This window comes from Cupriavidus sp. 09_S30, from assembly GCF_056930435.1.
Map to the genome: position 1 here is coordinate 2579035 of NZ_JBXOWI010000001.1, position 53194 is coordinate 2632228.

The 53194-nt window shown below is 64.1% G+C and carries 69 protein-coding genes and 1 pseudogene (2 of these 70 running past the window's edge); 12 read left to right on the forward strand and 58 right to left on the reverse strand.

Annotated elements, in window-relative coordinates:
- On the reverse strand, positions 1 to 1360 hold the 5' portion of the coding sequence (locus AC1Z3O_RS12075; RefSeq protein WP_483515955.1) for an acyclic terpene utilization AtuA family protein. Its footprint begins 449 nt before the window's first position; the window shows 1360 of its 1809 coding nt (coding positions 1-1360); the start codon lies at positions 1358 to 1360; its stop codon lies beyond the left edge, outside the window.
- A 111-nt stretch (positions 1361 to 1471) separates the two neighbouring features.
- A complete protein-coding gene (locus AC1Z3O_RS12080; RefSeq protein WP_483515956.1) occupies positions 1472 to 2113 on the reverse strand; it encodes a glutathione S-transferase in 642 nt (213 codons plus the stop codon).
- A gap of 201 nt (positions 2114 to 2314) precedes the next feature.
- On the opposite strand from AC1Z3O_RS12080, the gene AC1Z3O_RS12085 reads away from it, so the two are divergent.
- The 6 genes from AC1Z3O_RS12085 (at position 2315) to AC1Z3O_RS12110 (ending at position 11030) form a co-directional block, all read left to right on the forward strand.
- Positions 2315 to 3838, forward strand: coding sequence for a 3-hydroxyacyl-CoA dehydrogenase (locus AC1Z3O_RS12085; RefSeq protein WP_483515957.1), 1524 nt, complete (start codon positions 2315 to 2317; stop codon positions 3836 to 3838).
- 55 nt (positions 3839 to 3893) lie between these two features.
- Positions 3894 to 4673: an oxepin-CoA hydrolase, alternative type gene (locus tag AC1Z3O_RS12090; RefSeq protein WP_483515958.1), complete on the forward strand. Its 780-nt coding sequence runs from the start codon at positions 3894 to 3896 to the stop codon at positions 4671 to 4673.
- Between the two features lie 61 nt (positions 4674 to 4734).
- Positions 4735 to 5460, forward strand: a complete 726-nt coding sequence (locus AC1Z3O_RS12095; protein WP_483515959.1) for a histidine phosphatase family protein — start codon at positions 4735 to 4737, stop codon at positions 5458 to 5460.
- A 59-nt stretch (positions 5461 to 5519) separates the two neighbouring features.
- A complete protein-coding gene (locus tag AC1Z3O_RS12100; RefSeq protein ID WP_483515960.1) occupies positions 5520 to 6593 on the forward strand; it encodes a phosphotransferase in 1074 nt (357 codons plus the stop codon).
- A 286-nt stretch (positions 6594 to 6879) separates the two neighbouring features.
- A complete protein-coding gene (locus AC1Z3O_RS12105) occupies positions 6880 to 10386 on the forward strand; it encodes an adenylate/guanylate cyclase domain-containing protein (RefSeq protein ID WP_483515961.1) in 3507 nt (1168 codons plus the stop codon).
- Positions 10383 to 11030 (forward strand): HD domain-containing protein, encoded by a 648-nt coding sequence (locus AC1Z3O_RS12110; protein ID WP_483515962.1) that lies wholly within the window; start codon positions 10383 to 10385, stop codon positions 11028 to 11030. Before AC1Z3O_RS12105 ends, AC1Z3O_RS12110 begins: the two co-directional genes overlap by 4 nt.
- Here the strand turns inward: AC1Z3O_RS12110 and AC1Z3O_RS12115 are convergent.
- Together AC1Z3O_RS12115 and AC1Z3O_RS12120 are read right to left on the reverse strand one after the other, a co-directional pair.
- On the reverse strand, positions 11011 to 12060 hold the full coding sequence (locus tag AC1Z3O_RS12115) for a patatin-like phospholipase family protein (protein WP_483515963.1): 1050 nt from the start codon (positions 12058 to 12060) through the stop codon (positions 11011 to 11013). The genes AC1Z3O_RS12110 and AC1Z3O_RS12115 overlap by 20 nt on opposite strands.
- A gap of 282 nt (positions 12061 to 12342) precedes the next feature.
- Positions 12343 to 12759: a hypothetical protein gene (locus tag AC1Z3O_RS12120; protein WP_483515964.1), complete on the reverse strand. Its 417-nt coding sequence runs from the start codon at positions 12757 to 12759 to the stop codon at positions 12343 to 12345.
- Positions 12760 to 13187: 428 nt separating this feature from the next.
- On the opposite strand from AC1Z3O_RS12120, the gene AC1Z3O_RS12125 reads away from it, so the two are divergent.
- The 4 genes from AC1Z3O_RS12125 to AC1Z3O_RS12140 all read left to right on the forward strand — a co-directional run bounded on the left by AC1Z3O_RS12125 (position 13188) and on the right by AC1Z3O_RS12140 (position 15514).
- Positions 13188 to 13475: a hypothetical protein gene (locus tag AC1Z3O_RS12125; protein WP_483515965.1), complete on the forward strand. Its 288-nt coding sequence runs from the start codon at positions 13188 to 13190 to the stop codon at positions 13473 to 13475.
- Positions 13476 to 13493: 18 nt separating this feature from the next.
- Positions 13494 to 14183, forward strand: coding sequence for an SOS response-associated peptidase (locus tag AC1Z3O_RS12130; RefSeq protein WP_483515966.1), 690 nt, complete (start codon positions 13494 to 13496; stop codon positions 14181 to 14183).
- Entirely contained in the window at positions 14173 to 14739 is a 567-nt protein-coding gene (locus AC1Z3O_RS12135; RefSeq protein ID WP_483515967.1) for a hypothetical protein, read from the forward strand. Before AC1Z3O_RS12130 ends, AC1Z3O_RS12135 begins: the two co-directional genes overlap by 11 nt.
- Before the next feature lie 190 nt (positions 14740 to 14929).
- The gene (locus AC1Z3O_RS12140; protein ID WP_483515968.1) at positions 14930 to 15514 is read left to right on the forward strand and encodes an ATP-dependent DNA ligase; all 585 of its coding nucleotides are present in this window, start codon (positions 14930 to 14932) and stop codon (positions 15512 to 15514) included.
- 568 nt (positions 15515 to 16082) lie between these two features.
- Here AC1Z3O_RS12140 and AC1Z3O_RS12145 read toward each other — a convergent pair.
- The 53 genes and pseudogenes from AC1Z3O_RS12145 to AC1Z3O_RS12405 all read right to left on the reverse strand — a co-directional run bounded on the left by AC1Z3O_RS12145 (position 16083) and on the right by AC1Z3O_RS12405 (position 52225).
- Positions 16083 to 16628, reverse strand: coding sequence for a DUF2514 family protein (locus AC1Z3O_RS12145; RefSeq protein WP_483515969.1), 546 nt, complete (start codon positions 16626 to 16628; stop codon positions 16083 to 16085).
- Positions 16625 to 17095, reverse strand: a complete 471-nt coding sequence (locus tag AC1Z3O_RS12150) for a glycoside hydrolase family 24 protein (protein WP_483515970.1) — start codon at positions 17093 to 17095, stop codon at positions 16625 to 16627. Before AC1Z3O_RS12150 ends, AC1Z3O_RS12145 begins: the two co-directional genes overlap by 4 nt.
- Before the next feature lies 1 nt (position 17096).
- A complete protein-coding gene (locus AC1Z3O_RS12155; protein WP_483515971.1) occupies positions 17097 to 17510 on the reverse strand; it encodes a hypothetical protein in 414 nt (137 codons plus the stop codon).
- A gap of 76 nt (positions 17511 to 17586) precedes the next feature.
- Positions 17587 to 18306 carry a GDSL-type esterase/lipase family protein gene (locus AC1Z3O_RS12160; protein ID WP_483515972.1) on the reverse strand — a complete coding sequence of 240 codons (720 nt, stop codon included), beginning with the start codon at positions 18304 to 18306 and terminating at the stop codon, positions 17587 to 17589.
- A 68-nt stretch (positions 18307 to 18374) separates the two neighbouring features.
- A complete protein-coding gene (locus AC1Z3O_RS12165; protein ID WP_483515973.1) occupies positions 18375 to 20816 on the reverse strand; it encodes a hypothetical protein in 2442 nt (813 codons plus the stop codon).
- A 55-nt stretch (positions 20817 to 20871) separates the two neighbouring features.
- Positions 20872 to 21285 carry a tail fiber assembly protein gene (locus AC1Z3O_RS12170; protein ID WP_483515974.1) on the reverse strand — a complete coding sequence of 138 codons (414 nt, stop codon included), beginning with the start codon at positions 21283 to 21285 and terminating at the stop codon, positions 20872 to 20874.
- Between the two features lie 2 nt (positions 21286 to 21287).
- Positions 21288 to 21839 carry a gp53-like domain-containing protein gene (locus tag AC1Z3O_RS12175; RefSeq protein ID WP_483515975.1) on the reverse strand — a complete coding sequence of 184 codons (552 nt, stop codon included), beginning with the start codon at positions 21837 to 21839 and terminating at the stop codon, positions 21288 to 21290.
- 22 nt (positions 21840 to 21861) lie between these two features.
- Positions 21862 to 22530 carry a YmfQ family protein gene (locus AC1Z3O_RS12180; protein WP_483515976.1) on the reverse strand — a complete coding sequence of 223 codons (669 nt, stop codon included), beginning with the start codon at positions 22528 to 22530 and terminating at the stop codon, positions 21862 to 21864.
- Positions 22531 to 22538: 8 nt separating this feature from the next.
- Positions 22539 to 23648 (reverse strand): baseplate J/gp47 family protein, encoded by a 1110-nt coding sequence (locus AC1Z3O_RS12185; RefSeq protein ID WP_483515977.1) that lies wholly within the window; start codon positions 23646 to 23648, stop codon positions 22539 to 22541.
- Positions 23648 to 24094, reverse strand: a complete 447-nt coding sequence (locus AC1Z3O_RS12190) for a phage GP46 family protein (RefSeq protein WP_483515978.1) — start codon at positions 24092 to 24094, stop codon at positions 23648 to 23650. The genes AC1Z3O_RS12185 and AC1Z3O_RS12190 overlap by 1 nt, the downstream gene beginning before the upstream one ends.
- 3 nt (positions 24095 to 24097) lie before the next feature.
- A complete protein-coding gene (locus AC1Z3O_RS12195; protein ID WP_483515979.1) occupies positions 24098 to 24685 on the reverse strand; it encodes a phage baseplate assembly protein V in 588 nt (195 codons plus the stop codon).
- On the reverse strand, positions 24682 to 25773 hold the full coding sequence (locus AC1Z3O_RS12200; RefSeq protein ID WP_483515980.1) for a phage baseplate assembly protein: 1092 nt from the start codon (positions 25771 to 25773) through the stop codon (positions 24682 to 24684). Before AC1Z3O_RS12200 ends, AC1Z3O_RS12195 begins: the two co-directional genes overlap by 4 nt.
- Positions 25774 to 25788: 15 nt before the next feature.
- Complete coding sequence (locus AC1Z3O_RS12205; protein ID WP_483515981.1) at positions 25789 to 27225, reverse strand: DNA circularization protein; 1437 nt, start codon at positions 27223 to 27225, stop codon at positions 25789 to 25791.
- Positions 27222 to 29105, reverse strand: coding sequence for a lytic transglycosylase domain-containing protein (locus tag AC1Z3O_RS12210; RefSeq protein ID WP_483515982.1), 1884 nt, complete (start codon positions 29103 to 29105; stop codon positions 27222 to 27224). Before AC1Z3O_RS12210 ends, AC1Z3O_RS12205 begins: the two co-directional genes overlap by 4 nt.
- A gap of 119 nt (positions 29106 to 29224) precedes the next feature.
- Entirely contained in the window at positions 29225 to 29515 is a 291-nt protein-coding gene (locus tag AC1Z3O_RS12215; RefSeq protein WP_483515983.1) for a phage tail assembly protein, read from the reverse strand.
- Positions 29516 to 29518: 3 nt separating this feature from the next.
- Entirely contained in the window at positions 29519 to 29890 is a 372-nt protein-coding gene (locus AC1Z3O_RS12220) for a phage tail tube protein (protein WP_483515984.1), read from the reverse strand.
- Between the two features lie 48 nt (positions 29891 to 29938).
- A complete protein-coding gene (locus AC1Z3O_RS12225; protein ID WP_483515985.1) occupies positions 29939 to 31420 on the reverse strand; it encodes a phage tail sheath subtilisin-like domain-containing protein in 1482 nt (493 codons plus the stop codon).
- Entirely contained in the window at positions 31417 to 31611 is a 195-nt protein-coding gene (locus AC1Z3O_RS12230; protein ID WP_483515986.1) for a DUF2635 domain-containing protein, read from the reverse strand. Before AC1Z3O_RS12230 ends, AC1Z3O_RS12225 begins: the two co-directional genes overlap by 4 nt.
- Before the next feature lie 8 nt (positions 31612 to 31619).
- On the reverse strand, positions 31620 to 32183 hold the full coding sequence (locus AC1Z3O_RS12235) for an ABC transporter permease (protein ID WP_483515987.1): 564 nt from the start codon (positions 32181 to 32183) through the stop codon (positions 31620 to 31622).
- 2 nt (positions 32184 to 32185) lie between these two features.
- The gene (locus AC1Z3O_RS12240; RefSeq protein ID WP_483515988.1) at positions 32186 to 32581 is read right to left on the reverse strand and encodes a head-tail joining protein; all 396 of its coding nucleotides are present in this window, start codon (positions 32579 to 32581) and stop codon (positions 32186 to 32188) included.
- Complete coding sequence (locus AC1Z3O_RS12245; protein ID WP_483515989.1) at positions 32581 to 33618, reverse strand: major capsid protein; 1038 nt, start codon at positions 33616 to 33618, stop codon at positions 32581 to 32583. Before AC1Z3O_RS12245 ends, AC1Z3O_RS12240 begins: the two co-directional genes overlap by 1 nt.
- Positions 33619 to 33690: 72 nt before the next feature.
- A complete protein-coding gene (locus AC1Z3O_RS12250; RefSeq protein ID WP_483515990.1) occupies positions 33691 to 34338 on the reverse strand; it encodes a head decoration protein in 648 nt (215 codons plus the stop codon).
- Between the two features lie 27 nt (positions 34339 to 34365).
- Positions 34366 to 35007: a hypothetical protein gene (locus AC1Z3O_RS12255; RefSeq protein ID WP_483515991.1), complete on the reverse strand. Its 642-nt coding sequence runs from the start codon at positions 35005 to 35007 to the stop codon at positions 34366 to 34368.
- A 26-nt stretch (positions 35008 to 35033) separates the two neighbouring features.
- Complete coding sequence (locus AC1Z3O_RS12260; protein WP_483515992.1) at positions 35034 to 35900, reverse strand: S49 family peptidase; 867 nt, start codon at positions 35898 to 35900, stop codon at positions 35034 to 35036.
- A complete protein-coding gene (locus AC1Z3O_RS12265) occupies positions 35897 to 37576 on the reverse strand; it encodes a phage portal protein (protein ID WP_483515993.1) in 1680 nt (559 codons plus the stop codon). The genes AC1Z3O_RS12260 and AC1Z3O_RS12265 overlap by 4 nt, the downstream gene beginning before the upstream one ends.
- The gene (gene gpW / locus AC1Z3O_RS12270; RefSeq protein ID WP_483515994.1) at positions 37576 to 37821 is read right to left on the reverse strand and encodes a gpW family head-tail joining protein; all 246 of its coding nucleotides are present in this window, start codon (positions 37819 to 37821) and stop codon (positions 37576 to 37578) included. Before gpW ends, AC1Z3O_RS12265 begins: the two co-directional genes overlap by 1 nt.
- A gap of 7 nt (positions 37822 to 37828) precedes the next feature.
- On the reverse strand, positions 37829 to 39913 hold the full coding sequence (locus AC1Z3O_RS12275) for a phage terminase large subunit family protein (protein ID WP_483515995.1): 2085 nt from the start codon (positions 39911 to 39913) through the stop codon (positions 37829 to 37831).
- Positions 39914 to 39929: 16 nt separating this feature from the next.
- On the reverse strand, positions 39930 to 40529 hold the full coding sequence (locus AC1Z3O_RS12280) for a hypothetical protein (RefSeq protein ID WP_483515996.1): 600 nt from the start codon (positions 40527 to 40529) through the stop codon (positions 39930 to 39932).
- Positions 40530 to 40644: 115 nt separating this feature from the next.
- Positions 40645 to 40848, reverse strand: coding sequence for a hypothetical protein (locus AC1Z3O_RS12285; protein WP_483515997.1), 204 nt, complete (start codon positions 40846 to 40848; stop codon positions 40645 to 40647).
- 25 nt (positions 40849 to 40873) lie between these two features.
- Positions 40874 to 41548 (reverse strand): hypothetical protein, encoded by a 675-nt coding sequence (locus AC1Z3O_RS12290; protein ID WP_483515998.1) that lies wholly within the window; start codon positions 41546 to 41548, stop codon positions 40874 to 40876.
- Positions 41545 to 41853 (reverse strand): hypothetical protein, encoded by a 309-nt coding sequence (locus tag AC1Z3O_RS12295; RefSeq protein ID WP_483515999.1) that lies wholly within the window; start codon positions 41851 to 41853, stop codon positions 41545 to 41547. The genes AC1Z3O_RS12290 and AC1Z3O_RS12295 overlap by 4 nt, the downstream gene beginning before the upstream one ends.
- A gap of 182 nt (positions 41854 to 42035) precedes the next feature.
- Positions 42036 to 42308 carry a hypothetical protein gene (locus tag AC1Z3O_RS12300; RefSeq protein ID WP_483516000.1) on the reverse strand — a complete coding sequence of 91 codons (273 nt, stop codon included), beginning with the start codon at positions 42306 to 42308 and terminating at the stop codon, positions 42036 to 42038.
- 1 nt (position 42309) lies between these two features.
- Positions 42310 to 42591 (reverse strand): hypothetical protein, encoded by a 282-nt coding sequence (locus AC1Z3O_RS12305; protein WP_483516001.1) that lies wholly within the window; start codon positions 42589 to 42591, stop codon positions 42310 to 42312.
- Positions 42592 to 42680: 89 nt separating this feature from the next.
- Entirely contained in the window at positions 42681 to 43073 is a 393-nt protein-coding gene (locus AC1Z3O_RS12310; RefSeq protein ID WP_483516002.1) for a phage protein NinX family protein, read from the reverse strand.
- On the reverse strand, positions 43073 to 43621 hold the full coding sequence (locus AC1Z3O_RS12315) for a hypothetical protein (protein WP_483516003.1): 549 nt from the start codon (positions 43619 to 43621) through the stop codon (positions 43073 to 43075). Before AC1Z3O_RS12315 ends, AC1Z3O_RS12310 begins: the two co-directional genes overlap by 1 nt.
- Before the next feature lie 8 nt (positions 43622 to 43629).
- A complete protein-coding gene (locus AC1Z3O_RS12320; protein WP_483516004.1) occupies positions 43630 to 43992 on the reverse strand; it encodes a hypothetical protein in 363 nt (120 codons plus the stop codon).
- Positions 43992 to 44153, reverse strand: a complete 162-nt coding sequence (locus AC1Z3O_RS12325; RefSeq protein WP_483516005.1) for a hypothetical protein — start codon at positions 44151 to 44153, stop codon at positions 43992 to 43994. The genes AC1Z3O_RS12320 and AC1Z3O_RS12325 overlap by 1 nt, the downstream gene beginning before the upstream one ends.
- Positions 44150 to 44749 (reverse strand): hypothetical protein, encoded by a 600-nt coding sequence (locus AC1Z3O_RS12330; protein ID WP_483516006.1) that lies wholly within the window; start codon positions 44747 to 44749, stop codon positions 44150 to 44152. The genes AC1Z3O_RS12325 and AC1Z3O_RS12330 overlap by 4 nt, the downstream gene beginning before the upstream one ends.
- On the reverse strand, positions 44742 to 45035 hold the full coding sequence (locus AC1Z3O_RS12335; protein ID WP_483516007.1) for a DUF4031 domain-containing protein: 294 nt from the start codon (positions 45033 to 45035) through the stop codon (positions 44742 to 44744). The genes AC1Z3O_RS12330 and AC1Z3O_RS12335 overlap by 8 nt, the downstream gene beginning before the upstream one ends.
- A complete protein-coding gene (locus AC1Z3O_RS12340) occupies positions 45035 to 45280 on the reverse strand; it encodes a hypothetical protein (protein WP_483516008.1) in 246 nt (81 codons plus the stop codon). Before AC1Z3O_RS12340 ends, AC1Z3O_RS12335 begins: the two co-directional genes overlap by 1 nt.
- Before the next feature lie 19 nt (positions 45281 to 45299).
- Entirely contained in the window at positions 45300 to 45470 is a 171-nt protein-coding gene (locus AC1Z3O_RS12345) for a hypothetical protein (RefSeq protein WP_483516009.1), read from the reverse strand.
- Between the two features lie 27 nt (positions 45471 to 45497).
- The gene (locus tag AC1Z3O_RS12350; RefSeq protein WP_483516010.1) at positions 45498 to 45692 is read right to left on the reverse strand and encodes a hypothetical protein; all 195 of its coding nucleotides are present in this window, start codon (positions 45690 to 45692) and stop codon (positions 45498 to 45500) included.
- Entirely contained in the window at positions 45689 to 47176 is a 1488-nt protein-coding gene (locus tag AC1Z3O_RS12355) for a hypothetical protein (RefSeq protein ID WP_483516011.1), read from the reverse strand. The genes AC1Z3O_RS12350 and AC1Z3O_RS12355 overlap by 4 nt, the downstream gene beginning before the upstream one ends.
- Before the next feature lie 918 nt (positions 47177 to 48094).
- Positions 48095 to 48661: a hypothetical protein gene (locus AC1Z3O_RS12360; protein ID WP_483516012.1), complete on the reverse strand. Its 567-nt coding sequence runs from the start codon at positions 48659 to 48661 to the stop codon at positions 48095 to 48097.
- Between the two features lie 2 nt (positions 48662 to 48663).
- Positions 48664 to 49017: a hypothetical protein gene (locus tag AC1Z3O_RS12365; RefSeq protein WP_483516013.1), complete on the reverse strand. Its 354-nt coding sequence runs from the start codon at positions 49015 to 49017 to the stop codon at positions 48664 to 48666.
- A complete protein-coding gene (locus AC1Z3O_RS12370; RefSeq protein WP_483516014.1) occupies positions 49014 to 49265 on the reverse strand; it encodes a hypothetical protein in 252 nt (83 codons plus the stop codon). Before AC1Z3O_RS12370 ends, AC1Z3O_RS12365 begins: the two co-directional genes overlap by 4 nt.
- A gap of 21 nt (positions 49266 to 49286) precedes the next feature.
- Complete coding sequence (locus AC1Z3O_RS12375) at positions 49287 to 49715, reverse strand: DUF1064 domain-containing protein (protein WP_483516015.1); 429 nt, start codon at positions 49713 to 49715, stop codon at positions 49287 to 49289.
- Positions 49682 to 49777 (reverse strand): annotated as a pseudogene (locus AC1Z3O_RS12380) (hypothetical protein); the annotation flags it as partial. The gene AC1Z3O_RS12375 and the pseudogene AC1Z3O_RS12380, both read right to left, overlap by 34 nt.
- A gap of 12 nt (positions 49778 to 49789) precedes the next feature.
- On the reverse strand, positions 49790 to 50770 hold the full coding sequence (locus AC1Z3O_RS12385) for a helix-turn-helix domain-containing protein (protein WP_483516016.1): 981 nt from the start codon (positions 50768 to 50770) through the stop codon (positions 49790 to 49792).
- Positions 50767 to 51126 (reverse strand): nuclease domain-containing protein, encoded by a 360-nt coding sequence (locus tag AC1Z3O_RS12390; protein WP_483516017.1) that lies wholly within the window; start codon positions 51124 to 51126, stop codon positions 50767 to 50769. The genes AC1Z3O_RS12385 and AC1Z3O_RS12390 overlap by 4 nt, the downstream gene beginning before the upstream one ends.
- Positions 51126 to 51419 carry a helix-turn-helix domain-containing protein gene (locus AC1Z3O_RS12395; RefSeq protein ID WP_483516018.1) on the reverse strand — a complete coding sequence of 98 codons (294 nt, stop codon included), beginning with the start codon at positions 51417 to 51419 and terminating at the stop codon, positions 51126 to 51128. The genes AC1Z3O_RS12390 and AC1Z3O_RS12395 overlap by 1 nt, the downstream gene beginning before the upstream one ends.
- 8 nt (positions 51420 to 51427) lie before the next feature.
- The gene (locus AC1Z3O_RS12400) at positions 51428 to 51604 is read right to left on the reverse strand and encodes a hypothetical protein (RefSeq protein ID WP_483516019.1); all 177 of its coding nucleotides are present in this window, start codon (positions 51602 to 51604) and stop codon (positions 51428 to 51430) included.
- 222 nt (positions 51605 to 51826) lie between these two features.
- The gene (locus AC1Z3O_RS12405) at positions 51827 to 52225 is read right to left on the reverse strand and encodes an XRE family transcriptional regulator (RefSeq protein WP_483516020.1); all 399 of its coding nucleotides are present in this window, start codon (positions 52223 to 52225) and stop codon (positions 51827 to 51829) included.
- A 166-nt stretch (positions 52226 to 52391) separates the two neighbouring features.
- Here AC1Z3O_RS12405 and AC1Z3O_RS12410 point away from each other — a divergent pair, with 166 nt between their 5' ends.
- Complete coding sequence (locus tag AC1Z3O_RS12410; RefSeq protein WP_483516021.1) at positions 52392 to 52736, forward strand: helix-turn-helix domain-containing protein; 345 nt, start codon at positions 52392 to 52394, stop codon at positions 52734 to 52736.
- A gap of 3 nt (positions 52737 to 52739) precedes the next feature.
- Here the strand turns inward: AC1Z3O_RS12410 and AC1Z3O_RS12415 are convergent, their stop codons facing one another.
- The gene (locus AC1Z3O_RS12415) at positions 52740 to 52982 is read right to left on the reverse strand and encodes a YdaS family helix-turn-helix protein (protein WP_483516022.1); all 243 of its coding nucleotides are present in this window, start codon (positions 52980 to 52982) and stop codon (positions 52740 to 52742) included.
- Between the two features lie 81 nt (positions 52983 to 53063).
- Between AC1Z3O_RS12415 and AC1Z3O_RS12420 the strand changes: the two genes are divergently transcribed.
- A protein-coding gene (locus AC1Z3O_RS12420) for a helix-turn-helix domain-containing protein (protein ID WP_483516023.1) crosses the window boundary here: on the forward strand, positions 53064 to 53194 show its 5' end (the start). It continues 379 nt past the right edge of the window; the window shows 131 of its 510 coding nt (coding positions 1-131); its start codon is at positions 53064 to 53066; the stop codon falls past the right edge of the window.

A 53194-nucleotide genomic window follows, 5' to 3' on the forward strand; every position in this document is an offset into this window, starting at 1 on the left:
CGCCGTCGAGCAGCACCGCCGGCTGCGCGAATGCCTTGGACACCAGGAAGGGGAACTGCTTGATCGACAGGCTCACCGAAGGCCGGCCGCCCACGCCGGTGGTGCCGGGCGACCAGGAGGTGCCGGCCGGCGCGATTTCGCGCGCGAACTGCTCCAGCGCCCGCTTGTCGGGGTGCGACACCGCCAGCCACATCACCGCTTCGTAGAGGTCGGGAGCGGGCACGTGCGGGCCGAAGGAGGCGGCGGTGCCCAGCACCTGCAGGTGGGTGGCGCTGAAGTCGGGCAGGCCGGCCTGGGCCAGCAGCCGGCGCGTGCGTTCGAGGAAGGCCTCGCCGCTGCGGCGCGCCTTCTTGGCGGCATCCACGCCGACGATGGTGAGCTGGGCATTGCAGCGGTAGCCGTCGGCATAGGTGGCCGACACCTTGTACTGCCCTCCGGGCGCGCGGCCGCGCGCGCCGCTGACCTCGACCTCGCCCGGGCCGGTCTGGCGCATGCGCACGCCGGTGAAATCGCAGGTGACGTCGGGCAGCAGGTAGGCGGCGGGATCGCCGATCTCATACAGCAGCTGCTCGCCCACGGTGGCGGTATTGACCAGCCCGCCGGTGCCGGGCGGCTTGCCGACGCGGAAGCTGCCGTCCGGGGCGCAGTCGATGACGGGATAGCCGATGCCGGCCCAGTCGGGCACCTGGTCCCAGTCGGTATGCAGGCCGCCGGTGGCCTGGCAGCCGCACTCGATGATATGGCCGGCCAGGCTGCCGGCGGCGAGCTTGTCGTAGTCGTCCGCAGCCCAGCCGAACTCGTGCATCAGCACGCCCAGCGTGACCGCGCTGTCTACGCAGCGCCCGGTGATGACGATGTCCGCGCCGGCGTCGAGCGCGGCGCGGATCGGCTGGGCGCCGAAGTAGGCATTGGCGCTCAGGATGCGCTCGGGCATCGGCGCGCCGGTCTGCATGTCGGCCACGCCGCGCTCGCGCAGCTCGGCCAGCCGTGGCATCAGGTCGTCGCCTTCCACCACGGCAACCCGCACGGCCACGCCCAGTTCGCCGGCGAGCCGGCGCACCGCTTCGGCGCAGCCGCGCGGATTGACGCCGCCGGCATTGCTGACGATGCGGATGCCGCGCGCCATGGCGGGCTTGAGCACCGCGCGCAGCGCGCCGGTGACGAAGTCGGTGGCGAAGCCCGCCTCAGGATTCTTGAGCCGGGCCGCCGCCAGCAGCGACATGGTCAGTTCGGCCAGGTAGTCGAACACCAGGTAGCGGATCTCGCCCCGCTCGACCAGCTGCACCGGTCCGATGGCACTGTCGCCCCAGAAGCCCGAGGCGCCGCCGATGCGTACGCCGGGCACGCGCTGTTCTGTCATCGCTGCCGCTCCGTGAATGGAATGGCACCACGATAGCCGGCGCGGCCGCGACTCGTCTTGCGTCTACTGGCTCCAGCGGGCCGGTGGGCCGCGCCGGCGCCTTTGCCCGCCTTACTTGCTGCGGCTGGCCATCAGCTCCAGGTTGGCCTTGCGGTCGGCGTTGATCTTCTGCACGGTGGGCCGCTCGGACATGCGCTTCATGTAGTCCTTGACCGGCAGGTCGGCCAGCATGTCGGCGCCGTAGATGATCTTGGTGCAGTTAGAGACCAGCGGCAGGCTGGCCACCGCCGCGCAGTCCGCCAGCGTGAAGGTGTCGCCGGCCAGGTAGGGCGAGAACTTCGCCAGCTTGGCGAAGGCCGGGATGTAGCGCGACAGCAGCTTGTGCTGGCGCTCCTTGACGCTATCGCTGACCTTGCCGCCGAAGAAGGCTTCCGGATACAGCTCGCGCGCGGTCAGCTCCAGATAGAGTTCCATGAAGACGATCAGCTCGCGCACCTTGGCCGCGCCGTAGGGGTCGGCGGGCAGCAGCGGCGACTGCGGATAGGCGGCCTCGATGTATTCGGCGATGGCTTCGGACTCGCACAGCGGGCCCGCATCGGTGATGATATAGGGCACCTTGCCCGCTGGCGTGGCCGACAGGTCGGTCTCGCCTACCCAGGCGATCACCTCCTCGAACGGCACATTCTTTTCGAGCAGGGCCAGCTTGACCTTGTTGTAGTAGTTGCTGGCGGCAAAGCCGCAAAGCTTCAGCATGTCGTCTCTCTCCGATGTATCTGGTGGTGGGGGGTATCGCCCGCACCGAAATGTGCGTGGCGCTGCCAGTTTGTCGACGATCGGGCCGTTCGGCAAGCGCTGCTGGCCGATCAGCGCACGCCGCGTGCATCTCGCGGCTTTCGCGAAAGATGCAAAAAACGTACGATCGTGCTAATTTAACCGCAAATTTCCGGACGCACCATGAGCAATTTCACTATCGACTCCCTGGGTATCGTCGGCACCGGCGCGATGGGCCGCGGCATCGCCCAGATCGCGGCGCAGGCCGGCCTGGCCGTCAACCTCTTCGACGCCAACCCGCAGGCCGTGGAGGCTGCCCGCCAGTACCTGCAGGACACCTTCGCCAAGCTGACCGAGAAGGGCAAGCTGAGTGCCGAGGAAGGCGCTGCCGCGCTGGCCCGCGTGCGCCCCTGCACCGCGCTGGAGGACCTGGCCGGCTGCGACATGGTGGTCGAGGCCATCGTCGAGAAGCTGGAGGTCAAGCGCGAGCTGGTCGCCAAGCTGGAAGCCATCCTGCGCCCGGACGCCATCATCGCCTCCAACACCTCGTCGCTGTCGATCACCGCGATCGCCGTGGGCGCGAAGCAGCCGGGCCGCATCGCCGGCTACCACTTCTTCAACCCGGTGCCGCTGATGAAGGTGGTCGAGGTCATCGACGGCCTGTCGGGCAATCCGGCCGTGGGCGACGCGCTTATGGCGCTGTCGCGCCGCATGGGCCACACCCCGGTGCGCTGCAAGGACATGCCGGGCTTCATCGTCAACCATGCCGGCCGCGGCATGAATATCGAGGGCCTGAAGGTCGCGCAGGAAGGCGTGGCCGAGTTCGCGGACATCGACAACATCATGCGCGAGCAGGCCGGCTTCCGCATGGGCCCCTTCGAGCTGATGGACCTGACCGGGCTGGACGTGTCGCATCCGGTGATGGAGTCGATCTACAACCAGTTCTACCAGGAGCCGCGCTACCGCCCGTCGCCGATCACGGCGATCCGTTCGGTGGGCGGCCTGATCGGCCGCAAGGCCGGCGCCGGCTTCTACCGCTACGAGAACGGCGCCAAGCAGGTGCCCGTCGCCGCCGCGGTGCCCGCCGCACGCCCCGCCGCCGTCTGGGTCAGCCGCGCCAACCTGCGCGGCTACGAGATGGCGGTCAAGCTGCTGATCGCGCTGGGCGTGACGCCCGAGGCGGGCAACCAGCCCTCGTCCGACGCGCTGATCGTGGTCACGCCGCTGGGCCTGGACGCCACCACGTGCGCGCTGGAAGAAGGCCTGGACGCCAGCCGCGTGGTCGCCATCGACACCCTGCTGCCCTTCGAGGCCACCAAGCGCCGCACGCTGATGACCACGCCGGCCACCAGCACCGCCATGCGCGATGCCGCGCACGGCCTGTTCGGCAGCGACGGCGTGCCGGTCACGATGATCCGCGACTCGGCCGGCTTCGTCGCGCAGCGCATGGTCTCCTGCATCGTCAACATCGCCAGCGACATCGCGCAGCAGCGCATCGCCACGCCGGGCGACATCGACCTGGCGGTCAACCTGGGCCTGGGTTATCCCAAGGGCCCGCTGGCCCTGGGCGATGCCATCGGCCCGCAGCTGGTGCTGGAGACGCTGCGCAATATGGAACGCCTGACCGGCGACATGCGCTACCGCCCGAGCCCGTGGCTGTGGCGCCGCGCCGGCCTGGGCCTGTCGCTGCTGACCGAAGAGGCCTGAGCCCGGCCCCACGCCGAACCACGCGCACAGACCCTACCACGCCGAGACCGCTCCGATGACTGCCCAGCTCCTCTCCGAACGCGTCGGCACCACCCTGGTGCTGACCATCTCCAACCCGGAGGCGCGCAATGCGCTGCACCCGGACATCTACGCGGCCTCGCAGACGGCGCTGGAAGCGGCCGTCGGCGACGACTCGGTGCGCGCGATCGTGCTGACCGGCGCCGACGGCGTCTTCTGCGCCGGCGGCAACCTGAACCGGCTGCTCGGCAACCGCGCCCAGCCGCCCGAGGTGCAGGCGCGCAGCATCGAGGTGCTGAACCGCTGGATCGAAGGCCTGCACGCCTTCCCCAAACCCATCATCGCCGCGGTCGAAGGTCCGGCGGCCGGCGCCGGCTTCTCGCTGGTGCTGGCCTGCGACTTCGTCGTCGCCGCCAGCAACGCCAAGTTCGTCATGGCCTACGTCAAGGTGGGCCTGACGCCCGACGGCGGCGGCTCCTACGAACTGGCGCGCGCCCTGCCCCGCCAGCTCGCCAGCGAGTTGATGATGCAAGGCAAGCCAGTCGACGCCGCAAGATTGCAGCACTTCGGCCTGGTCAACCGCGTCGCGGCGCCCGGCCAGGCGCTGGCCGAGGCACTGAAGCTGGCCGAAGAGCTGTCCGGCGAATCGCCGCATGCGGTGGGCCGCATCAAGGGCCTGATCAACCATGCCGCCAGCGCCTCGCTCGCCGAACACCTGGTGGCTGAGCGCGACAGCTTCGTGGCCGCGCTGCACCACCCCGACGCCGGCGAGGGCATCGGCGCCTTCCTGGAGAAGCGCAAGCCACGCTACCGCTAACGCGGCGCGCCCGCCGTAGGCATCGTCACCAAGGCACAACAGAGGCATGGAGGAGACAACGATGGAATTGCCCCCCGCCGCACGTCGGCGCATTTACCTGATGCGCCATGGCGCGGTCGACTACTTCGACGAACGCGGGCGCAAATCGCTGCCCGAGCAGGTCGTGCTCAATGAGACCGGCCGCATGCAGGCCACGGCCGCCGGGCGCGCCTTCGCCGCCGAAGGCATCCGCTTCGACCGCGTCATCGTCAGCGGCCTGCCGCGCACCGTGGAGACCGCGCAGCGCGTGCTGGCCGAGATCCCCGCCATGCAGGGCGCCGTCCCCGAAACCTGGACCGACTGGCAGGAAATCCGCGGCGGGCAGATCAGCGACATCCCCGAAGAGCGGCTGCGCGACGCCTTCCTCGGCGCCTTCGAAGGCGTGGTCGCGGAAGACCAGCGCTTCCTCGGCGGCGAAAGCGTAGGCGAGTTCCTCGACCGCGTGCTGCCCGGCCTGCGTCGCCTGCGCGACGATCCCGGCTGGGATACGGCGCTGCTGGTCTTGCACGGCGCCACCAACCGCGCCATCCTGTCGCATGCCATCACCTGCGGCCAGCGCGTCTTCTTCGGCTCGCTGCTGCAGACGGCGGGCTGCATCAACGTGCTCGACGTGGGCGACGCCCCGGGCGACTGGGTGGTGCGCATGCTCAACTATTCCGCCCCCACGCCGGTGCACAGCGGCACGCGCCACACCACGATGGAGGTGATGCTGCACCAATACCTGCGGCTGCGCGCCCTGCCGGGCTGAACGCGCAGCCGACCCGACGCACGGAATCCTCGAGAATCGAGACAAAACACGGAGACAGCATGAGCAACGTATCGCACTTCGAAGGCACCCAGCCGGTGACCGACCAGCAGCGCTTCGACCTCGGCGCGCTCGCAGACTGGATGCGCCAGCATGTGGACGGCTTCGCCGGCCCGCTGACGGTGGAGCAGTTCAAGGGGGGCCAGTCCAACCCCACCTTCAGGCTGACCACCCCGGACCGGACCTATGTGATGCGCGCCAAGCCCGGCCCCCGCTCCAAGCTGCTGCCCTCGGCACACGCCATCGAACGCGAGTACCGCGTGATGGCCGCGCTGGCCGGCACCGACGTGCCGGTGGCGAAGATGTATGCGCTGTGCGACGACGAGTCGGTGATCGGCCGCGACTTCTACCTGATGGAATACGTGGCCGGCCGCGTGCTGTGGGACCAGTCCCTGCCCGACATGAGCAAGTCCGAGCGCGGCGCCATCTACGATGAGATGAACAGAGTCATCGCCGCGCTGCACAGCGTCGACTACCAGGCCATCGGCCTGGGCGACTACGGCAAGCCCGGCAACTACTTCTCGCGCCAGATCGAGCGCTGGACCAAGCAGTACAAGCTGTCCGAGACCGAGTCCATCCCCTCGATGGACGCGCTGATGGAATGGCTGCCCCAGCATATCCCGCACGAGGACGCCGACCTGACCACCATCGTGCACGGCGACTACCGCCTCGACAACCTGATGTTCCACCCCACCGAGCCGCGCGTGCTGGCGGTGCTCGACTGGGAGCTGTCCACGCTGGGCCATCCGCTGGCCGACTTCGGCTACCACTGCATGAGCTGGCACATCGCGCCGGGCCAGTTCCGCGGCATCGCCGGGCTGGACTACGCCGCGCTGGGCATCCCGGACGAGGCCAGCTACCGCAAGCTGTACGAGCAGCGCACCGGCCGCCAGATCACCGGCGACTGGAATTTCTACCTGGCCTTCAGCATGTTCCGCATCGCCGGCATCCTGCAGGGCATCATGAAGCGCGTGGTGGACGGCACCGCCTCCTCGGCCCAGGCGGCAGACGCCGGCAAGCGGGCGCGCCCGATGGCCGAGATGGGCTGGCAGTACGCGCAGAAGGCGAAGCAGTAAGCGAAGCCAGGCTCCGCAGACAATGCCGCTCAGTCGTGACTGGGCGGCATTTTTCTTTTGGGCTCCCGGTGGGGCTCGATGCCTCATTTGCGCAGCAGATGCCGTGGCCAAGACTGGCCTGCACGCGTGCCCTTAGTCTCTCGCCCGAGTACCTTCGACGCCGCAAAACGCATGGCAGCGATGACAAGGCAAGTTGAATCATCGCCAGGCCCGCCTTGCTACCAAGGCCGATCACGCCTCTAATGATCTTGTGCGGTCGAAGGCGGCGAGGAGGCCAGGAGGCAATATGCGCTGCACCAACTGCGGCTTCGAGAATCAAGCGGCGGCCGACTTCTGCCAGGCGTGCGGGGCCAGGCTGGTACGACGGTGCCCGCAGTGCGGCGAGGAAGCCAATCCCACTGCGAAGTTCTGCAGCGCTTGCGGCGCTCGCTTGACCGACTCGACCTCGGCATCGCTTGCCGCGCCTGGCGCCCAAGGCCTGGCCCCGGTTCACTACACGCCTCCGCATCTGGCGGAGCGCATCCGGGCCGAGCAGGCGGCCATGGAGGCCAGGGGCGAGACCGCCGGGGAACGCAAGACCATCACGGCCCTGTTTGCCGACATGGCTGGCTCGACGGCCCTGATCCAGGACCTGGACCCCGAGGAAGCGCGTCGCCTGATCGACCCGGTGATCACGCTGATGATGGAGGCGGTGCACCACTACGAAGGCTACGTCGCCAAGTCCCTGGGCGACGGCATCCTGGCCCTGTTCGGCGCGCCCATCGCGCACGAAGACCATGCCCTGCGCGCCCTGTACGCGGCGCTGCGCATGCAGGAGGCGATGCACCGCCATAGTGACCGGGTGCGCCTGGACCAGGGGGTTCCCCTGCAGATTCGCGTCGGCATCCACACCGGGGAGGTGGTGGTGCGCTCGATCCGCAAGGATGACCTGCACACCGACTACGACCCGGTGGGACACACGATCCACATTGCCTCGCGCATGGAAGGCGTCGCCACGCCGGCGTCCATCCTGGTGAGCGAATCCACCCACAAGCTGACCGAGGGATACTTCGAGTTCAAGGCGCTGGGGACCACACAGGTCAAAGGCGTGCGCGATCCGCTCGCGGTGTATGAGGTGCTGGGCCTCGGCGCATTGCGCACACGCCTCCAGGTGGCGGCGCACCGCGGCCTGGCACGGTTTGTGGGCCGCCAGGCCGAATTGGAGCAATTGCACAAGGCGCTGGACCTGGCCAAGGCCGGACACGGCCAGATAGTCGGCGTGGTCGGCGAGGCCGGGGTCGGAAAGTCCCGCCTTTTCCACGAGTTCAAGGCACGCTCGCAGCAGGGCTGCCTGGTGCTGGAGACGTTCTCGGTCTCACACGGCAAGGCCTTTGCCTATCTGCCGTTGATCGAGTTGCTGAAGAACTACTTTCAGATCACCGCGCAGGACAGCGACCGCAGCAGCCGCGAAAAAGCGACCGGAAGGTTGCTCACGCTGGAGCGTTCCCTGGAAGAGCATCTGCCCTACCTGCTCTACCTGCTGGGCATCACCGAACCCGGCTCGGCACTGCCGACCATGGACGCCGCGATCCGGCGCCAGCGCACGTTCGAAGCGATCGCGCACCTGCTGGTGCGGGAAAGCCTCAATCAGCCGCTCCAGATCATCTTCGAGGACCTGCAATGGCTGGACAGCGAAACCGAGGCGTGCCTCAACGTCCTCGCCGACCATGTGCCGCAGGCGCGGATCCTCCTGCTGGTCAACTATCGGCCCGAATATGCGCACCGCTGGGGCACCAGGCCCGATTACGCGCAATTGCAGCTGGAGCCGTTGGGACCTGCGGAAGCCCAGGGGCTGCTCAGCGCGCTGCTCGGCGATGATCGCAGCCTCGCGCCCCTGAAGCGGCTCATCCTCGACCAGACCGAAGGCAATCCCTTCTTCATGGAAGAGGTCGTCCAGACCCTGGCCGAGGAAGGCGCCCTGCTTGGCCCACCAGGCCGCTACCGCATCGAGACAGCCCCGACCCTGCTGCACATCCCGACCACCGTACAGGGCGTGCTGGCCGCCCGCATCGACCGGCTTCCGCTCGCGCAAAAGGAGCTGCTGCAGACACTGGCCGTCATCGGCAAGGAGTTTTCCCTGTCGCTTATTCAGAACGTCGCCGCACTTACCGACGACAAGCTGCGCCCGCTCCTGGCCGACCTGCAGGCAGCGGATTTCATCTACGAGCGTCCCGCATTTCCCGAAGTCGAGTACGCCTTCAAGCACGCCCTGACCCAGGAAGTCGCTGGCTATTCGCTGTTGAGCGAGCGGCGCAGCAAGCTGCACGAGCGCGCGGCCCAGGCGATCGAGACGCTGTGCGCGGATCGCTTGAAGGATCATTGTGGCGAGCTCGCCCACCACTACAGCCACAGCGGCAATATCCCGAAGGCTGTGGAGTACCTGCACTGCGCCGGCCAGCAGGCACTGCAGCGTTCGGCCCAGGCTGAAGCGATCCGGCACCTCGGCACAGCCGTGGAACTACTCAAGCGGCTGCCCGACAGCCAGGAACGCACGCGCGAGGAACTGACCCTGCTGCTGACACTCGGTCCGGCCCTGATGGCCACCCGCGGTCATGCCTCCCCGGAGGTGGAGGCCAACTATAAGCGCGCGCTACAACTGTGCGAACAGCAAGGGCAGGCGCAACACGTCTTCTCGGCTCAACTGGGCCTGTGGGCCTTCTATCAGCTGCGCGCGCAGTACGAGGTGGCGCAACCGCTTGGAGAGCGGCTGCTCGGCATGGCCCAGAAGGCGGGCAGGCCCGAGCAACTCACGGAGGCGCATCGGGCGCTTGGCGCCACGGTGTTCCGTCTTGGCACGCTCGACGCGGCCCGCACGCATATGGAGCAGGTGCTGGCACTGCAGCGCCCGGGGCAGCCGGAATGCGAGGTTCCGCTCGGTTTCAGGCGGGACTCGGTCATCCACGCAAGGAGCACATTGGGTTGGGTCCTGTGGTACCTGGGCCTGCCGGACCAGGCGCGTGCACGCACTCAGGAGGCCCTTGCGCTGGCACAGGCACAGACGGACACCTTCGGCCTCGCACTCTGCCTGCTCTTTGCGGCCGAAGTGCATCAGTGTCTTCACGAAGTCCAGCAGACGCGCGAGTACGCCGAGGCCGTCATCGCGGTCGCATGCGAGCAAGGCTTTCCGATCTATATGGGATGGGGAACCATCCTGCAAGGCTGGGCACTGTCCCAGCAGGGAAGCCATGAAGAAGGAATTGCCCTGATGCGGCGTGGCCTCGCCGCTTACGAGGCGACCGGCTCGGCGCTCGCCAGGCCCAGTCTGCTTGCCCTGCTGGCCGATGCCCATGGAAAGGCGAGCCAGACCCAGGCCGGACTGGATCGGGTGGCCGAGGCGCTGGCGCTAGTGGAGACAACGGGGGAGCGGCTTGACGAAGCGAGGTTGCATCGGCTCAGGGGCGAACTGCTGCTCCGGCAGTCAAGCGACGCCCCCTCCCCGCCTAACGGCCATGAGGAAGCCGAAGCCTGCTTCCACAAGGCCATCGCCGTGTCCCGCGCGCAGGGCGCCAGGTCCCTGGAACTGCAGGCCGCACTGAGCCTGGCACGACTGTGGCAGCAACAAGGAAAGACAGATGCCGCGCGCCAGGCGCTGGCCGGGATCCATGGCAGCTTCAGCGAGGGCTTCGACCTCCCGGACTGGCTGCAGGCCAGGGCCCTGCTGGATGAGCTGGGCCGGCAGTATGGCAAGGCCGCAGCCTCTTCGTCCGAACCGAGCCGGGCCGACGCGAGCGCTTCCCGGAACCCTCCTGGATGATTCCCATGCGAGCCCGCTTCCTGGCACTGTGGACGCGTTCAGGTGGCCTGCGCGCAGAGGAGGTCTACGCCGACCTCGCCCGCCACTACGGCGAGCCGACGCGGCACTATCACACGCTCGGCCATATCCGCCGCTGCCTGCGCGATCTGGACTGGGCCCGCGCTGCCGTCCCAGATATCGATGCCGTGGAATTGGCGCTATGGTGCCACGACGTCATCTACGTTCCGGGCGCCAAGGACAATGAGCCACGCAGCGTTGAGTGGTTCCGCTACTGGGCCGGGGACAGCATCGCTGCAAGGGAACACATCGCTGGCTTGATACTCGACACCACGCATGCCCGCACTCCTGCAGATCCCGCGGGCTGCATCATCGTCGACATAGACCTTGCAATACTGGGTTATTCCCGCGCGCGCTTCCGCCGCGATGGCGTGCAGTTGCGGGCCGAGCGCCCCGACCTGGACGACGCGACCTACGACAGCGCCGAGCGGGCATTCCTGGGCGCCCTCCTCGCCCGCCCCCGCATCTATCACACCGACCTGTTCCATACCCGCTACGAAGCCCGCGCGCGCAGCAACCTGGCGTGGCGGCTCGCGCAGACGGCGCCCGCCTGGCGCGCGCTGCCGGTCACAGGAACTCCTCCCTGATATCGATGCTCGAGCGCTGGCCGACGTTCCCGTAGTTCTGCTCCAGCCATGCCCCCGCCTGGTCCCGCCCCTTGTCGCGCAGGTAGCAGAGGAATTCCCAGTCGGCGTTGTACTTGCTCGACACACCCAACGCGGCCATCGTCTCATCGGAGCGGATCGAGTGGATCAGCATCTCCTTCATTTCGCCCCGATCGACCTTGCCATGCTGAATCAGTGACGTCACGAAGGCGATGGCGCGCATCTCGCGCATCAGCGAAGAGTTGAAGCTGACTTCATTGACTCTGTTGAGAATGTCCGCGGCAGTGGTGGGTACGCCCCGGCGCACGATCGGATTGATATGCACGATCACGACATCCTGCGTATTGCAGTCGTAGATCAGCGGGAAAATGGCCGGGTTGCCGACGTAGCCGCCGTCCCAGTAGTACTCGCCATCGATCGCCACCGCCTGGAAGAGCATCGGCAGGCACGCTGAGGCCAGCACCGCCTCGATGCTCAGGTCCCGGCCGGAAAAGATGCGTATCCGGCTGGTCTCGACATTGGTCGCGCAGAGAAAAAGACGGATCGGGCATTGCACGCGCAAGGCCTCAAAATCCACCTGCTTCCGCAATACATCCCGCAGCGGATTCATATTCTGCGGATTGAACTGGTAGGGAGACCAGACGCGCAGGACCATGTCGGCCAGGGCAAACAGGGGCGAATGGTCCAGCCCGAAGCTATGCGCCCCTTTCAGCCACGGGAACCAGCGCAAAGGGTTGTATCGTTCCGCCGACTGCGCGATGGCATGCCAGAAATCGTCCAGCGCCCGGCGCGCGCCATCCTGGCCCCCCTGCAGCATGCCGTAGGCCATCACCACGGCGTTCATCGCGCCGGCGCTGGTCGCACTGACCCCCTCGATGGCGAGCCGTCCATCCTCGAGCAAGCGATCGATCACGCCCCAGGTGAACGCGCCATGCATGCCGCCGCCCTGCAACGCCAGCGTCACAGGCTTTTGCGCTTGATTGGCGGGATGCGTGTCGGTGTGCGTGGCCATCGCTAAGCTCCTTCCGCGAGGCCTGGCCTGTGATCGCCTGCGCAACACCGGGTATCGTGTGCAGCGCTCTCGATCAAGTCGTCACCACCGTGCGCCCGATAGCGGACTCGCTATAGGCAGTGTAGTGAAGAAGTGACGCTGGAACGTAGTGTTTCGCATGGCAGCGAAGCAAGAACTCGGATCGGCTCCCTCGAGGGGGAGCCGAAACAGGCTGTCGCCTGCCGGAACACTTACTACCGGAACACTTAGCGGAACAGATCGAACAAGCGGACGACGCTACCGTCAGGCACTGCGCGCACGCATCCGCTCCGCTCCTCCCATCCTGCGCAGCCCGATCCACTCCAGCTCGGCCAGCACCGCCACCGCGAAGGCCTGCAGGCCGATCGCCCCCATGCCGAGCGCATTCGCGCCGGCGCCGCCCCCCGCCAGCAGCCAGATGCTGGCCGCCACCCAGCCCAGGTTGCCCGCGATAACCAGCCAGACCGCCGGCGGCGTCAGCAGGCGGGTCGCCACCAGCGCAATAAAGGACCCGATGGGCAGCAAGGCAATGCCGGCGTAGAAGGACAGGCCGACGGGAATACGCGTGATTGCGCCGACCAAGTCAGCGCCGAAGGCCAGCAGCCAGCCGGTCGCCAGGCAGGTGGCGGCATCGGCCAGCAGGACGGTGCGGAGGAAACGGGTCGGATTGGTGGTGGACATGGCATCGCTCCTGTGCGGTTGGAAACCGGTCGCGGGTACGGCCGCGCGTTGGATTCCATACTGGACGCTGGCGATGCTGATGGCGATTACGCGGCGAGTAATAAAGCAAATTCGACACTTTCCCCATATATATCACTGACTTACGTACGATATTGAGAAGTGCCAGAAAGCCATGAAATGCACAACGTTGCACCAATAAAATCAACCACTTACAACACCATTCCAGACGCTTAATTTCTAGGCAGTCTCAGGCCTCCCGCTTCCTGGCTTGAGGATATACTGTATATCCATACAGCATATGAGACACCATCACCATGCCTCGCCTATCACCCGTGCCGCGACCTCCAGCGCCGCCGGGAGGCTTCTCTCCCGACCCAGTCGGACCAGACGACTATCGCTACTACGTGCTGGATGAGGCAGAACGCCCCGTGCGAATCTTTGACGTAGGCGAGTACACCCGCTGGGTCTGCCACGAGGGAAGGGGGTACGAGATCGTTGATGATGTGCCCGGAGTGGGCGGCCGGGTCGCCACGCGCTTTCACGGTTCAATGGCGCCGGGGTGCGACGACCCACCTCGATTCTGGACCTCCCTGAAGCAGGGCACCGACGTGCGGATCTTCTGCTCGGAGACCTGGGAAGAAGCGCAGGACAAGCACCGGCGCGTGCTGGAGAAGGCGGCCCGCGTGCTACCGTATCGCAGGATGCGGCCAGAGTAGTCCTATCGGGAGACCTTGATGTGCACGAACTACGCCCCAGTGCAGGCCCAGTTGCTGCGCGACGTCTTCGGCGTCGAGCCGCCAGCGTCGGTATGGAAGCCGGAGACCTGGCGTGACTACCTGGCACCCATCGTGCGCGCCGACCAGGACGGCAACCGAGACAGCGTGCTGGCCGGCTTCGGCATGATCCCCCGGGCCGAGATCAAGCGGCGCAATGAGGAACAGGAACAACGCACCAGCGCGCCGCCCAAGCTGAAGGACTACGACACCATGAACGCCCGGGCGGAAACCGTCGGGTCGAAGGCTTCCTTCGCTGGGCCGTGGAAGAAGGCCCAGCTCTGCCTGGTGCCCATGACCGCCTTCTATGAGCCCAACTACGAGCACGGGCCCAAGTCGGTGCGGTACCGGATCTGGATGAAGGATGAGCCGGCGTTCGGGGTGGCCGGACTTTGGAGGGATTGGCCGGATGGGGCTTTCTCGTTCACCATGCTGACGGTGAACGCAGAACACCACCCAGTGTTGAAGCGCATGCACGCGCCGGGGAAAGAAAAGCGCGGCATCGTGATCGTGCCGCGCGGACAGTGGGACGACTGGCTGACGTGCCGCGATCCGGAGGTGGCGAGGTCGTTTCTAACCTTGCCGCCGGCGGATGCGCTGGGGGCGGAACCGACGCCGAAAATCTACTCTGGAGAAGAGCGTGCTAACTAACCTGGATGCAAGCGATATTGAGACATTTAAGGCCAGAATGAGCAGATGGGTACGCCCATCTCACGCTGCACTAGGCGGCACGCCAGAGGAAAATGATCTTTCCAAACTGCATGGATTAGCGGCCATTGATGCTGAGCTTTTCCTTGAGGAGCTGCGCAGTGCAAGCGGGAAAGATCCATTCGCCGATGACCCAGTCCAGCTGAATCGCCTCTTGACCCTATCTGAACTTTGGGTCTTGGGTTCATATGAGTTCGTTCGCCGCTGGGCGGACGCCCTGCGAGCAAGAGAGGGTGACACATTCAAGTCGGAGTACAGACTTGCCGTCGTGGAGCTTAAAAGGCATTTCGAGCGCGTTCGCATTCCACTTGCAAAGGAGCGTCTGCCGACTCGCTCTGCGCAGAGCGGAGATTTTGGCTACACACTCAGGGCCATATATCCAGATAAATCGGTCGGATGGGCAATCGGACAAGACAACTTTGTGAGTCGGCGCGAACTCGGCGACCAGTTCATCGCCAGTCTAGAGTCTCTGGCTACAAGCTCTCGCACTCCGGCCTAGTGCAGGAGTGCAGTCATCCGCTACCCCATTGCGCGCCGAATCTACTTCCTCGGCTAACATGAGATGAACCCCAAGCCGGCTTGCCTCTGGCCTCGCACCAAGAGACCCGAGGCGCTGAGAGATGTCAGAAGCCCCCTCCTCTAGACCTCCCCTCCGACCGCCCCCTCCCACCTTGGCCGAGCTGTCGCCCATGCAGCTGGTCGAACGCTCAGCGGTGCCCTCCACGGGTGGCTGGCACTGGGAAATCAAGCTAGACGGATACCGCGTGCTGGCAGAGACCGGCCCGACGGCCAAGCTGCAGACCAAGTCAGGCGCGGATGCGACCAAATGGTTTCCCGAGGTGGTGCGCAGCCTAGCGAATCTGCCTGCCGGCTACATCCTCGACGGCGAGGTCTGCGTGCTGGACGACCTCGGGCGCAGTGATTTCGATCGCCTGCATGCCCGAGCTAGGCACCGGCGCTGGTATGCCGGCGCGGACCCGGTCGTCTATTGTGCTTTCGACCTAATCGTCGGCGCCGGCCGCGACCTGCGCGACGAGCCGATTGAGCGCCGCAAGGCGGCTCTGCGCAAGCTGCTGGCGGGCAAACCGCCGAGCACGCTGTTCGTGGACGATACCGATGATGGCGCCTGGCTCTACCAGGCCGCGCTCGGGCTGTCGCTGGAGGGCATCGTCGGCAAGCGCACGGGCAGCCACTACAAGGCAGGCGTGCGCTCCTCCGACTGGATCAAGGTCAAGCGGCCGGGCGCGGTGCCGGCGCAAAGGTTCAGGCGTTAGACTATCGGTTCTCTGAAACGACGGCCGAAGCCTTCCCGCGCGCTGGTCCCGTTCGAAACACTTGTTTTTCCAATAAGAGACAGAATGCAGCCACACTTCCAGGGCTAGAGAGCACCGCGCCCAGCGTAGGATGCGCCAAAAATACAAATATGGGGAAGCACATGAAATACCTGAAAGCTGTTGCGATTCTGATTGCCTGCGTGGTGATCAGCCTCGTCGTCGCAGACAGATATCCGAAACATGAGGATGCTTTGGCGCTGTTTGGACTCGCATCCGGACTGGTCCTCGCGGGGCTCTCATTCGTTCGGGGCTCACGGAAGCTGGCTAGATAGCAATTAACTCAGCCACGCCTCCACCGTTTTCCGGTGGCGCGCCGGACACTCCGCACGGCGCCTCAATCGGCCGCAAAGCCGATTTCTTTACCCCTCTTCGTGAGAATCCCGGCATAAGTGGGGGGCAAAAGAATGCTGCAACGCAGGATAATTCCGCTCTGCAACGTGGTTTGACCCCGTTGCTACTTGCCTGAGGGCATAGGGACTCCCCGCTCCTATGCCCTCTTTTTCTCGCTCTACTCAGCGCCAGGCCGGATTAGTGCGCCATAGGCTCGCTCGCAGGCTTGTCCGGCGATGCGGGCGGCGTCAGCATATTCAGCCAGGATGCCCGCGCGCTGGTCAGCCCGGCTGAGCACGTCGGCAAGCACTCCGAGGGGATCGCCGGCTGCGTCGCCACCGCCGACAGCGGCGGAATTGCCGGTACCACCGGCGGACTGACGGACAAGCTCGGCAACACGGGCGCGCAGCTGGTCAGCGACAACGCCAGCAGCGCGAGCATCGGCGCGCGCAGATTCAGCTTGTTTCGTAGCAGCATTGGCAATCTCCGATTGGGCCGCAGTGCGGCGTCCCTCTTCAGTGCGCGCCGCGTTCACGGCATCGACCTGCGCCCGCGCTAGGCGGTCACGCTCCTGATCCCAGCTCGAGCGCAGTTCTGCCAGCTCTGCGTCCTTGCGCCAGCCGTTGGTGACCCAACCCGCGGCGAACAGCCCGGCGGCCACGCTGACGGACAGCGCCGCGGCGCCGACCGCGCGCCAGAGGATGGACTGTGGCAGCGCGATCATGCGAGTACCCCACCCGCTTGCAGGTAGACGCCGCGCAGGTAGTCGAGCGTGTGCTCGTTCTGCCCGTAGCCGGCGCCCGGCAGGCTAGCCCAGATATTGCGCACGCGCGAGACCGCCTCGTCGAAGCGGCCCGTGGCGATTAGCTGCAGCGCCAGACGCTCGCGGATCTGCTGCACGGCGATGCGGTCCTGGGCCGCCGGGCTGAAGTTGCTCAGACCAAGCAGCCGCTTGTATGGGTCATACCAGTGCGCCAGCAGCTGATAGCGTCCGGCGGCCGTCGACGATAGGCCGGGCCGGATCTGGATCAGCTGCCGCGGGTGGTCCGCATAGCTGCGGAACAGCTTCGGCGCCGCCGGCGTGCTGCCGACCAGGACGTTGTAGCCGTTATCGGACTTGGCCAGCAGCGCCCGGCCCAGCTCAGACACGGACAGCATGTCGAGGAAGGGCCGGATGTTCGGGGTATCCATGTCAGTCGCCATGCTTGCCTCCCACCACGGCCTCGCGCACGTCGTCCATCACGTCCGCCAGATCCTTGTCCCGGCGCCGCTCGATGAAGTTGAACAGCCAGCGCACCACCGCCCAGCCGGGCAGCCCGCATGCGAAGACCAGCCCGAACAGCGCCACCAGGCCGATGTAGTCACCGGCCCAACTATGCAGCCCGAAGTGCTGCACCACCGCTGCCCCACCACCGATACTGGAAACCAGCGTCGAGATCAGCGCCACCGCCCATTCCGCCGTAGTGCGCGGTCGCATCATGATCATCACCACCACCGCGGCGAGTCCGCTGGCTCCGGCCGCCACGCCAGCAGTACCGCCGATGGCCTTGAATGCGGCCGCGCCGGCGGCCCCCGCTACGGCGCCACCGCTGATTGGTTCGGACATATGACCCCCGGAAATGAAAAAGCCCGCCATATGGCGGGCTGTGTGCCTCATTGAGGCGAGGAAGAAAGTCGGATCGTCACATCATCGGCGAGATCTTCTGCGTCCAGATGCGATAGGCGGCGCCGTTCAGATGGATGCCGTCCCATGTCATGTCCGGATCCAAGGCGCCGGCTGGTGCCAAGCTCGAATTGAGATCGACATAGTGGCAGTTCCCCGCTACGCAGAAATCGCGCAGGCGCGCGTTCAGTTGTGCGATCTTGGCATTTAGCTCAGCGCCCTTCTGGTGCGCCACGTGCAGCGTGGACTGTATGATGACTTGCGCGCCGTGGCGCGATAGGCGGGAGATGATGCGCTTGTGGTTTTCGAATACCTCATTCACCTCTGCGCGACTTAGGTAGAAGTCGTTGACGCCCGCCATCACGAACACCTTGCGCGGCTTCAGCGCGAGCACGTTATCGAGGCGATCGATCATTGCGCCGGTTGTGTCGCCGCCGATGCCGCGGTTGGCAATCCGGACATCCTGGAATGCCTCTGACCACTCCATGTGCTGCGTCAAGCTATCGCCGAACATAATGACATCAGCCTTCGCGGTCGACGACTCGAATATCGAGAGTCTGGCGCGACGCGAGGCTGCATTGATGTCGTCAGCATCCCTACCCGTGGCCAGCTTCTTTGCAGCCCGCAAGGCCTGAAATGCTGCCCCGTTGGTGGCTGTCGAATAGCTTCCGTATGCGAAGGCAGCGGCTGCAAGAAGCGCAACACCTGTCGCCAGACCGATAGCTTTATTTCGTTCCATGGCACCATGGTAGCAAGATGCCCACTAATCGCTACCCCCCAATTGGGGCGATGCCTGACTGATACAAATCACATCATAGCGACATCCAACCCTGCAGCCTTTAGGCAGCGGTAGACGCTTCTCGATGTGAACGAGTAGCCAGCCGCGACCGAAATGCCATTCGCGTCGTTAGCCGTTGGGCCCCGGTTGTAGAGCTTGAAGAAGCCATCGGTTCGGTCCTGCAGGATCGTCCTCGACTCGGTGCCGGCGGTGCTGCTGACGATCGGGTTGAGGGCGCCGCCTTTCATGGCATCGTTCACGGCAGCGACGTTGACCGGGAAGCCATAGGCGGCATATTGGCCGTTCCAGACCACCATGCCTGCGCACTGCCTCTGGAATGGCGTCACCGTTCCATTGAATGCCGTGGGCGCATAGTTGGTGTCCCCCTCGATCGCGCATTTCGCGAAGCCGCCATTGAGGCCCTGCGTCCCGCTCGCCGTGTTCGGCACGTTCAGCATGAACGAGTAGTCGTCATGGATGATCGCGGCTGCCGTCGTCGTGCGCGATGCGCTGCAGCCATACCCGGCCGGCGAGACAACACCGGTATAGTGCGCGGTCGCGAACTGGGTTCCGTCCGATGGGAACTTCAGCGTGGTGTCATAGGCCCACGAGAAGGTGTTCGCCAGCAGCGTCGCGCCAGCGGCCATCCCGGCATAGTCGAAGGTGCTGCCATCGGCCTGCATCGCGAAGCTGGTCGGATTCGTCTCGTTGCCGTGAGTGCCCCCCACAAACACCGCCACGCCAACCGCGTCGGCCGGCTTGCGCACCTTGATGGCGAGTTCCAGGTTCCCAGTGCCGATCAGGGTGCTGGTGCCCTCGATGGCCTGCCCGGTCAGGCCCAGATCGTCGAACGCATCCGTGCCGAGCAGCCCGGCGGTCGTGGTGTCATAGGAAGCCCCCCCCGCATCGTAGAGTCGATAGCCGGTCGACGAGGCGTTCTTCGTGATGTCCGACTCGACCACCAGGTAGTACGTGCCCTTGGGCAGCCCATCCGCCACGGTGATCGTAACCAGATTGTTCGCTCCGAGATAGCAATCCTGAGAGGTCGCCTTGTAGTACCCGGCAGCAACCTCCGCGCCAGTGCTGTCGCACACCTTGAGCTTGGCGACTCCTGAGTTGGGCGAGCTGACGAACGACCACTTGATGCGCGTCGCATTGGTGAACTGGTAGACGCCCTTCTCCCCTGAGAGGTAGCAGCCCACGGTGGTGGCCGCCGAGAAGACCTGCGGGAACCAGGTGCCATGACGGCCCATGGCGTTGTAGGCGGTCGCCGCATACCCCCAGCATCCAGCGTCGTAGAGGCGACCGCTGGCAGGATTGCTCGAATCGACGGCGAGCGTGACCGTGTAGGTCTGCGAAGGGTCCAATCCGTCTGCCACCGGCACGAAGTACAGGCCTGGGCCAATGGCTGCCAGGTTGACCGTCCGCACCGAGCCGTTGAGCGGAACCCTGTAGTTCGCCGCAGCGATCTCAGTGCCAGCAATCTTGACGGTCACATTGAGGATGCCGCCGTTGCTGGAGTTCGTGTAGGAGCGAAGACCGATCCGCGCGACGCCCGTCAGCGTGTAGGAAACACTGTCGCCAACCGTCGAGCTGTACCGGACGTCGGTCACCCCGCCGATGGTCGCCGATGATGTCCACGTGCCGGTGTGCGTGCCGGCGGACGTGGCCTGCTTGACCGTTGCGTCCTGCGCCTCTACGCCGCTGCTCTGGTTCGCCGGCTGCGGCGCCTGAATGTTGCTCGCATACAGCAGCGCAAGGCTAGCGCGGTACATGCGCGCCGACCCGGTATTCCCGACGTTCAGCCGGTTTGTGAAGTACCAGCGCGTCCAGTTGATACCATCCGCCGTCATCGGCGAGTAGATGGCGAACTCTGTGTAATCGGCTCGCAGCTTCTTCAGCATGCACTGCTGTGGCAGCCGGCTGATTGGCTCGAGCGCATCGATGATCGCGCGCAGTCCGCGCACGCGAGGCCCCCAGTCGAGGATGTTCGAAACGGTGTCGCCGTTCTTCCCCACGAGATAGCCGCCCTGTCCCGGATCAGTCTGATTGGCAAGGTTCGTCGCGCCTACGTTTGGGATAAACCAGCCAGAGGCTCCGTAGACCTTCTCAGCATTCGAGGTCGTGTTCAAGTAACGATCCCCGTACTGCATTGCCGTACCATCCGGCCGTAGCGTTGGATCGGTAGAAAGCGAGCCGTAGAAGCTGTTCTTCGCCGCGCCTACAGAACCCGCTGCCGCATTTGCAGAAGCGGATGCGCTTTCGGCTTGCGCAGTGGCCTGAGCCAGGATGCCGTCCTGAGCCACGTTGACCTGCTCGTTCCACTCCGCCTGCATCTTCTGCAATGACGGAACTTGCGTGCCATCCGTCGTCGTATAGCTCTCGGTCGGGCCGCCATTGTTGAAAATGCGCGTGCGATCAGCATCATCCTTGAACCCGTTCGTTGCATCCGCGAGGGTGGCGTAGGTCATATCTCAGGCAATAAAAAAGCCGCCCGAAGGCGGCTGGGATTCGCAGTGGAGGAAATCAGGCGGGGATGGCTGGCCAGTCCACGGTCGCGGCCGTCAGATCCAGCCTGTTGAGCGTAACGCGGTAGCCCTTCCACGCTTTGAGCGAGGCGGCCTCGATGTCAGTCGCCATGCCCAGGTCGACTGCATCCTGCAGCGGCGCAATGCGCTGGGTTGCCTGGGCCATCAGGGAATCGCGGGTCACACTCATCTCGGACGCCTTCAGTGCCGCGGCCTGATCGGAAAGCTGCGCGGCGGTAGGCGCCACTAGCGTCCCGTCGATGACTTTGTAGAGCGACGAGCTCAAGCACGCTTGCCACTCGTCGTCGGTGATGGCGATGGTAGAGATGCCCGCCGGAACCGGGCTAATCTCGCTGTCGTAGAACGCGATGATGGCGCCCTGCGCGTCGTATGCTGCGTATTTTTGGCTCATGATTAATACCCAATAGCGAACCAGAAGAAGCCAATGGCCGCCGCAACTGGCGCTACCCCAGATGACGAGGTAGTCCCGTAAAAACCGGAGCCCGTTTTTGTTGGGACGTTGTCAACACTAACAATCGTGTTTGCGGGCCCGGCGTTCGTCGCAGTTCCGCCGGCAAACACGACGGCATTCGGGAACGCAATCGGCCACGTCACAGACGCAACGCCGCTGCCGTTTGTCGAGCTCTGCCCCCATTGGATGATCCATCCACCCGGTAGCTTCTGGTAGCCGCTCGAGCCAAGAGATTGGTTCGAGCCGGTGAACTTACCCGTGATGAGCGCCAAGACCGCCGAATACACCTGATTGTAGGCGCCCTTGGCCGGCGTCAGCCCTGCGCCAGTGACGACATTCATTAGCTCCATCATCACCGCATTGAGCCACTCTGCGGGGACGATCGTCGCCTGAGTTCCGGTGGCCGGGTTGCCGTCCGTGAAATAGCCGGCGGTACCGGCGCCAGTAGCCGCCGGCTGCGTCGTGGCTGCCGTCGAATTGTCAATCTGATACATGAGTTTTTCCCTCTTGTAGGGGTCAGCTGATGACTGCAGGAAGCGTTACGTTCACGAGTTCGCGGATCGCGTCGACGTCCGCGAAGGTGGGAAGATCGCTATAGGCGAACTTCAGGATCGCGTGCGCTGGAGCGGCCGCCCGGATCTCGCACTCGAGCACATCGTTGCCCCAGCTCGCGAGCGGCTCACCCGCAGACGAGCTGCCGGCGGCGAACCGTACCGGCGTGCTCTGCGGCGCGTTGATCGTCCAGGTGTAGAACCAATCCAGCCCACCGACTCCCTGCCCCGCCGAGCTTTGTCCGCATCGGAATGGGGCGTTGTTCGTTACCGTGACCAGATAGCCCAGGTTCTGGGCCAAGGACATGAAATACAGCGCCGACTGGCCGCCGTTGTTCGCGAGCCGGGACACGACCTGCGCCCGACGCTGCTGGATGGTTGGCGACTCGCCGGCGCAAGGATCTGGCAGCCCAAGCGTGGCCTCCCACTCGGGCAGCAGTTCCACCGTCGATGCCGGGAACGAATCGACCAGCAGGTTATTCGCGCGCGCGGTGGTGCGTTCGTAGACCTTGCTCAGCCCCAGCAAGACCTTCGTCTGCGTGGCATCGGGGTCGCGCGGCCACACCTTGCCGCGCGGCATGAGCGCCTGAAACGCGCGCAGGTAGTCCGCAGAAGTGAGTACAGGTGCTGGCATTCCTCACCTTAAGAGAACGTCACTGTGCCGAGCGTTGCAAGGTGCCCGGCGGCGCTGGCGATGTTGCTGGTTGGCGAGGTGATCACGAAGCCGGCAGTGCCGGCCACCGCGGCAATTGCGGATTCGATGGCAGACAGGTAGACCGTCCCGCCTGGCACCCCGTCCGCCTCCAGCACGCCGGCAATGGCCGTTTTGACGGCGTTGCGCGTGGCGAGACTCGCGGACGTCAGCCCGCTGATCGTGAAATTGACCGCGTTCGCGATCGGCGAGCACACATAGACAAGCGCCGTCACGGGCTGGAGGTCATACAGGTAGTTCGCGACAGCGAGCTGGTCACCGGTCGCAGCCGAGCCGCGCGGCTCGGCTGCCGCCACGCCATCCGTACCCTGCGGGAACCCGTTGAACGCCTCGTTTGCGCTGTCCAGCATGACATAGAGGACCACCGTGCCGGTGCCGAACCCATTTCTCACCACCCAGGCACGCGTAACGCCGGCAACCTGGAGGGCCCAGGTGACGTAGTCCGATTGCGCACCCCCTTGCGGCACTGACTGAAAGGCACCGAGCACGCGAGCGTAGAACGCATCATCGCCCTCGACGTCCGCGCCACCGGTAAGCGCAGCCGATGCTGCGCCGATCGACTGCACCCCGGTGACCGCCGCGCCGAGCGTCATCGCCGTCCCGGAGTCGGCGTTGCCAGACGCCCCGACCGCTCCGCATACCACGGTCACTGCCGCCGCGCCGCCGCCGCTTACGGTCGCGTCGGCCTGCGTTGCGTACGTTACGCCATCCCCACGAACAACGGTTGAGCCGGCCGGGATAACTGCACCAGGCGCGCCACTGAACGTGACCATACCTGTTGCCGCCGTGGCCGCCTTCCGGGTGACGTTCTTCAGCGCGCCCCACGCCTCCAGGAATTCTCCCGAGGCCGTGTACGGAACGGCCTGCTTGGCGATCCAGTCCAGATAGCCGTAGTGGAGATGCGCCAGGCCGGCCTGCACATCGCCGGTGATCCGAAGATTCGCGATCCGCAGTAGCGGATCAGAGCCGGGCACACTCGACGCAATATCCGACGCGACCTGCTTGCGCAGATCCGTCAATAGCGGCCTTGAATACGGCATCAGCTAACCCCGTTCCATGCCCACGAGTACGCACTGGCGACCGTAGACCCATCCTGTTTGTAAGCGACGACCTGCGCGCCGAGCTGCCCCGTCTTGGTCCACTCAACCATGACATCGAACTTCGCAACCACGCCATCATCAATGAGCCACTGCAGCGCCTCGACGATGTAGTCGTACGCCCGCTGCAGCGTTTCCTGCGTTTGCTTCTCCCGGTAAAGCAACCAGAGACGAGAGCCGATCTTGACCGTGCTCCCGTCGTCGCCCCACCAGCCCCGAGGGTCGGTCGTCCCGTCCGGGATAGTGTCCTCCGGGTCTGCCATACGGTCGGTGAACAGGCTGATGAGCACTGCCGTTTGGATTTCGCCCCCGGTCGCCAATAGAGGGCCGGCCATTTGCCAATCGCCACGGCTGCTCGCTGAGTCCCAGGTGGTTGATGTGTCTGCCATGACTTACATCGTGTTATTTGGGGTGCCGGTGTTGCCCAATCCGGTCTGCACACCATCGTGGGTATGATCGTCGTACAGCGCGCGCATCTGCGCGATCGTCGTGCTATTCGACCCGGCGTTGTCAATGATGTCGCCCGTTACTTCAAGTCGCGGAGTTGACATCCTGACTTTGCCCGAAGCGTTGATCGTGACGTTGGTCGCATCGTTGACCGTCACGTCTTGACCCTGCGCCTCGACGATGATTCCGCCTGAGGCAGTGAGATATACCCGCTTTCCATCCTCGCTGTAGAGCATGGTTTCGCCAGGCGCGAGGCCCCTTGGCCTGGACGCCTGGTGCACAGTCCCCAGCACAACGCCGTTCGATCTGTCGCCGCCAAGGAAGACCACGACGGCATCCGATCCAATGGGGGGATTCGAAGTCATGCCAAACTCGCTGATACGCGGGGTGTTGTCCCGTGTCTCCTGCTGGCTCAGCTTGACCTGCATCATCTGTACCCCGCCCGCATCGTTGACCGTCGTCACTAGCGCACGGGCGAGCGACATGAGCACACGGCGCGCAAGCCGCTCAATCATTCCGGCGTGCTCGCTCATTGGGTCGGCACCGTGGAGATTACGTCGGGGGCGAACTTCTGAATCAGGATCGGCTGCGGGATGAAGGCGTCCGGCGTCATCAGCGTCAGTTCCGCGTGCGTCCCGCCTTCGTCGAGGTGAAGCGTCACTTCGCTGATCAGATACGTCACCGGTAGGTTGCCATTCTGGACCTGCGACACCTTCAGTGAAGGGATCAGGATGTCAATGCGCTTGTTCGGCTCCCAGAGGTTGCCATCCACGTCGCGCCAGTTGTCGACGACGACATGCAGCACTTCAGAGCGCCCGGCGCGGCGCGCCACCTCCCAATCTGCCCGCTGCTTGCCGACGTTCCAGCCAATCTCGCCAGCCTCGGCGATGATGATGCGCTTCCTATGCCTCGGCACGTTGACATCCGTCGACGTGTAGGAAGTCTGGTTCGGCGCGTTCAGATCCGCGAAGTTGTTCGTCCCGTACATGACGGCCATGACTTCCGAATAGCGCTGATCCATGGAGCGATTCACGGAGGCGCTTTCAAGGTTCACGCCTTCGTGAATACCGCTCGACATCGCGTGGTCGCTGGCACGCGCCAGGATCAATTCGCCACCCCGCGCCTCATAGACCAGAACGGCGCTAAATCTGGCGCACCGCTCGATGATCTCGTAGGCGGTTTCCCCGAGCATGATGTTTTGCTGCGGGATGACCGTCAGGTTCGGCACGTCGCACTTCACGTCGACGCCATACGGCGCGGCAAGCTTCTTCGCGATGTCGAACACCGTGCAGTTAGCGATCTGGCTGCCGGGCCACTCTGCCGCGCAATCCAGTACATCCTGACACTTCCCGCGCCCCGACACCCGGATCTCATGCATGTTGGCATTCATACCGGACGAAACGCGGTCTACGTACCCGGTAACGACTGGTGTGCTGCCGATCATCAGTTTGCACACGTCTCCAGGCTGGACAACGAAGTCATTCGCCTGACCGGGGAACAGCTCGGTCATGCCGAGCTCGAAGTCGCTCGGGAATCGCTCAATTCCGGACGTCACGCGAAGGCTGGTCCAGCCAGACAGCAGGTATCCGTTGATCGACAGGTAGATGCCGTCATCAACCATCGTGGTTCCAAGAGGTTAGGTCGCCAGCGCCTTGAACGTGGTTGGCATGAACGCGGGGTGAACTGGATCGGCTTGCGTCACCAGCTCGTCGCTGCGGCTCGGGTCTCGGTACAGACGATTCGCCAACACCAGAGCCGGCAACACATCACCGAGCGAGTAGGTCTTAATCTCCGCCAGCCCAGCCCCTCGGCTATTGAAATCCTCGACGATCGCCGCGCGCAAAGTGCGCAGCGCGAGATAGACGTCATCCTCGCCCTGATCCGCCGCAGTCGTGATCTCGCTGTCAAGCAGGCCAGCGATGGCGTCGCGCACCGCCACAGCATCATCCGCCGAGGATGGCTGATAGCTGGTCGACGACACGGCAATCTGCGAGACGACCATCCGCCGGAGCAAGTCGTCGCACGCCGCTTGCATGGTCGCCTGCGCCACGGCCGACTGTGACGCGCCGACGACCGGCGCCGGACTATACGTCAGCAGGCTCGACAGCAGCCGGATAGCATCAGCCGGCGATGCGGCCGAAGCCGCCAGCGCTGACGTGACGCCTTGCGCCGCAGCCGCGAATGCAGCCGGGTCAGCCAGCACGTTGGCCGCGGCTGTCTTTAGTCCCGCGCCTGCGTTCGCGATGGCAGCGCGATTGCCGGCGTCCGCAGCGATCAGACTGGATACCGTGGAATTACTTGGTGCTTTGTTAGCAGTGGCCGCGTATCCGGAGTTCCCGCCGCCAAACAGCCGGCTAAAGTTCCCTTGCAGCGTGCAAATCGAGTTCCAAAACCGCTTGACATCGTGTACCAAGGCGTTGACTGCCTGATACCACCCGACCACCGTAGACACAGCAGCCTGGATCGCCGCGGCGCCAGCCACAACAGCCGATGCAAGAGCCTTGACGAACCCTGCCAGCGTCGGCGTATAAAGCGCGGAGGCCGCAGACTTCACGGCATCTGCACTCGGCTTCCTTGCCTCCGGGTAAAGCCGATCCCCGCCAAGCACAAAGGTTAGCCTGACCTCGATAACCCTGCCGCGGTCCCACGAGGCGCCGAACTCTGCCGACATGCAATTGGCGCGAAGCGTCCCAAGCGTCGGATGTACCAGCGTACCCAATCCGGCAGCCTTCGCTGTGAGCTTGCTCACCAGCCTATCGCGCTGCGCGATGACAGATCCGCCGCCGTAGACCAGGCTATTCTCGACCAGGAAGCCACTAATCCGGATGAAACCGGTTTGTAGCCCCATGTCTTCAACCCATGGGCGCGTTTCCTTGTTCGGGTACTCGTGGACAACAGAGCGGCGCCCAAACGTGCTGCTTTCATCCAGGACCGCGAACGGCACGCCGTTATAGCTTGCCGCCCTCAGGCGGCTCCAGTAATCCCCCCCAGCAAATAGGCCAGCGAGTTTCCCGGCAGCCGCAGCAACCCCGCCAATACTTCCAACGGCGTTAACGATGTTTGCGACGCTCATACAGAGGGTCCTGTTACGTTGGCGCTACCGATCCGCACGGACGCAGTGACGTTGCCTGTGGTCTTGACCGAGGATTTCGTTCCTGCCGGCGCATTGGACAGCACGATCTCGACCTGCACCTTGCTTGCGTCGGGCGATTGTCCGATCCCACCGGGCTGGTTCGCCGCCGCGAGCGCTGCAGGCTGCCCCGAATACAGAGACCCCATTTGCGAACGCACCTTGGCGATGTAGTCGCGAGTCTCCTTGGGGGCGTTCTGCATGCCCTTCGACGCCAAGTTCCCCTGCCCCCAGTTGTACGCCGCGAGGGCCTTGTTCAGATCACCGCCGTTCGCCTTCAGCAGATCGCTGTACATGCGCGCCGCTGCGTTCGCCGACTGCGTCAGGTCATACGGATCGGCCAGGCCGTACTGCCGCGCGGTGCCCGGCATGAACTGAAAGTGGCCCATCGCGCCGGCCGGCGAGTTCATCTTCGTGCCGCGCGACGATTCGGTATTCCAGACGCTATCCAGCAGCCCCGCGGGCAGGCCGTACTGCGACTCCAGTCGCGAGAACAGCGCCGAGGACTGCGACGTTGGCTGCCCGTTGCCGGTACCATCCCGCCGGCGCGCCAGCTCATCGGCCTCGCCAGCGTTTGTGTCACCGGAGTGGAACATCGCAATTGCGCCGGCAGTCCATGGGTTGACCAGGAACCGGCCCATCCGCGCCAAGAATCCACCACCCGCCGCAGCGCCAGCGGTGGCGCCTGCCGCGCTCCCTGCGCCAATGCCAGCAACAGCCCTCGCAGCAGCAGGAGCCGCTGTCGTCGCGATCAGTGCCAAATTCGAGATCAGACTGAGCACGCCAGCGATGGGGCCAGCGAATGAGATCGCTGCCAGCGCGATGGCAATGCCCTTGACGCCGCCAATCTGGTCGACGAACTTCCCAACCGACTCGGCCGTCTTCTCCCAGTCGACGTGATCCAGCCATTTAGCAAACTTCTCGACGTACTCCGCGACCTTCGTCGCGGCGACCTGGCCGTACTTGTCGACAAGTCGCCCCAAGACGGTGATGACCCGCTCCATCGCCGGAGCCATGGCCTCGCCGAACGCCATCTTCAGCTTGGTGCCCTGTGCTTCGAGCCTCAGCATCGTCTGGTTGTAGTGCTCGGCGCGCGCGAGGTCCTTGTCACCGATGACCAATCCCATGGATTTCGCCTTGGCGACGAACTCATCGATCCCTTTCCCGCCCTTCTGCAGCAGCGGCAAAAGAGATTCGACGCCAAACATGCCGGCGATCTGTGCCTGCGCCTGCACGTTACCCTTTTGCGCGACGATGGCGTTAGCCACATCCTTGAGCGCGCGCGTGGTGTCGACGGCGCCGGCCTTCGTACGGTGCAGCTCGATGCCAAACATGTGCATCATCACGAGCGCTTCCTGATTGCGCCCGTACGTTGCATCCCGGATGGTCATCCCGAGCGCCTTCATGCCGCCCGTCATGTCGTCGGCGGACAGCCCGGCCAGCTTCGCGGCGCCGCGGAAGGCCTGAAGCTCCCCGGCGGACACCCCCAACACACCAGCGGTGCGCGAGATCTCGGCGCCGGCCCTGCCCCACTCATTCGCAAGCGCGGCAATGCCGGCCACCGTCCCGATGCCAGCGATGGCCGCAAAGGCGGGCACCATCGAGCCGACATGGCGAGCGGCATCCTGGGCGGCGCCTCCGATCGACCGAATGCCCTTCGCGACGCGGTCGAGGCCGGCTTCCTTGCTTAGGGAGGCGAATGACGCCTTGAGGTCCGTCGCCGGCTTCGTGACATTGGCGATCGACGCCTTGATCTTACGGATCGAGGCGGTTGCCTTGTCCACCGCAGAAATCGTGACCTGAAACGTCGATGCTGCCGCCATTTACTGCTCCATTTGCCGTTTGATTCGCGCCGCCTGCTCCAGCCACCACTGCAGCCGGGACAGGCTTAGCCGCCACGCATCCTCTGGCCCCCAGCGGAAGAAGTGCGTGACATCAGCGACTACGCTTCCGCATCCGTCGGGCCATCGTCGGTAAAACCCCCGAGGTACTCGTTCGCCTCGGTGAAGTCGCGCTGCGAGAGCTTCTCGACGGCGGCCTTGGGCATGCCGGAAACGAGGTGGATCAGCATGATGCCGATGCCAATGTTGGTCGAGGCGCTGCTGGCCCTGTCCAACTCGCCTGCAGTCGGCTCGCGCAAATTCAGCTTGTCGTAGACCACTTCCGTCTCGCCGGCGCCGAGCTTGACCGGCTTGCGCAGCATGATCGTCTTTTCTTCGGGTTGTTGTGCCATGGCTTAGATCGTCGTTTCGGAAACGGCAGGACCTTCCCACCGGACTTCGATAGTGGCGTCGGTGGACTTCACGGTCTGGTCCTCTACCGTCCACATGTTGCGGCCAATGATGGTCTTGCCGTTCGCCAGCTGCGCGACCACGGTTACGTTGTCCATCCCGTTGAGGTCGGAGACGGTCAGGCCGCCGGTGTCGCGCAGTGTGCCGGCGATCGAGCCGACGCGCTTCTTCTCGCTGAAGCCGTGGACATCGTCCATGCCAACCAGGGACTCGCGCGTCACCGTCGAAGGGTTGTATTCGAAGTCGCCGACCAGCAGGTAGTTGACGCCGTCGACCGTCAGGCTTGCTGTACCGGCAAGGCGGTTCGGATTTGCCATTTAGGGCTCTCCAGAAATGAAAGAGCCGCCCGAAGGCGGCCGGTCGGGTTAGGACAGCGAGAACTGCATCAGCAACGAGAAGATCCGCAGTTGCGCGATCAGGGTAGCCGGATACAGCACATCGACACGATTCGGGTTCGTGGCGTTCTGCTGCACGAGCAACCCTTGAGCGAACTCCTGGCTCTTCTGCACGAAGCCGTTGTATTCCAGCGTCTGGTACTGCGCGATCAGGTCAGCCTTAATGATCGCCGGCGTGACGATTGCCGATCCCGGCGCGAATCGAGTCCCGTCCGCAGCCAGCTTCATGCGCGAGTACTTGCTCGTCACCACGGACCGCAGTTGCCGCAGCACGTACGCCAACGTGAACAGCGTCTCTGCCTCGAGGTAGCTGTTGTCCGGCTGGCCGAAGCTGTTGAGTTGGTAGGTCGTGATCAGGTTCTCGATCGAGACCGTACCGTCCGCCGCCACGTCGAATGTCGAAATGCCATCCCACAGGAGCACATTGCGGTCCGTCAGGGCGAAGCGGCTTTGCAGCGGCGGCGCCAATGCCGTGGACAGGGCCAGCGTCTGCACCGGTCGGGCCGGATCCGCGCGCACCGATGTGGCCACCGTGCCGGCCAAGTCGGCCGCCCAGATCCACGCCGGCGTCGGCGAATCGTTGAATCCCATGATCGAGACGTGCTCGTCGTTGCGAGCGGTGCCGAACGTGGTTAGGCTGCCGAGCGTGCCACGGATCGCCGCGAAGGCGTGGCCGTAGATCTGCTTGCTCCAGCTCCATCGGCCGGTCGTGCTGGAGAGGAACGCCTTGACCGCGTCCAGCGAAGTCGTGTCCGTGTACGGGAAAACGATGAAGTCGAATTCCTTGTCCAGCAGGTTCGCTAGCGGCGTACCCAGGCTCGGGTTCACCGCACCGTTCGCCATAGCCGCGATCGTGGCCGCCAGGCCGGCCGGAAGCGCCTCCCCGTCAGCCGCGCCGCGGTAGTTCAGGCGCAGGTCGATGTCGTTGCCGGCCAGACCCTTGTTCTTCGCAGTGACCGTCACCGTCGTCGACGAGGCGATCGCCGTGACCGGCAGGTCGCCAATGGCGTTGATGGCCGCCGCCAGCGCCGTTGCCAACTGCGCCGTGGTCTGCGCCGACGCCACGGGCAACGTCACGCGCTGGCCGGCGATGTACAGATACAGGACGCCGGGTGCCGTGGCGGCAGCGGTGAAGGCGATGGTGCCGCTTGCCGCTACTGCCGACGGGTCATCCGCCAGCGGCAAATACCACACCTCGCCAAACGGGTCAGCAGCGCGATAGGCGGCTGCCATCAGCGCGAGCATCGAGCCCTGGCCGCCGACCGTCTTGGCTTCTGTGGCGCCCTGGGAAATCTGCGGCACGCCCGCGACGCCCGTGCCGCCGGACGTCATCTGGCCGATGATCAGCGCGCGCTGGGTAGTGGCGCCGGAGTTGGCGTTGCTGTTGTCCAGCTCGGCGTAGAACAGCGGAACCCGGAGATTGCTGGGGATTTGCTTGAAAGGAATGGTCACTTGGCATTCTCCGGAGCTTCGATCTGGCCGGCAGGAGTGGAAGCGATCGCGTCTACCTTCACGGCGTCGCCGTCGTTGACCCGCCGAACCCAATAGAGGTCGAAATCGTCAACCGCCTGGCCTTCGTCGGGGATGAATTGCTGCGTCACCGGGTCACGCAATTTGATCCCCGGCGCTGGTTTTACGAACATGGGCTTTCCTATTGAGGGAGAGTGATCGACAGGCCGGGTTGTGTCGTGCCATCGGGCTCCGCCACAGCAAGGCTTACCGTCTGGAGCGGTACCGCCGGGATGGGGAAGAAGTCCTCTGGGCCCTGGTAGAACTTCACTTCGAGCTGGAGCGCCAACTCGGCCATCGGCATGTCGCCTTCCGAGGAGGTGTTCAACTCCGATTCCACCGACGTGAACTGCTCCAGCCGCTGCCCGCCGTTCGGATCGAGCCAGATTGCCGGGTTGTTGATGAGCGCGGTCTCGATCTGCGCCTTCAGCCGCTCTGCAGCGGCCAGCGCTACCGCTGAACCGGCGCTCTCATACTCGGCGGCCGCCTTCGTTCTGGCGATGATCTCGATCGTCGCGTAGACATCGAACTGGGGCACGTTCGGCCCAAGCGACACCTTGCGTTCCCGCCTTGCATGCACCAGGACGTTCGGGTATGACGTCGGCGATGTGGGCCAATCGAAGGGCGAGTAGACGGCTTGACCAGCGTCGGTCGCTCCCTTGAGCGCAGTTACGAACAGGGAACGGATGTCTGCGGACGTCGTCATGATTACCCCACTGCGCCCGGTAGCACCCCGTTCACTACGCCGTCAATGCCACTGGCGTCGGGAAGGCTCGGCAACTCACCTGCCGTCCTGCTGAGCAGCAACTTCATGCCGCCGCGCCCGTCTGGCCTCGCGGCGCGCACCACGAAGGTCGACCCGCCGACGGAGAGCCAATCGTTCTGTGCCGGCGGGCTCGGGAACTGGCTGACTTGAACGCCCAGAACCGCCGACACCTCCGTGACCCCTGTCGTGGCGTCCTCGAACATCACCTCTTTGAGGTAGGCGTCATCAAAGACCCCCGTGATGGACAGAATGCCTCCGGCGACCGGCCTGTACGTCACCGGCTCACCGAAGACGCCAATCAGCGGGCCAAGTACCATCTTGTCCCAGTTGATAGGCATTACGCCTCCGAACGACCGGACAGCAGGACTTCCGGGCGGGTGCAGATGTGCAGCGGGTAGCTCGATACTTCCATCTTCCACCACTCATTGCGATCACGATCCATGATCGGGACCACGTACACCGGCTTGCCGGGGGTGTTGACCCACTGGAACGACTCGCCTGGAGCCAGCGCGCGGCGGAAGATACCGGGTGCGCCGACAGGGAAGAACTTCACCTTGTCGTCAGCGATCTTGATGGTCGTGTTGTCGTCCGAGCCGCGGTAGTTCAGCCAGCGAATGCCGCCGAACTCGAATGCCTGGAACGCGCCGCCAGAATTGCCGCTGCGGATCTCCTGCGCGTCACTCCAGTTCACGAACGTGCGGATCACGTCGGGATGGTTCACGAACGAGTCGTAAAACGAATCGCCGCACAGCGCGAAGACCTTCGTCGACGGTGTGAAAGAGCCTTGTGCCTTGCGCGCCATCGAGCGGGTGATCTGATTGCAGATCGGGCGCAGCGAGTTTGCCGTGCCGGCCGCCAGGTTGAAGCCGACCTCGGTCGCCTGCGTGATGCCGAACTCTTGGAACCAGTCATAACGGACGGTCCCGTCTGCGTCCGTGAACTTGCCCTGCACGGCGGCGAGTCGCTGGAATTCCCAGGTGTACTCGATGTTCTTAAGTAGACCGGTCGGGCCGGCGAGGCGGCGGGCCACTTCGTCCTGCACCTGCATCAGCTCGGACTCCGTGCCGAATGCGCGAATGTTCTGCAGCTCGTTCGCGTAGATGGTGTCCGCATGGCGAAGGCGCGGCACGTCGAAGTAGCGCGCCTGGCGCTTTTCGGTCGTGCGCTGCGTACCTTCTTCGCCGCGCTCGCTCAGCGGGATCACCACAAGCTGGCCTTGGCGCTGCTCGACCACGAGAGCAGTCGTGCGAATGGGATCGTCGTCGAAGATGCCCAGTTCGCCCAGCGTCTGCGGCTGGTACGGGTATTTGTCCACCGCCGCGGTCAGGCTGACAGTCGAAAACGGATCCTGATTGAAGATGTCAAGCGATGCCATTGAACGGCTCCTTCAAATGAAAAAGCCGCCCGAAGGCGGCCTGTCTGTTTCGTGTGAGGTGGTATGCGCAGATCAGCGCGAGACGATTCCCAGCGCCAGCAGTTGCGCAAGAGCGGCCGCTTGAGCTGGGGCGTCCATGGAGGCGTCCCACACAAGCTCGGCGGTGTTCACCTCGCATGCACGCACTACCAGAGCGCCAGGCATATCATTCAGGGTCGCGTCGACCAGACCGAAAGAGATGCCCGCGGCGACTTGCGACCCGTCCGTAGCGGTCTTGACGCAGGGCGCCCACTTGCCGGATCCGGGCGCCACGGTGACCGTGAAGCTGTCGCCGGCAGCGAAGGCCGTACCCCCTGCAGCGATCGTGAAGCCCACGCCACCCGCCGAATAGGCGACGCCGGTAACGCCGTGTCCGACCTGCCTACCGGTCGGGTCCGAGACGACGAAGTGCGTTGCGTCGTCGAATTCGACGGTATAAGCGCCGACTTGGGCCGCGCCCACCGTGATCGCACCGAAGGTGCCATTGCCCGTGTTTGTGCCGAGCGCTGCTGCCACGGCAGTGGTGCCGACCGTCTGCTTGCCCATCACCGTGCCGGGCATCACCTTGACGCCGCCCGTAAAGGTGCCGCGATCGATGTGGCGATGGCCGTTTGGCTGGGAAACCAAAAAGCCGCCCGGGTGCCAAGCCTCGTAAAGCGGAGCGCGAGAAACGTAGCTCATGAGAATTCCTCTCTGTGGATGTCGGGGTTAGGCGCGCTTGCCGGTTGCTTTCGAGAAGGCTCGATCCCAACCGGCAGCCGCTTCACGCTGCGGATGGCGCTGGAGTTCACCACCTGCGCCGAGCTGCGGATTCCGGGCTGAACGCTGCGGACGATCGGCACTAGCCGATGCTCCCGGCGTGGCCTTCAGCACCGCAATCGCTTCTTGCCGAGTCATGCGGGTGTTGAACGCCAGATTCGCGGCCAACTCGACGTTGCGGGCGGCTGCCTTGCAACCCATGATGGCAGCGCAGCGCGCGCGCTCGCGGCGACGAGCGTTGGCGGCTGCACTCTTGCCGCTCATTTCATCCTCGTCGTCATCGTCTTCGGCACGCTCGTCGTCTTCGTCGTCGGCAGCCTTCTTGCCCTTCTTGCCCTTGTCCGAATCGTCTTCCTCGAGTTCGTCGTCTTCGGCGTCCTCGTCGTCCCGGTCGTCTTCGGCTCGACGGCCCTTTTTTCCTTTTGAGCCGCTGGCGTCGCCGTCGTCACGATCCTTCTCTTTCTCATCGTCGTCCTCCGCGCGCTCGTCTTCATCTTCGCGCTGATCGTCCTCAGCACGAGCTGAGCGAGAGCCAATACCGGCGAGATGGGCGAACGAGAGCCCGCGCGCCGCGAGGGTGCGAATACTCATATTTAGAACCTCTTGGGTGGGGAATGTCAGCCCAGCTCTGCGAGCAGGGAGTGAAACGCCTCGTCTGGCGCCATCACGGCGTCAGCGAAGCCGATCTCTACGCCGTCGGCGCCGAGGAACGTTGTTGCCTGCGTGCCGCGCACTGCGGCCACAGAGAGCTTTCGATTCCGCGCGACGGTCTTGACGAAAAGTTCACCCATCGCGTCGACGTCCGCCTGGTAGCGCGCAAGCGCCTCGTCCGAAAGCGGGTTGTATGGATTGCCATCTGCCTTGCGCGCGCCGTAGTGAATCATTGTGACGGCGATTCCATCCTTGGCGAGCGCCTTGGAGAAATCAACGTGCGCGCAGATGACGCCCACCGATCCGGTTCCACCCGTGCGGGGGACCGTAATCTTGTCCGCCGCGCTCGCAATTGCGTACGCCGCCGAGTAGGCGCTCTCCGACAGCACCGCCCAAATCGGCTTCTTGCCACGGGCGCCGTAGATTGCGTCGACCAGGTCGAAGCAGCCGGCGACTTCGCCGCCGCCGCTATCGATGTCGAGCATAATCGCGCGAACCGTCGGATCCTCTAGCGCCACGCTGAGGTTCGCTCGGATGCCGTCGTACCCCGTCATGCCGCACGTCGGGCGCATGTATCCCGATTTTTGCACCAGCGTGCCCGTGATCGGGATCACCGCCACGCCAGCCACGACATCGTAATAGCGATAGTCCGGCTCGTCTTCGTCCTCGTCGAGGCCGAAATCACTCATCGCGAGCAGCTCGCCATTCGGACGGAACAGCTTGGTGATACCGAGTCGATCAGCGAGCGCGGCCATCACCATCTCTGCCTTCGCAGGAGTGATGGCGAGCGGCGTGTTGAACAGCCGCTGAGCCAGGAAGGGGAGATTTTTCATTGCGGTTGCGGCTCTGGTTGTGGAGCGGAGGCTTCGGTGACCGACTCGGCGCCGGCCCAACTGGGAAGCTTCATGCCAAACCGCTCGAATGCCTTTAGTTCGATCGAACGCTGCGCCAGCACTTCTTCCCAGTCCAGCCCCTGCTCCGCGCACTCGCGCTTGAGCGTGGACAGACCAGCGTCCATACCAAGCACTGCGCCTTGCTTCTCCTTGACGGGATCCACCCATCCACGCGCCACGCCGAGCCAGTCGCATCGCGCGTAGGCAGTCGCCGCCTCCACGAAGTCAGGCGCATCACTCGGCAGCACATCGTCGAGGTCACCGCGCTCCAGCACTTCTTGCAACCAAGTTGCATATAGCGGCGTCGCGGTGCCGATCTTGAATTCGGCGCTGCGGCGACTCAGGGTCTTCCAGCTCTCGAGCAGCGCGGCGCGGGCGCTCGAGTAATTCGTCTTGCTCCAGTCCTGCGTGATCTGTTCCGCGGATACGCCGAGCGCCGCGGCGATCGAGCGGAGCATTTCGTGAGCGAAATCCTCAAAGCCGCTGTGCGGATGGGCTGCGGCCACCTGCTTGATCTCTTCGCCCGGCGCGAGCGTCGGAACTCGGACACCATTGAGCATTGCAGGCCGATCTTTCGCCCAGTCCGCGCGGAGGTCCTGATAGAAGCCCAACTCCTGGTCGCCACGATCAGCGTCCATCGCGGCCTCGATCATTGCCGGATCGTACGGGCTCGTGACGTACGTACCGAAGATCGTCGCCACGGTCGCGGCCTGGAGTTCGACGCCGTAGTAGCGCGCCAGCATCTTCGCGTGCGCAAGAACTGGGGTGAATACGCCGATGCCGCGGTGTTGCCCCGCCCGATCGCGCTCGAAGTCGTGAATGACACGACGCCAGCCGTCGTCATCCTCTCTCTCGACACGCTCCCACTCCATCGACTCAGTCGCGTTGTACCAGTCGTTCTGGTGGGCCTTGCGGATGTGATATGCGATCGGCACCCCGTTGTCGTCGATCTCGACGCCGCCGCGCAGATACTTCTGATCGACCATCTGATACGGGTTCGACAGCCTATCCGGATCGACGACCATGAACGCCGTCGCATACTGCGCGGCGCCGCGGCCAATCCGCTCCGGCATCCAGTAATTGACGAACAGCGACTCGCCGTCAATCAGCTTATGTCGCAGCGAGAGCCGCAATTGCTGAGAAACGGTCAGTTCACGGCCGACATCATTGAACCGACCGAGATCCTCGGAGAACCCGCGCCAAAGCGACTCAATCGCCTGGCGGATCTCATCGCCCCACACGGCGTCGAATTTCTTGCTGAAACGCGAGAGTGCTCGCCAGTCCGGGTTCGCCGAGAGGCGAAGGTGCGCGCCGACGGTGTTATCGAGGATGCGCGTGATGCCACCGCTTGCCCAGCCGTCATTGCGCACCAGGTCACGCTGGCGCGCGACCATGCGGTCACGGTACTGATTGATCTCCGAATCCGGCGAGCGGATATACGGAAACCACTGACCCATCTCCTGCGTCTGGACGCTCGATGCCTCGTAGGGAAACTGGCTGGAGTACGGCGGCTGGGTAACCCCCGGGCCGCCCCATCCAGCTTCCGCGCGTGCACGACCGCCGGCGGGCGCATCCCCGAAGGGCTTACCCGTTGAGTCGACGATGAGTGATGGCATTAGAACAATACCCGACGCGAGCGCGGATAGCAGTTGATGATTCCGAGGGCCTTCTGAAGCATCAGGATGCCGCGATGGATCTGCATGAGGTCCGTCGGCTTGTAGGTGACGGATTTCGTCCCGTCGCCCTGGTTATAAGTGGCCGTCACGAGCTGAGCCCCGGCCGACAGATCGAAGTACGCCGCCTGAAGGGCGGCCAGCCTCGACTGCATGTCTGCAGCGCTCATTCCATCCGTGATTGCCATGACGTTCCTATGCGAGGCGACTAGTCAGTTTCTTCTTTATCTTCTTGCCGTCAGACAGCGGCGGCGTGGCAGCCGCCCCCGGGGTAGCGACAGCCTCGGACCCCGGCGCGGGCGTCCAGACCTTCTGGTCAGCATCAAACTGAAGCGGAACGGCCACCAGGTCAGCACGCCGGTTCAGCTTCAGCCCAAGATGGGTGAGGCCGCACAGCGCCGCATAGGCGTACACCCGGCAGTCGAGCGCCTCGTTTGCGCGGCCAGACGGCAACTCCCAGACCCGAAATTTCTGGCCATTCGCCACCTTCACGACCGACCGTTCGGACGTCAGTTGCTCGAAATAGCCAATGTCCCGGTCGATCGGGAAGTGCATGAAGCCGGGGCCTTCTTCCTCGAGGTGCAGCCGGTTGCGGATGGTGTCCTTCGCCGCGTTGACGCCGAGGATCACCGGCCGGAACGACGCTTTCGTCTTTCGCGTCGGCCGCTTTACCGGCCATACCGGATTGCGCTTGCCGCTCACCGCGGACTCACCCTTAGTCGCCCAAACCTTGCGGCCTAGGCGCGCCTTCGAGAAGTCGTAGACCTTCTGCGTGTGGTGACCGCCAGAGTCGATACAAACCGCCATGGCTTCGAACGGTCGCCCGTCCGCGCGTCGCCAGATCCGATTCAGCAGCTCGTCGAGTTGCTCCCACGGTTCCGGCGTTTCCATGTCGCCTTCGATCACCTCGTAAGCGATCGACCAGCTTTCCTCGTTCCGGCCCCAGCCAACCACCTCGATTTCGAAGCGATAATCCTGCGTGTCCACGCCGACGGTGATGACCGCGACGCCATCCGGCACTTCGGCAGCCCACCGCTCGCCGCGCGACAGCAGCGCATCCAGCCTAAGCGACTTGCCCGAATTCGGTCGATAGGGAAGACCGGCCTGCGTATTCCACCAGGTCTGCTTTTTCTCTTCGTCGTTTCCTGCGTCCAACCACTTCTTGGCGATGTCAGCAGGCTTGTCCTTCTGCCAGGGGCTGAACAGCTTGCTGGCCTGGAACCCAGCGTGCTCGTTGTCGACCTTCCACTCGCCGCAGTCAGGGCACTTGGCACGATAGACCGCATGGCGGTCGCTCTCCCACCAGTCCCACACCACAGCCACAGCGGCGTCGCTGATGGCGGATCGATCGTCTTCCGGGCCGCGCCAGGCGCGCTCGTAGGCGTCCAGCGGGACGTGCCGACTGCCGCAGCACTCGAATGGCCGCGTCTGGTGCCAGCGCGCCGTCTGCAGCGCCCGAAGCCGGTCGCCTTCCGACCAGAGTTGGCCGCACGACTCGCAGGAGATGCGGGCCGTCTTCGGGAAGTGCTCGAGGACATTGCCGCTTTCGTCCCTGCGCTTCTCCCAATCCACATGCTTGAAGAAGTCCGGGAACATCCGATGACCGCAATGCGGGCATGCAATGGACGCTCGCCGCTGGTCCGACTCCTTATAGCTGCCCTCGATACGGCTTTCGTCCTCGACCGTGGGCGAGCATGCTCGGATCGACAACCAGTTGACGCCAAACGTCGCGGTCCGCTCTTCGGCCAGCGCGATCGGCTCGCCTTCGCGCGTCACGGGGTACTTGTCGACCTCGTCTGCAAGGATGACCCGCACAGGGCGCCGCGCCAGGTTATCCGGGCTGCCGGCGCCAGCGAGCGCCAGAAAGCCACCCGGGAACGCCTTGAACAGCAGGGTCTCGTCCGCGTTCCGCGTCTTGCTGGTCCCGACCAGCTCGCGCAGCGCGGGCGTGACCCGGATGAGCGGGCTGATCCGCTCCTTGCTGAACTGCTCGGCTGCATCCTCCTTCGGCTGCAGCAGCAGGATCGGGCACGGATCCAGGTGCGCAAAGTACCCGAATACGTTTTCCAGCAGGGCTGTCTTCAGCAACTGGGTGCTCACCATCGTGGTGATCACATGCACCCCAGGCTCCGTAACCGCCAGCATCGGCCCGCGCGCGATCTCGACCGTGGACGTGGACCAGTTACCCGAAGTGCTGCCGGCCTCCTTGGCCAGTTTGCGGAACCGGTCCGCCCATTCAGGCACGCTGATGCGGGGCGGCGGCGTCCATGCCTTGCGCACAGACGCGCGCAGCCAATCAGCCTTCTCGCTCCGAGAAATTGGCCTCCGGCTCGCCGAGTTGGGCGATTTGCTTATGGACATGCGCTGTAAGGGCCTCAGTTACCCGATCGGCCTCAACGCCCAGGTCGGCAGCCAGGATCGGCCCGACCCGCGTCGGCCAGTTCAGCCATGCGTCACGCTGTGCCCGGAATTCCTCGAAGAGGATTGCAGTTGCGGTTTCAAGATCGACAAGCGAACCGGACTTCTGTTCGTACTCGAGCTGCCGAAGCAGCGCTAGGTAGTTCTCCTTCCTCTGGAGGGCGGTCGCGTAATCGACCATCTCGACCTCGCCCGACTTGATCAGGCGATCGGCCGCGCCGGCCAGATCTTCGTCGTCGCCAACCTTCAGCGGCACCTCGGTTCGCCCCGGCCGCGAACTGCGAACCGACTGCGAACTGTTCGCACCAGGGTTCGCACCCGTCGCATTGCCTTCGCGCCAGGCAGATCCGACTAGCGCCGGATCAATCGATTTGTCCTCGAAAGCCTTGAGCCTATTGAGTTTCAGGGCTTTGCGAACTAGCGTGTCGGACACGCCTTCGCGCCGCGCGAACTCGCGAATCGAAATCCCGATAGGCACGGTGCGAACACCTTTTGAAATTCATAGCTGGTGGAAAATCGGGGTGCGCAGTGCCCGTGGAATCACTTCCCCCGGGGAAGGACCCGTTGCACCAAAGGTGTGCATCGGTCCGCCGTCACGCCGCGCTCTCGTGGCCCGCGCCGCCCCGCTCTCGCAGGATCGACATCAGGAACGGAGCAGCCGCCTCACCGTAGCTCTCAGGCGTATCGGCCCGCACCTCCGCTTCTGCCTTGAACTCATCCGGGCTCTCTCGGAAGCGCCGCTCCCACTCAGTCAATGCAGCAGCGAGCTGGTCTTGCGTGCGGGTGATCGATTCCACTTCTTGCTCCTCGTTGTGCGGCGCTCTACTTCGCCGTAGCCAGCGCTGCGTCCATCGCCTTCTTCAGCTCTGCCTGGAAGTGCTTCGCGACGACCCGCCGCGCCGTCTCCCTGTAGCCTAGCTTCTGCTTGACCGCAATCGGGTCACCGAAGCGCATCAGCAACTTCAATTTCCCGGTGGTGTTTGAACCCTTGCGAACAACCGATTTGCCGCGCACCTTCTGGTTCTTGCGGATGACCGGGCGCTGCCACAGGCCGCTGACCTCCTCCCCGCTTTTGGTCTTCACAGCACCGATGAACGTGTCGCTTCGACCGCGCAGGGACGCGAGCTTGTTGCGCGCGAAGTTCCCATACTGGTTCAGGAGCGACTTGTCCTTGGGGTTCAGCCACGTCCTGCCGTTACCCGGCAGCTTGTGCGTGCCGCCTTCCTCAAATGGCTCGAGGTAAGCCGCGGCAATGTCCTTCACGTAGACCCGGCCCGTCAGGCTGCGCTTGTCGGCGCGCTTGACCGCTACCGAGTTCACTGTAAATGGCGTCGGCCGGTCCAGTATCTTGCGCATGTTCTCGCGCTCAGCTTCCTGTGCGAGCTTCAGCGTGGCATTGATCGCCTGCGCCGTGGCAAACGGCAATTGCTTCGTCGTCAGCGCATCCAGCTTCTTGTTCAGCGCCTTGACGTCGAACCGTACCGAGATGTCGATCATTGTGGCCTGAGCCAGGCGGCGGGAATCACGCCCTCGCCCGGGTCTTCAGCGTATAGGGGGACATCGCCCATCGTGCGCGACGGCGATCCGGGTGGGAAAGCAGTAACGGAAACGATGGCCAGAGCATCGCCCAAACCGAAACTTGCCTCTTCCACACCAGTCACCACCGCAGCCACGGTGCGCTTGCCGTTCATCCAGAGCGACGAGCGCATCAGGGCAGTGGCGCCGACGTGCGAGATGACGCTGTCTTGCGCCTTTGAGGCTTCTGCCGGCTCTCGCCTTGCCGTTTTCGCGGGTTTAGCCATGTGCGGGTAACCTCTATTGGAATCGCCGCCAGGCATCTGCGAAGCGCCACAAACCCGCCAGCCAGGGAGATTACGGAAAAGAAAAAGCCCGCTCGACGGGAGATCGGGCGGGCGAACTCAGACCGAAATCTGAGAGGAGACAACTGGGGCGGACTCAGGGACGGGGCCGGTCTGCAAGGAAGTCAAGCCGACGGACACATGCGCCATCGCGCTTGAATCACGGGGCGTTCACGCTTGGCCATGCGAAGCACGAAGGCGGCGACGGCGCTCAGGCGGGCCATCGGCAAGCGCTCAGCCACCGGAGGCGATGCGACGCGGCGAACCACGTCAGCTGCCCAGTCTCTGGCACGGCGATAGGCTCGAATGCCGATGTCGGCCAGCGAACGCAACCAGCCGGAGAAGCTGAGCGCTACCGAGAGCGCCCATACAGCGATGAACGAACGATGTTTTTTCATGTCACCCTTCCGTTGTTGCCGCGGCTACCGGCTTGAGCCCTTGCCATAACGGGGAATAGCCCAAACCCATCCATTCCCGGATCATGATCTCGGTCACCGTCATGACTAGCATCCAGGCGTACATGGTCAACTCGGCTTTGGTGTGCCGCCGCAACGGCAGGGAGGAAGGGCGCGCTTGGGGAGGCAGTCCGCTGGGCGGCACGCCAAAGCCGGCTGAAATGCAAAAAGCCCGCGAGGCTTTCACCTGGCGGGCTTTGTTCCATCGCGTTCCTTTCAGGGACACGCATCCCTCCTAAGGGATGCTATGTCTCGGTCTGAACCGGTAACGCCGCGATGGGCAATCAGTAATCTGGTGCGAAGCATAGAACACCTTCAGCCGACTTTCAAGTCCTGAACACTTTCTCCAAACTTGCTAGCGACGTAGGCGCGCATTGCGGCGATGAGCGCTGTTTCGCCTGTCATCTCGACGCCAGAAACAATGCTGCCGTCGTCCCATCCGTGAACGCCGCCCATCGCCGCGCACCAGGTATTTTGCGGCAAAGCGCCGCCATAGACATCGTCGTATCGCCATGCGCTGATGCGTTCGCGCTCGATGATCGTGCCGCCGTGATCCCAGTCGGTTGAAGGCGAGAACTGCTCAAGATCGCCCGCGCCAGTCCCGACCAGAATGTAGTCGCCCTGATCCCAATCGCACGACAGCGGCAGCCCTTCAGCCTTCGCCACCCAGTAGTCAAGCAGCGCCCCTTCCAGTTCAGATACCCTCATCACTCCTCCTGGCCCGCATCCTGCGGCGCGTCAGCCCTGAATACGAAATCAGGGGCGCTTTGGCCCCAGTCTTCGCCTTCATGGTTCTTACATCCCTTGTTTGAACAGTAGCCCCACCAGTCGGTACCCCAAGGGTCTACGCCCATCTCATCGTTGCAGCAGGCGTGGATGACGGGCCAGCCACAGGCCTTGCAAAAAAGCCCCGGCGCGATGCAAGCTGTGTTGTGCGGTTTCGCTTCCATCACCCCCCCCTGGCCCGGTACCGGCGGCGTGTCATCCCCGTTTGCCCTTGCGATCAACCTGCGCAATCTCCGTCCCAACTTGTTTGCGCGCCAACAGCAGCAGTACTCTTGTTGGCTCTCGACAATGCATGCGTGACACGGCTCGATGCCTTTCAACTGCGCAACAATATCTTCGATGTCGGCGCCGGTCTCGGCGTTGATGCGCTCAATGACTTGGGCAACGCGCTCATCGAAACCCGCTGACGCATTTAACGCAAGCTGCTTCGCATCGCCCAACTCCATGATGATGTAGCGTTTCTCACTCATCTTCCCTCCTACCCAGCCGATCCCGGCTGCGCGCATTTCCCGTTAGCCCTCATCTCTGTACGGCACTTCTCGCACCGGCCGCAGCCGCTTCCCAGCATCATAGCGCCCTTGCACTGGACGCCGGCCGACATCGGCGGCGCATCGAGCAACGCACGCTTGTACGCATCCCGCTCCCGTTCCACTCTACCGACCGCCGCCTCGACCCGCTCCAGCCGCTCGGTCAGCGCCAGCACCATGTCAGGGCTGGCGGTTGCGATGAACTCGCCTTCGCCGCGATCACCAGTCAGGTCGGTCCAGTCCTTCGAGTCTCCCCATACGCAGCGCATCGCGCCTTTGGCAGCCGCCTTGATCTGTTCTAGGTCGAGGTTCATCACATCCCCTTTCCAATCTCTGCCGCGGCGCGGACGATGGCCGAGCCTCGATCATCACCTTCGCCGGACATGCGCCATGGCGACGCATTGGGTGGCGCGCCCCAATCCAGTCCGATGCCAGCGACCTTAGCCGCCAGTTTCAACAGCTCCCGATCCGTCATCTTCTCTCCGTACCTGTTTCTGCGCTGGCGAGTGCGGCGCGGGCTGCATCGATGGCGTCTCGGCAGGATGCGGGGCCTCGGGCCTTGGTATCGTTCAGATCGATCGTGGCGATATGTCCTGCGCTACCGGGGCCGCACATGAGACGCGTGATATTGCGGTTAAGGATTAGCTCCCATCCGTATGACGTGCCGTAATGCTCATTGAGGCGGCGATTCATGCGATCGAGGAAATCGAGTCGCGCGGTATCGGCCGGTCTGCCAGAAGTGCGCCAGCGGGGAGGCCGATACCATTTCTGTATGGCAGGCGAGAACGATTGATAGCGCTCGTCCGTCACGTACTTGATGTAGACCGGCGTTGTGGATTCCCATGCGTATTGCGCGGGCTGGCTGGCGCGGCTTTCGAGGACAGTCAGCTTGGCGTGATAGTCGTTCAGCTCAGCCTCTTGCCGCTTGACCGTGGCGAGGAGCTTGTCATGGGCTTCCTGCCATGCGCGGACACTGGCGATTAGGGCGAAGGCGGTCTTCCGATCAACGGAGTGCATCCCCAGAGCTGACAGTGCGTGGTCCAGTGCATCCAAATCCAGCCGGTCAACCATTGCCGTTCCCTCCGTTGTCGAGGGAACGCTGTTCGGCGCGGCGCTTACGCAGAATCTCGCCGAGGCCGGTCCGATCGATGGGAACCGCTCCATGCTTGATCGCCAGCGCACGCTTGCTCTTGGCAATATCGAAGTGCTCTTGGTAGGTGCCAGCCTTCTGTATCCATTTGACGTTGACACCAATGCTCACGGCCATGGCAACGAGTTCTACCGTGGTATCGGCCACCATGTGGCACATGACCATGCGCCCATAGCTGGCTTCCATGTCGTCTACGTAGACAGCCATCACGCCCCTCCGTCTAGTGAAGCGCGGGCCTTCTGGATTTCGCGGACTGCGCTATGGTTCACGCCTTTCGCCGAAGGCTTCGGCTCGGATAGTTCGACCCGGGCCACCGCATAGCGCTTGCCGCCGGCCAGGCCGAGGGCGTTTAACAGGTACATGGCCTTGTCCGCTCCGGCCCGTTCCGAGTGGCTTCCGTCAACTAAGCGCGGGTTGCCGTACTGATCGAGTTCGGCGAGCCACCACGTCACGTTCTCAGCCTTTCCTGTGTCAGTGGGGGGCGCCTGCATTTGCACGGAGCCCTGCCATGGCAAGCTGCGCGAGGTTCTCGGCCATCACAGCGCCCACGCGGAGCATCATCCAATTGTTGCCGCTCCTCCTGCTATCGCGCGCCGCATTGGCCATCTTCTCCAGGGTTTCCATCGTGATCTCGTTAGCCATTGCGCGCCTTCTTGGTCTTGTCTGCAGTCATGGATTCAGCAAGACAGTGAAAGGGCAATACGCCCAAGTTGCATAGATCAGGCCGACATCGATCAGGAGAGGAATCAGGATGCCGCGACCCACTGAGCCGGGGCAGGCGTTCTCCCACAGCAGCGCGGCGATCATGCCCGCGCTGTAGTACAGCGTGATTGCGAGCAGGCAGAGCCATCCGAATACGATCATGGCTTTTCTCCCCCGTGATTTTCGGCCAGGGCGGCGAGGAGTGCCGTCAAGACGCCAGTGATGCCGCGTGCCGCGAAGAACTTCGCAGCGGCCTCCGCATGCTCTTGCGTGACGGGCTTGCGACCGAACTCCATTGAGGACAGGTCGGAAGGCTTGAGGCCCATCGAAACAGCCATGTCGAGGAGGGATGTGTCCGCCACAATGCGTAGAGCGCGGGATAGTTGGCCGTATGGCGTCAGTCGATTCTTGAACAGCGCCTCGATTCGATCCTCCGGGGATTGCTCTTGCTCCGCATCGCGCGTCGCTGCGCTGTCGGTGGAGGGGGTGGAGAGCAGGCGTGGGATCGCCGCACGGAACTGCTCCACGTACTGCGGCACCGTCGAGCCCCAGCGGTTCAGCAGGCATTCGTCGTCGGGCTTGGCATCCGGGAAATCCTCATCCGGTTCACCGGGCACCATGAAGAATTCACGCTCGACCGCACCAAGGCAGTCCGCAAAGTGCTTGATGTTTCGAATGCAGGCCAGAAGTGTTGGCAGCGAGCAGTCGCCGGGGCCGAGGATGGCGCCAATCTGTTGCAGCGCGCTCAGCTCGCTCTGCTGCGTCGATGCGGCGGCATGGCAAGTCACGCAAACATATGCGCTCGGATCGCCAATCTTCCATGTCTTGCGCTCGCCGGCTTTGCCGCAGCACAGGCAACTTGGCGCGCCGTCCTTCAGCGCTGGGTCGCCTGCTTGACATGCGCTGTCATCGCCTTGTGCCAGCTTCTGAGCCAACCACTTACGCGAGACAAGCGGCAAAGGCGATGCGGCGTCCTGCGCAGCGGGTGCCTCTCCGCTCTGGTGTTGGCGGGCGGCGATGGCGCGATAGTGCTCTTTCAGTTCCCAAAGGAGGCGCACGGTGCGTGCTGTAAACATGGCGCGGTCGTCGTGCGCGCCAGTCGGCAACTCCCCCCCCGCCTGCGCGGCGGGTGCCGGGGCGGCAGCGTAGAGCAGTCGCACTTCGTCGGGCGCGGCGAGAGCCAACAGTGCGCGGGAGAATCCCAGTAAGCCCGGCGCGCCACAGCTATATTGCGTGCCATGGCCCAGTTCCGGGTATTTGGTCGGGGATGGAGTAAGGTGCTCGCCGCGATCAGCAAGCGCGGTGATCTGCTCATCCGTCAGCACCTGCCCCGGCGCGGGGGCGACGTTGCGGGCGAGGCGAGAAGTAATCCAGGCGGTGGTGCGCTTGTGCTGATTCCACAATGCCGCGATATTTGCCGCAATGTACGTTCCTCGCAGGCTATGCTTCTTCAGGTTCCTTCCCTTATGCTGCTGCTCGAATTCTGCCCGCAGTGATGTCTCATTCAGCGCTGTGTGGACGCGGATGCCGGCGGTTTCACGCTCCAAACGGCGCGCGTACGACACCAGCGATTGGGCATCACGCCAGCTTAGCGTTCCCGCCACAGCATTACGCTCCAATGCATCAAGGTTCAATCTGTCGCTCATATCCTCAGCCCCTCCCGGGCCCCTTTAAGCCAGCTCTACGTCAGTCGCCGCTTCCGCAATCACCCGGTCAGCGTGCTCCCTGACTCGCTCCTGCGCTGCCACACCCTCAAGTACGCGAGACATCACTGAAATCGCCTTGGCATGCCGGACCTTCCAGTGCTTTAGCGTGGTCGGAGACGCCCCGTACTTCCGCACCAAGATCCGGCATACCAACGCCGCTGAGAACCCGTGGACGTAGTAATGCTGGAGCAGCCGCTTCGCCAATGGGTCGTGGATCTCCTGCCAGGCTCGCTCGAGCAACCATCCGTCCGCCACGTCCCGCGGAACTACCGGCTGCGGCGCCTCTGTATCGTCTTGCCGCTGCAGCGCGGTCGCCAACTTTGCCCACGATGCACAGTGCTGCGGCTGCCAGCGCGGATCCCGGACTACCCTCCCCCAGTTCTCCAGTCTCGCCTCAATCGTCATCCGTTTCCCCGGTCAAACAATTCACATCTACGCCCGTACTCGCGACGCTTGAACTTGCACTCCCTTGCCTGCTCGCCGCTGGCGTCGACGAAGGGAGACCGGTTCTTGCAATCACCGCAGGCCTTATCTGCCCGCATCCGTTCTTCCTGGCGCCGAATGGCGACCTCCTCTGGAGTCAACCGGTACATGTAGCTGGGGTGGATCAAGGCTGCACTCCCTTCAACCACCGCATGTACGGCAGGCGAACGCTCACATGAAACTTGGCCTCGGCAGCAGGCACATGGTCCAACTCGGCGCGGGATGCCACTCCGCAGACAGTCCGGACAAACCCGGCTGCGGCATCCTTGTCGGGGCATGGCCTTCCGCTGCGCACCGCGATGAAGCGCCAGAACTCCGGCTGAGCGCACCACATTCCCGCCAGCTTAGCCAGCGCACCGCCCTTCCCTGGTGCCGTCATGCCGCGCCACCCATCCCGAACATCGCGCGCACCACCTCATGCTGCGGGGTCACAGTCCCCTTGCGCATGCGCCGGCGAATCACGGTCCGTTCCAGGATTGCCTTGTAGCGCAGCGGGTCCTCTTCTTTCATCCGCCGCATGCGGTCGCGCTGACGCTCCGCATTCGAGATGGCAGCCGGGCGCGGCACATCCGCGCCAGGGAATGGCAGCCATAGTGGCGTCGCCCACCCGTGCGAATGGCGCTTCCAACCGGCGTGGTGAGCCTGGCCCGCCGCACGCCGATCGAGCATGATCCGGTCAAGGCGCGTGCGCGACGCCCCGGTCAATTCCGCCAGCTCATGCACGGAACGCGGCCGGCGGTCGGCGCAGAGCGTCACGACATACGACCAGACGGCCGACTTATTCCCTGTGAACGCCTTCGGGCCCAGTCCCATGTTCTGAGCCTTGTCCTGAATAGCCTCCGCTGAGCGGCCGAGATGTGCGCCGATCACCCGCAATGACAGATCGTCCCGCCACAGCGCTCGGAGGCGGGCCATCTCTTCTTCGGTCCAACGCTTTGCCATCCTCACTCCCCCTTTACCAGTGCCACTGCCTTAACGATCGCTCGCCGCGCTGCCGCCGCCCCTTCGCTCCAGTGCCCTGCCGGCAACGGCTCGCGTATCTGGGGAGCAATCGGCGTCTTCGCCGTGGCGTGCCGGTCCGTTCCCACATCCACCGACATACACATCCGTACCTGCAGCGCGAAGGCCTCGGCATTGCTGTCAAGCGGCGCGAAATACCGCCACTGGCCGCCCGCCTCCCGCACGTGGATCGCCACTAGGTCACGTGCGCGGAAACGGCGCGCCTCGTAGCCGGCCGCCACCGCGGCACGCTCGGTCAGCTCAATGTCCTCGTCGGACAGGATCCGCGGGCCGCTCATGCCGCCCGGAGCGCCGTTCTCGCCCTCTTCCCGCCGCGCTTGGTCAGCGCCGCCAGCCTTGCACGCGCACTCGCCACGGCTTGGCGCAATTTCGCGCGTTGGCCTGCCTCCGCCAGAAACTGCTCGTATGCGGCGAACACATTCATGGACTGCCTCGCCTTGGCAGCCGTCTCGTGATACGCATTGAGCGCCTGCGTCGCCTGCTCCAACTTTCGCTTTGCCGTCTCGACTTCAGCTTCCTTGCTCATACTGCCCCCTATATCCGCCCATCACTTCGTCTCTTTGATCGCAAACCCGAGCACAGCCATCAGGTGCCGCTTGATCCGGTAGGCCTCCGTGACCGCGCCCTTGCTGTCCTCAATCGTGTCCGTATCGGCGCCGACCTCCCGGTAGACGAAGTCGGCCACGTAGCGAAGTGGTGGCCGCTTCCGGCCATGAATCACCACGCCAGGCGCCAGCTCGAACACGACTTGCCGCCGGAGCGCCTCAATCTGGCCGGCCCGCTCGAGCAGTCGCAGCTCCAGGTACCGCTGCCATTCCCGCTTGCTGTCGAAGGTCATCCCCTCGTAGACGACTGCCTGGTTTCCGTACTTCCCCGGGCTTCCTTGCGGGCCGCGCGGACGTCGGAGACCAGTTTTTCCGCCGCCGGCCGGCCGCGCTTGCTCTCCACCGTCTTGAGGTATTCCCCGATCCGCCACCCGGGCAGCCGGCACAGCCACCTGACCTCGCACTCGTGCCGCCATGCCTCGTCCGATCGCATTACGCCGCGCCGTCATGCGGGTGCATCCAGCGGCGGATGGCCGTAGAAGTACTCGTGGACGCTGGCATAGGCGGACGACTTCGTACGCAGCAGGTCGGCCAGCAGCGCCTGCCGCCACGGGCCATCCCCCGCATGCTTGAACACGCCGACCTTGTAGCGCTGGAATTCCTCGCCCTGCTTCCGGGCCCGCCACACCTCGGCGCCCTTGGCCTCGATGCCCGGGGCGGTTTCCCACCAGGTCGCGTCGCTGCCGGCCGACGCGCTGCCCGTCGTGGCCGGCTGTTGCGGCGCCGGCTCGTCAAGCCAGCGTTTGCCGTTCAGCCAGGTTGCGGGGTGAGGGACGAACTTCCCGCCCTCCTCGCGCCACTCCGGCCATGCCGCCTGCTTGGCGATAGCGGCCAGCAGCACGTCCACCAGGCTTTCGTCGGCGCCGAGCTTGGCGAAGGCCTTCTCGGCATCAGCCTTGGCGACCTTTCTGGGGTATTCCTGCCAGAACCGGGCGAACAGCGCCAACGGCTTTGCGGCCTTACCGCCTTTCGCGGGTGCGCCTTGACGGTTCCCTGACGGTTCCTCTGATGGTTCTTTACGGTTAGACGGCACCTGCTGCGGGGGTTGGCGCACCTGCTGCGGGGGTACCACAGCACCTGCTGCGGGGGTTGGTGCATCTGGTGCGCCGGTGCATTTCCTGCGCCCGCGCATCTGCTGCGGGGGCGCATCTTCTGCGGGGGGTGCCATGAGGTAGGCCCCGGGCGTGAGCGTATAGCTGGTGTGCCGCCCGTTCGATCGGTCGGCCTTGAGCAGCTTGTAGCGCTCCAGCCATTTGATGGCGTTCTGGACTGCCCGCTCCGAGAAGCAGGTACGGCGGCAGATCGTCGGGATCGATGGCCAGCAAACCCCCTGGTCATTGGCGTTATCCGCCAGCGAGATCAGCACCGACTTCTGGGTCGGCGGCATTTCGAGATCCCAGCACTGGGACATGATGATGGTGCTCAAGCGGCCTCCTCGATGCGCGCCGCCGGCACGCCGTACTGATGCAGGCGATATGCCGCCCACCGGTCGTATGCCTCATCCCAGCACAGACGCTTCTGTTCCTTCGTGAAGCGTTTGCCCTGGTCGAGTTCGGCGTGGCACCAGAAGCAACCCGGCACCGTCATGCGGTCGTCGGCCTTGATGCCCTTCCCCTTGCCGTGCTTGAGCTGATTGCTGTGCGCCGGAACGACCGTGTCCGGGTTGTTCCGGCAGATTCCCGGGAATCGGAGATAGCACTGCTGCCCGTGACAGAGCATGTCCGGGTGCAGCAGCGGATTGACGCGGATGGCTTTGCCATTCGCAATGACGACCACCAGCATCAGAACAACGCCCCCTGCGGATGGGGGCGACGCACCGGGCGGATCGTGCTGCCGGTGACCTTGCACGCGCGCTGCGGCGCCTGCTCGAGCTCACCCAACTTACGCAACTCATTCACGCGGCCGCTCACCGTATTGATGGCCAGACCCGTAGCCTTGGCGATTTCCTTCAGGGAGTAGTCGCGCGGCCATGCCCCGATAGCTGCCATGATTTCCTGCTGGATCCGGCCCAACTGGCCAGAAGACCGCATGCGGTCGTAATTGCGGATGCTGGTGTGAGCGACTTGCGTGTGCATGCCCTCTCCTACGCGTTCTGGGTCTTGGTTGGCTTGTACTGCTCGCCCTTGAAGCCGGCGTTCCACTCCAGGTGGGCGTCGGTTCCGGGCGGCCAGTGCGGGTTGTCCCGCTCGGACAGCCCCTTGCGGAAGGCTTCGGCGCCGTGCTTGCGCAGCTCAGCGCGCGGAATGAGTTCGTGGATCATTGCTCCGGTCCAGTTTGACTGACAGGGCTCAAACCCCGCCGTCAGTGTTTGGTGCTCTCTTCAGCCTCGTGGTCTAGGAATCCGACAGCCTCGAAAGCTCTATGCATCTCAGGGTCCTCGTTGGCCGCTTCTTGCAGTGCTTTGAGCAGCTTCTCCCTGTCACTTCCGTGCTTCTTCACTGCGTCCTGCACCGCCCCCCGGGCCTTACGCAGCGTTTCGCATTCATCCATGTGTCCTCGCGGCGATGACTTCTTCCATGAGAGTGAGCATCCCGCGGCGTGCCAGGTACTGGCTGATTGCTCGATTGCCAAGCACACGCTCGACATCGGCGATCTTCTCTGCGGGCAATTCACGGCGCTTTGAGCCTTTCGCGTCCATGGCTTCCTCATTGAAGAAGTCAGTCACGTGAGGCGCGTACAGACCGCAGAGCTCAGCCAGCGTGCGCTTCTGCAGGTGTGGATTGGAGCGGCACTGCCAGGCGATCAAACAGGCCTCTCGGTAGCTTGCGCATCGGGCAATCTGATCGGCCGGCAGAAAGCGGGCCGCTACCGCCATAGCATGGCCGTGATCACCTCCATTGCTAGGCTGGGCGCGGCTTTCAGGGCTGTCGAGCGTTCTCATTTGTGTTGCCTCGATAGGTAGAAATCATCGAATTACAGGTTGAATTACCGGTTGAGCGAGACCGAAAATTTTTTACCGGGCAGCACTTAGGCCGCCTGGACCGGCAAACACTTCTGCCGGCAAAACACAGACACATCTGCACAGCGCCAATGACAAACTCGACCGCATGTACACGTATGCCGAACGCCTCCGCTGGGCAATGCAACAGACAGAGCCGCCGACCTCTCGGCGCGCTCTTGCTCAGCGCGTCGGCGTCGAGTACCAGTCCATCCAGTACCTGGCCGACCCGAACCGCAATGCGACCGGGAGCCGGCACACAGAAGCCATTGCGCGCGCCCTTGGTGTTTCAGCCCAATGGCTCGCGACTGGAAAAGGCAAACCCCACCGCGGTCGCCGTCAACCGACAGATCAGCGCCCGGCGCTCCATGAATGCATCCGAGACGTGCGTGAGCTGCTTGCGCGACTGGAACGCATCGCTCAGGCACTGGAAGACGGCCAGAGCGGCAACTGATGTTCATTGCGCCGTTGCAGCAGAAACACCAGCCAGCTCAGGCCAGTGGTCGCGCCAGTCGTCAGGACGCTGCTCCTGGCGCGAAAGCCCCAGCGAGGTCTCGATAGCGCGCCAGTACTTCGTCGGAATTGGGCCGCCCTTCTCGACGTGGTACGAGATGGTTTGCTGGGTCACGCCGAGCAGCGCCCCAAGTTTTTCCTGTGAGTGCGCCAGTCGAACGGCTTTTTGCCACGGGCTGTCTTGCATTCGTCTGCTCGTTCATGTCTACAAATCCATTTGTAGCACGCTACGCACCTTTTTGCAAGGCGGCATAACAAAATGCTTTGTATGTCTACATACGCAGAACGCCTTGCATTTGCGATGAGGGCCCGCGGCCTGAGTCCCCACACCGACCAGAGCGAGCTGGCGCGGAAAGTCGGCATGGGCTGCAAGCCCCAGAACATCCAGCACCTGCTGGA

Bases quoted from the DNA above. Each gene is read 5' to 3' on its own strand.
- AC1Z3O_RS12080 (WP_483515956.1), bottom strand. From the start codon at position 2,113: ATGCTGAAGCTTTGCGGCTTTGCCGCCAGCAACTACTACAACAAGGTC.
- AC1Z3O_RS12085 (WP_483515957.1), top strand. From the start codon at position 2,315: ATGAGCAATTTCACTATCGACTCCCTGGGTATCGTCGGCACCGGCGCG.
- AC1Z3O_RS12090 (WP_483515958.1), top strand. From the start codon at position 3,894: ATGACTGCCCAGCTCCTCTCCGAACGCGTCGGCACCACCCTGGTGCTG.
- AC1Z3O_RS12095 (WP_483515959.1), top strand. From the start codon at position 4,735: ATGGAATTGCCCCCCGCCGCACGTCGGCGCATTTACCTGATGCGCCAT.
- AC1Z3O_RS12100 (WP_483515960.1), top strand. From the start codon at position 5,520: ATGAGCAACGTATCGCACTTCGAAGGCACCCAGCCGGTGACCGACCAG.
- AC1Z3O_RS12105 (WP_483515961.1), top strand. From the start codon at position 6,880: ATGCGCTGCACCAACTGCGGCTTCGAGAATCAAGCGGCGGCCGACTTC.
- AC1Z3O_RS12110 (WP_483515962.1), top strand. From the start codon at position 10,383: ATGATTCCCATGCGAGCCCGCTTCCTGGCACTGTGGACGCGTTCAGGT.
- AC1Z3O_RS12115 (WP_483515963.1), bottom strand. From the start codon at position 12,060: ATGGCCACGCACACCGACACGCATCCCGCCAATCAAGCGCAAAAGCCT.
- AC1Z3O_RS12120 (WP_483515964.1), bottom strand. From the start codon at position 12,759: ATGTCCACCACCAATCCGACCCGTTTCCTCCGCACCGTCCTGCTGGCC.
- AC1Z3O_RS12130 (WP_483515966.1), top strand. From the start codon at position 13,494: ATGTGCACGAACTACGCCCCAGTGCAGGCCCAGTTGCTGCGCGACGTC.
- AC1Z3O_RS12140 (WP_483515968.1), top strand. From the start codon at position 14,930: ATGCAGCTGGTCGAACGCTCAGCGGTGCCCTCCACGGGTGGCTGGCAC.
- AC1Z3O_RS12145 (WP_483515969.1), bottom strand. From the start codon at position 16,628: ATGATCGCGCTGCCACAGTCCATCCTCTGGCGCGCGGTCGGCGCCGCG.
- AC1Z3O_RS12150 (WP_483515970.1), bottom strand. From the start codon at position 17,095: ATGGATACCCCGAACATCCGGCCCTTCCTCGACATGCTGTCCGTGTCT.
- AC1Z3O_RS12155 (WP_483515971.1), bottom strand. From the start codon at position 17,510: ATGTCCGAACCAATCAGCGGTGGCGCCGTAGCGGGGGCCGCCGGCGCG.
- AC1Z3O_RS12160 (WP_483515972.1), bottom strand. From the start codon at position 18,306: ATGGAACGAAATAAAGCTATCGGTCTGGCGACAGGTGTTGCGCTTCTT.
- AC1Z3O_RS12165 (WP_483515973.1), bottom strand. From the start codon at position 20,816: ATGACCTACGCCACCCTCGCGGATGCAACGAACGGGTTCAAGGATGAT.
- AC1Z3O_RS12170 (WP_483515974.1), bottom strand. From the start codon at position 21,285: ATGAGCCAAAAATACGCAGCATACGACGCGCAGGGCGCCATCATCGCG.
- AC1Z3O_RS12175 (WP_483515975.1), bottom strand. From the start codon at position 21,839: ATGTATCAGATTGACAATTCGACGGCAGCCACGACGCAGCCGGCGGCT.
- AC1Z3O_RS12180 (WP_483515976.1), bottom strand. From the start codon at position 22,530: ATGCCAGCACCTGTACTCACTTCTGCGGACTACCTGCGCGCGTTTCAG.
- AC1Z3O_RS12185 (WP_483515977.1), bottom strand. From the start codon at position 23,648: ATGCCGTATTCAAGGCCGCTATTGACGGATCTGCGCAAGCAGGTCGCG.
- AC1Z3O_RS12190 (WP_483515978.1), bottom strand. From the start codon at position 24,094: ATGGCAGACACATCAACCACCTGGGACTCAGCGAGCAGCCGTGGCGAT.
- AC1Z3O_RS12195 (WP_483515979.1), bottom strand. From the start codon at position 24,685: ATGAGCGAGCACGCCGGAATGATTGAGCGGCTTGCGCGCCGTGTGCTC.
- AC1Z3O_RS12200 (WP_483515980.1), bottom strand. From the start codon at position 25,773: ATGGTTGATGACGGCATCTACCTGTCGATCAACGGATACCTGCTGTCT.
- AC1Z3O_RS12205 (WP_483515981.1), bottom strand. From the start codon at position 27,225: ATGAGCGTCGCAAACATCGTTAACGCCGTTGGAAGTATTGGCGGGGTT.
- AC1Z3O_RS12210 (WP_483515982.1), bottom strand. From the start codon at position 29,105: ATGGCGGCAGCATCGACGTTTCAGGTCACGATTTCTGCGGTGGACAAG.
- AC1Z3O_RS12215 (WP_483515983.1), bottom strand. From the start codon at position 29,515: ATGGCACAACAACCCGAAGAAAAGACGATCATGCTGCGCAAGCCGGTC.
- AC1Z3O_RS12220 (WP_483515984.1), bottom strand. From the start codon at position 29,890: ATGGCAAATCCGAACCGCCTTGCCGGTACAGCAAGCCTGACGGTCGAC.
- AC1Z3O_RS12230 (WP_483515986.1), bottom strand. From the start codon at position 31,611: ATGTTCGTAAAACCAGCGCCGGGGATCAAATTGCGTGACCCGGTGACG.
- AC1Z3O_RS12235 (WP_483515987.1), bottom strand. From the start codon at position 32,183: ATGACGACGTCCGCAGACATCCGTTCCCTGTTCGTAACTGCGCTCAAG.
- AC1Z3O_RS12240 (WP_483515988.1), bottom strand. From the start codon at position 32,581: ATGCCTATCAACTGGGACAAGATGGTACTTGGCCCGCTGATTGGCGTC.
- AC1Z3O_RS12245 (WP_483515989.1), bottom strand. From the start codon at position 33,618: ATGGCATCGCTTGACATCTTCAATCAGGATCCGTTTTCGACTGTCAGC.
- AC1Z3O_RS12250 (WP_483515990.1), bottom strand. From the start codon at position 34,338: ATGAGCTACGTTTCTCGCGCTCCGCTTTACGAGGCTTGGCACCCGGGC.
- AC1Z3O_RS12255 (WP_483515991.1), bottom strand. From the start codon at position 35,007: ATGAGTATTCGCACCCTCGCGGCGCGCGGGCTCTCGTTCGCCCATCTC.
- AC1Z3O_RS12260 (WP_483515992.1), bottom strand. From the start codon at position 35,900: ATGAAAAATCTCCCCTTCCTGGCTCAGCGGCTGTTCAACACGCCGCTC.
- AC1Z3O_RS12265 (WP_483515993.1), bottom strand. From the start codon at position 37,576: ATGCCATCACTCATCGTCGACTCAACGGGTAAGCCCTTCGGGGATGCG.
- gpW (WP_483515994.1), bottom strand. From the start codon at position 37,821: ATGGCAATCACGGATGGAATGAGCGCTGCAGACATGCAGTCGAGGCTG.
- AC1Z3O_RS12290 (WP_483515998.1), bottom strand. From the start codon at position 41,548: ATGATCGACATCTCGGTACGGTTCGACGTCAAGGCGCTGAACAAGAAG.
- AC1Z3O_RS12295 (WP_483515999.1), bottom strand. From the start codon at position 41,853: ATGGCTAAACCCGCGAAAACGGCAAGGCGAGAGCCGGCAGAAGCCTCA.
- AC1Z3O_RS12300 (WP_483516000.1), bottom strand. From the start codon at position 42,308: ATGAAAAAACATCGTTCGTTCATCGCTGTATGGGCGCTCTCGGTAGCG.
- AC1Z3O_RS12310 (WP_483516002.1), bottom strand. From the start codon at position 43,073: ATGAGGGTATCTGAACTGGAAGGGGCGCTGCTTGACTACTGGGTGGCG.
- AC1Z3O_RS12315 (WP_483516003.1), bottom strand. From the start codon at position 43,621: ATGAGTGAGAAACGCTACATCATCATGGAGTTGGGCGATGCGAAGCAG.
- AC1Z3O_RS12320 (WP_483516004.1), bottom strand. From the start codon at position 43,992: ATGAACCTCGACCTAGAACAGATCAAGGCGGCTGCCAAAGGCGCGATG.
- AC1Z3O_RS12325 (WP_483516005.1), bottom strand. From the start codon at position 44,153: ATGACGGATCGGGAGCTGTTGAAACTGGCGGCTAAGGTCGCTGGCATC.
- AC1Z3O_RS12330 (WP_483516006.1), bottom strand. From the start codon at position 44,749: ATGGTTGACCGGCTGGATTTGGATGCACTGGACCACGCACTGTCAGCT.
- AC1Z3O_RS12335 (WP_483516007.1), bottom strand. From the start codon at position 45,035: ATGGCTGTCTACGTAGACGACATGGAAGCCAGCTATGGGCGCATGGTC.
- AC1Z3O_RS12345 (WP_483516009.1), bottom strand. From the start codon at position 45,470: ATGGCTAACGAGATCACGATGGAAACCCTGGAGAAGATGGCCAATGCG.
- AC1Z3O_RS12350 (WP_483516010.1), bottom strand. From the start codon at position 45,692: ATGATCGTATTCGGATGGCTCTGCCTGCTCGCAATCACGCTGTACTAC.
- AC1Z3O_RS12355 (WP_483516011.1), bottom strand. From the start codon at position 47,176: ATGAGCGACAGATTGAACCTTGATGCATTGGAGCGTAATGCTGTGGCG.
- AC1Z3O_RS12360 (WP_483516012.1), bottom strand. From the start codon at position 48,661: ATGGCAAAGCGTTGGACCGAAGAAGAGATGGCCCGCCTCCGAGCGCTG.
- AC1Z3O_RS12365 (WP_483516013.1), bottom strand. From the start codon at position 49,017: ATGAGCGGCCCGCGGATCCTGTCCGACGAGGACATTGAGCTGACCGAG.
- AC1Z3O_RS12370 (WP_483516014.1), bottom strand. From the start codon at position 49,265: ATGAGCAAGGAAGCTGAAGTCGAGACGGCAAAGCGAAAGTTGGAGCAG.
- AC1Z3O_RS12390 (WP_483516017.1), bottom strand. From the start codon at position 51,126: ATGCTGGTGGTCGTCATTGCGAATGGCAAAGCCATCCGCGTCAATCCG.
- AC1Z3O_RS12395 (WP_483516018.1), bottom strand. From the start codon at position 51,419: ATGCACACGCAAGTCGCTCACACCAGCATCCGCAATTACGACCGCATG.
- AC1Z3O_RS12400 (WP_483516019.1), bottom strand. From the start codon at position 51,604: ATGATCCACGAACTCATTCCGCGCGCTGAGCTGCGCAAGCACGGCGCC.
- AC1Z3O_RS12405 (WP_483516020.1), bottom strand. From the start codon at position 52,225: ATGAGAACGCTCGACAGCCCTGAAAGCCGCGCCCAGCCTAGCAATGGA.
- AC1Z3O_RS12410 (WP_483516021.1), top strand. From the start codon at position 52,392: ATGTACACGTATGCCGAACGCCTCCGCTGGGCAATGCAACAGACAGAG.
- AC1Z3O_RS12415 (WP_483516022.1), bottom strand. From the start codon at position 52,982: ATGCAAGACAGCCCGTGGCAAAAAGCCGTTCGACTGGCGCACTCACAG.